Origin of the sequence: Arthrobacter sp. MYb213 (genome assembly GCF_002979915.1) — a bacterium.
In the GTDB taxonomy this organism is placed as follows: Bacteria; Actinomycetota; Actinomycetes; order Actinomycetales; family Micrococcaceae; genus Glutamicibacter.
Map to the genome: position 1 here is coordinate 575,313 of NZ_PCQA01000001.1, position 56,702 is coordinate 632,014.

Below are 56,702 nucleotides of genomic sequence, written 5' to 3' on the forward strand. Positions count from 1 at the left end.
TAGACGCCAAATCGGCCACGAAGGATTGCTCAAGCGGGACATAGCTTTGGGTGAATTGGGCAGTTGACTGTTCTCTTTCAGCGGCATTTGCGCAGCCGGTGAGTGCCAACGCACCAATCGCGAACATAGCCAAGACACGGCGCAGCATAAAACTCCCCAAGTGATGCGAATGAATGGTGATGGTCAAGCGCCGAATTATCGTGCGATCTTCAACCAAATAGGAGCTTACCCCGTCCCTCCCCCAAAATCTGAAACCTCGCGGCATTCAGCTTCAGTCACCGTAACTAACGGCATTCAAGCCACCTGAGTGCAAGGTCAAAGCTCACCATGCCGTGTCACTGACTCCAGTAAGATTTGAACCAGTAGACATTTTGGCCAGCTCTAAGGAAGCACATGACAAACACCGCCTCCGACGCCACCAAGCCGATAAAATCTCGCTCGCGGTGGCAGCCAACTCCGGGAACCGAACGTACGCTGTGGCGTGGAATGATTCATGCCTGGGTCAGTCCGTTGGTGATTATTTTGGGGCTCCTGATTGTGGTCTTGGCGCAGGGGCAGGCCGCCGAGTGGTCCGCCGCGGTATTCGCGTTGACCTCCATTACCCTCTTCGCCACCTCGGCGATGTATCACCGCGGAAACTGGTCACCGCAGACCACCGCGTGGTTCCGTCGCGCTGATCACGCAAATATTTTCTTGTTGATCGCTGGCACATACACGCCCATTGCGGTGCAAATCCTTGATCGCTCGCAAGCGACCCTGACCTTGTCGATCATCTGGGCCGGAGCAATACTCGGGATTCTCGTTAAAACCTTCTGGCCAGCGGCTCCACGCTGGTTTTCCGTGGTCCTATACATTCTGCTTGGTTGGGGCGCGGCGATGGACATCCCCTCCTATTGGGCAGCCAGCCCCGCGGTCCTGCTGCTGGTCTTAGGCGGTGGCCTGTTCTACTCGATCGGCGCGGTGTTCTACGCAACCAAACGTCCCAACCCGGTCCCGACAGTCTTCGGATTCCACGAGCTTTTCCACGCCTGCACGGTGGTGGCCTTCGGTTGCCATTGGATCGCAGTGTTGCTGGTAGTTCTGTAGACGGTATGAAAAAACAATGGCTTCGATCCTAAAAGATCGAAGCCATTGTTATTGATGCGGTTTTTAGCGCAGCTTGTAGCGCAGGCGAATAAACGCCAGACCAACCAAGGAGATGACCGCGATAGCCATGTAGTACAGGCTCGGCGTTTCCAGCGAACCGGTAACGCTGAGCAACCAGGTCAGCACCAGCGGTGCGATACCGCCAAGTAGCGTGACACCCACGTTGTAGGTCACCGAGATCCCCGAGCCACGAATAGCGGCTGGGAAGAGCGCGGAAATCAGTGCCGGCAGTGGTCCGAAGTAGAAGGACATGATCACACCAAGTAACGCGATCACCACCACCATCACCGGGATGCTCGGATTGCTGGTCATCAGCTTAAACAGTGGCCAGGCCAGGACCAAGGCGCCGACGGCTGCCCAGGTCATCACCTTGGCAGGTCCCACTCGGTCCGCCAGGTGGCCAATCATTGGAACGGTGATTAAGGTGATCACACCGGCTACTACTCCGCCAAGGAAGGCGGCATCTGCTGGGATATTGAGGTTCTTGACCGCAAAGGTTGGCATGTACAAGATCATGTAGACAGAAATTGTTGCCACACCGATGGCCGCGGAACCAGCCAATAGTCGGCCGTAGTGCTGGCTAAACAATTCACCCAGCGGCGACTTGCTCTTCTTGGTGGTAATGAACTCTTCGGTCTCTTCGAGTCGCGCACGAATGTAGAGTCCCACCGGGCCAATCAGCAGACCGACAAAGAACGGCACACGCCAGCCCCAACTTTCCAAGGCTTCTTGGGACAGCTGCGTGGTCAGTACGTACCCAAATCCGGAGGCCAGCAACATCGACACACCCTGAGCAGCCACTTGCCAGGAGGCGTAGAACGCCTTCTTATGCGGGGCACTTTCGATCAAGAACGCGGTGGCCGTACCAAACTCGCCACCGGCGGAGAATCCTTGGATGAGACGCGAAAGCAAAATGATTAGCGCACCCCAGACTCCGACCATCGCGTACGTGGGGGCGACGGCCATGATGAGCGTGCCAAGCATCATCAGCATCAAGGTTAGCGTCAGCGCCTTCTTGCGTCCCTTACGGTCTGCGTAACTACCTAGGATCATTCCGCCCAGTGGACGGATCAGGTAGGAAATCGCGAAGGTCGCAAAGGTCAGGATCAGCGCGAAGGATCCATTGGATTCGGGGTAGAACAGTTTCGCAATAGTCGTAGCGAAGGTGGCGTAGACGATGATGTCGAACCATTCCAGGGCAGCGCCGATGGAGGAGGAAATCACCGCCTTGCGTGCAATCGCTAGTTGTTGCGGTGTCGCCTGTGGCGTGGCGGTGCTCATGCCGAGAGCTCCTGCACCAGGCGCAGGATGAAGTTTTCGCAATCAACAATCTGGGATAGTTCAATGAATTCATCCGGTGCGTGCGCCTGAGCAATGTCGCCAGGTCCACACACTACCGATGGGATTCCGGCGGCGGCGAACAGCCCAGCTTCGGTGCCATAGGTGACCTTCTCGTCGGTGGCGATCGCACCGCAGGCGGCGGCCAACGCGACGATTTCTTCTCCGGGATCGGTGTCCAGTCCCGGGGCGCCGGCAACCTGTTCGAATTGCACCGAGCCGGCGGAATTTACCTGCTTCATTTCAGCGTCAAGCTGCGCGGCATAGTCACGGAACTGCGCGATCAGCGCGGCCCGGTCCACCACTGCCAGCGAACGGAATTCAAAGTGCACCACGCACTTTGAAGGGATGGTGTTTACCGCGATTCCGCCGTCAAAGCGGTTCACGTTCATGGTGGTGGTTGGCTCGATAAACGCGTCATCGCTCGGTCCGTCGTTGCGCAACTGAGCCGAAATTTCTTCTACGTAATTGGCAAAGCGCAATGCGTAGGAGATCGCATTCAGTCCCTCGCGTGGCAGCGAGGAGTGGGCGGCAACGCCGTTGAAGGTCACCTGGAAAACGTTCATGGACTTGTGCCCACGAATCGCGCGCATGCTGCTCGGCTCACCGATGACCGCTCCGCGTGGGGACAGCTGCTGCGCGGCGATTTCCTCCACGAGGCTCACCGCTCCCACACAACCGACCTCTTCGTCATAGGACAGGGCCAGGTGGATTGGTTCGGTCAGTTTCGCTGCGGTAATTTCCGGCAGTTTGGCCAGGATTACCCCGATAAAACCCTTCATGTCGCAGGTGCCGCGTCCGTAAAGCTTGCCATCGCGGATCTGCGTGCTAAATGGTTCGCTGGACCAGTCCTGTCCATCTACCGGGACCACGTCGGTGTGCCCGGAAAGCACGATGCCGCCGGTGCGCGTACCGTCGCTGGCCGGGATGGTGGCCAGCAGGTTCGCCTTGGAGCCGTCCTCGTTGTGGATCAGCTTCGAGCTGATTCCCGCTGCATCCAGCTTCGCCACCACCAACTCGATTAGCGGCAGGTTACTGTCGCGGCTGGTGGTATCGAGGCTGATCAGTTCATTGATCTCGGCCATCGTCGTTTCGGCTGGTGCAGCCATGATGAACTCCCGTATCGTCGGTAAAGCTAGTGATGGGTTCATCGTTTCACACCAAGTCACCACGGTAAAGAAGATTTCTTAGCAAGACAATATAGCGCCAAAATTAGGCTTCGAAGACTCCGGCGCCGCGCAGATAATTGCCGATCAGTGAGCCAAACACTTCGTCTTGATCCACCGTGGTAGCTCCCTGAAGGAAAGCGGCGGTAAGCAGAGGGTACTGTCCGCTGGCCAGCGCCTGCTGAACTTCGGTCACACCGCGCGGCTGGGCATTTTGCTGGCTTAGTTCGTTGATCACGAAGGCTGAGGTGATCGCGGTGAGCATGGCGATCGTTTGAAGTTTTTGCGTTCCAGATAATGCGGTGCTCGTCAGTGCGTTCAGCGCGGACTCTAAATATCGTAGGGTGTGTGGCCCCGGTACGCGTGCGGTCTGCACCAGTGGTGCCAGCCAGGGGTGTGCGTGCATAATCGCTCGTCCCTGGGCGGCGAGTTCGAGCAACTGCCCTTCGGGACTGCCGGTCAACTCGTCGAAGACGTATTCGCCGCTCACCCTATCCACCATCAAATCAAGTAATTGGTCCGAAGAATCAACATATCGGTAAATGGAGGCGGCCCCCGCACCGATTTGTTGGGCGACGGCTCTGATAGAAACCGCGTCCAGACCTCGCTCGTCCGCCAGCTCAACGGCCACCCGGGCAATTTTTTCGCGCGAGTGCGCCGGTTTTGGGCCCCTGGCACTATGGTCTAAATTCGTACCGGCTTCCTGCTTTTCTTGCTTCGGCACCCTAGATTTCTCCTGCCGTCTTTGGTGGTGTTCTCTTGCCACCATTAGACTATATACTTAATTGCGAACAGTGATCGCTATTTAGAGGTTGGAGAGAAAATGCGTGTACTCATGGTCACCCCAGGAACTCGTGGCGACGTCGCACCCATGGCGGGACTCGCCGCCAAGCTGGGCGCTGAAGGATTTGAGGTGTCGATCGCGGCCAACGCGGAGTACGCGCCACTGGTCACCAGCGCTGGCGCCACCTTCCACGAACTGCCCGGTTCCATGAATGAACTGGTGAACCCCGCAGCCCCGGGGCAGAAAGCCGGCGCCAAAGAATTGCGCTGGTATATGAGTCAATTGCAGAGCTATTTCCAGTCCGCAGCCACCGGGACACTGCAAGCCGCCGAGCAGGGGGCCGAGGTGATCATGGCCAATTCGGTGGCACCATTTGCCTACGACGTCGCCGAGGCCCTCCAAATTCCAGCCATCGGAGCCCACCTTCAGCCATCCGAACCAAGCAGCGCCTACGCGCCCATGGTTTTAGGTACCACGCGCAATTTTGGAGCAGTGGGTAACAAGCTGCTTGGTTCACTCATTAGTGCCAGCAAAGCCCCTTACGATCCGCCGGTGACCCGTCTTCGTGCGGAGCTTGGCTTGCCGCCACGGCGTCGGTCCGCCTCTGAACGGGGACGCAGGCGCAAAGACGCGCCGATCCTGCACGGTTTCAGTCCGTTAATAGTTCCGCGACCAAAGGACTGGCGCGAGGCCATGACCACCTGCGGCTACTGGTGGCCGCAAGGCGATAACGATTGGACCGCTCCAACCGAGCTTCTCGACTTTCTCGCCGATGGCCCACCGCCGGTTTACCTTGGTTTTGGTAGCACCGCGGCACTGGATGCAGACTTCATGCACGAGGTAGCTACCCGCAGTGGCCGGCGCGTCATCCTCCAAGGCGCCCCTGGAATTAACGAGCCGAATATCCTGGGCATCGGGAACACCGACCACCGGTGGCTATTTCCGCAGATGGCCGCCGTGATTCATCACGCCGGGGCAGGCACCACCGCCGCCGGACTACGAGCCGGAGTACCTACGATTAGTGTGCCAATCTTTACCGATCAACCATTCTGGGCCGCTCGCGTGCATGCCCTCGGCGCAGGCGTTGAGCCGATCAAATATAAAGAACTGAGCGTCGAACGACTACTGAACGCCATCGACCAGACGCTGGCTACCGATAAATATGCGGCGCGCGCTGCGCACCTGGCGAAGCAACTAGAAGCGGAGGAAGACAGTTCACTGCCGGTAATCCGAGCGTTGCACCAAGTGACTTCTGCCCACTAAGCCCCCACGTCCGCACACACCAAAGGCACCCACCGAATGGTAGGTGCCTTTGGATGGAAAACTTTTACTTGTTCAGATCGTCGCGAACGTCTTTAGCTGCGTCCTTGACTGCTTCGCCGGCCTGCTTGGCCTTGGCTGCTGCCTGATCCTTTACGCCTTCGGCTTGCAGGCTCTCATTGTTGGTCGCGTCGCCGACGGTCTCCTTGACCTTGCCGCTTGCTTCCTGAGCCTTGTTCTTAAACTTATCGCCCAAACCCATTAGATGATCTCCTGTCGCTTGATCGAACAACTTACCTAATCGACGCTACCTGCCATTTTTTGGAGCTAGCTGGATACCACCTTATGTTTTCCTGACCTCGTATTCTAGGTCTTGTAATCCTGTAGGGGTGCGCTAAGGTTTCGCCTTTGAGCGTGCCGGGTCAAGTAGTTCACGTAACGCGGATTTATAGTTTTCAAATGCAGTCCGCCCCGTTCTCGTGAGGCACACATAGGTCACCGGATTGCGTCCCTCCAAAATTTTCTCCACTGCTACATACTGGCTGTCTTCGAGTTTGCGCAGATGTGTAGCCAGATTCCCGGAGGTCATCGTCAGCATCCCCTGGAGTTTGGGAAAGGAGATTCGATCGCCAACCCGAAGCGTGTCGAGCACCGTGACCGTGCGCAGACGCGCCTGTGCATGAATGACCGGATCAAGCTCGTGCATGCCCACCTTCAACCACCTCACCTGTGACCAATGCTGGCTTCAAATTGTGCAACAACCCGAGCACTATCAGCCCAACTCCACCCACCGCACCGGCCAGCAAGTTATAGGGCGCTGGCACTGTCAGTGAAAGCATTCCAATGACTAAGATCCAGGCCCCAAAAATCAGCTGTGTCCGATCATTGAAGATTAACGATCCGGCGATCACCAACACTCCCACCACCAAGCACAGCGATCCTAGTGCGAAGGTCAACAGTCCCATGGAATCTAGGCCCGCCGCGTGTAGCCGCCAGCCGAGCAATCCGGCGAAGATGATTCCTAGCGTGAAGGTATTGCCGTAAATTGCACCTTCCACCATCGATGGCCCCTTCATTCCGGAGCCACGTTTGGCCGAGTGCAGCGCGGAGATCACGATGGCCAGTGCAAAGGCGAGTACTCCGATGCCGACGCCGAGAAATTTTGGCAGCAACGGAGAAGCAACCGGTGCAAAGGTGAAGAAGACCGCAATGAACGCGATCACCCAGGCGCCACCCCAAAGCGAAAAGAGCAGCAGCTGATTCGGGCTCATGGCCTGACGTGTTTGACGCGCATTAGCCTCGATGCCATCCAAGATCCGCGCCGGATCCGTTTCTGGCGTGCTCTCGTTGTTCATTGTCTGCATTCTCCTTCATCGGGTGACTCTGTAGAGTCACAAAGTTATTCGTGATGAAAAGTACTTTGCGTTACAAAGTTAAAGATAACACTCGAAAGTCTTACGCGCTAGGGTGCTCGCACTGCACCTGCGCTCGGGGAAAACTCCGTATCATGGAGATTACTAGGCTTCGCAACACCATCGCTCGCGCGCGGTCAGACATCGGGTGAGCGCCACGACTCAACGAGGTACACCGCCATCGAGCACTCCCCCAACCTTGCCGACCAAACCCTGAGCTGGGAACACCAAGGAACTCATACCTCCGCCAGCTGGTGGTCAGCCAATGCGCGCCCAGTACCTAAAAATGTGGTGGTCGTTGATGACCGACTCACCGCCGATGCCGCCATGCGCAACGCGGCGCGCGGCACCGCCATGCTCTGGTTGGGCGACTTCCACAATGCCAAGCAAATGTTATCGGCCATCGATCGCCGACTATCCAAGGCGGCCACCGGCAAGACTTCGCGCAAGCCTCAAACCGACGCGGAAAAGTTCTATGCCATCCGTCAGGGGCGAGCCCAACGCTCGCGGATGATGTCACTGATCTTAGTTCCACTGAATTGTGACACCATCGACGGTGAGGCAGCGCTAGAACTGCCCAGGGCCCCACGCGTTGGCCCTGCGGTGGCATTTGGTTATCCGCAAAAGGCCGCGCCCACTACGCACTCTGCGGTAGTCAGCCTCCAAGAACTCACCGGTGTACTCAGCGCCTACCAGTGGTACCTCAACGGCGTCGACGTGCCTGCACTAGGCCAAAAGATCCACCCTGGCTACGGCACGTTCTTGCCCACCCGGCATGAGTATGTTGACCTAGTTGCCAAGGCACCGCTGAACGCCACCGAGCTGGCCTTTGATATCGGCACCGGCACCGGAGTGTTGGCGGCGATCTTGGTATCCCGCGGCATGAAGACCGTGATCGGCACCGACATCCATCAGCGCGCGGTAGATTGCGCGAACGAGAACTTCGCGCGCCTAGCCATCGATGATTCCGCCCGCGCCGAACTGACCAGCATGTTCCCCGCAGGCCGTGCGCCGTTGGTGATCTGTAATCCGCCCTGGTTACCCGGAAGCGCGCCGACCACACTCGATGCTGCCGTGTACGATCCGGGAAGCAAGATGCTCTTACAGTTTTTGCGCGGATTGCCCGAACACCTCACCGAAGACGGCGAAGGCTGGCTGATCATTTCTGACCTGGCCGAGCTATTGGGCTTACGCAGTCGCCAACTACTTCTTGATGCCATCGACGACGCAGGCCTAGAAGTCATCGACAGGCTCGACACCCTGCCAACCCACGGGCGCGCCAAGGATGATTCAGACATCCTTCATGCAGCACGCTCGCGGGAAGTCACCTCGCTGTGGCGGCTACGCACCAAGGCGTAACCCGCCTCCGCGCTTAGTCGGCGCGGCCGAGTACGGCGACGAGGAAGTCATCAGCGGGACGGTGGAACTGCCAGGTGGAGAAGCGCTGCTGCAGTTCAAGGCCCGCGGATGCTGCATCGGCTTCAAAGTCTTCGAACTCGTAGTCGCGTCCCGCGCCGAAGCCCACCACCAGGCGTCCCTCGGTTGCCAAATGCTCCCGCAGTTTCACCAGTGCTGGCAGCCGCTCGGATTGGGATAAGAAGGTCAGCACATTTCCGGCCGAGACGATCACGTCGAACTCAAGTGCAGCCAAAGAGTCATCGGTGAGCGTGAAGTCAGCTAGATTGCCAACCTCCCAACGCGCCTGCGGGTAATCCTCGCGGGCCACATCGATCAGGTGCTCGTCTAGGTCAATGCCGACGACCTGATGGCCGCGTTCGGCTAACCAGCCGCCGATTCGACCGGTTCCGCATCCGGCATCAAGGATTCGACTGCCGCGCTCTGCCATCGCATCGATGGTTCGTGCCTCACCAAAAATATCGCGACCTTCTTGCGCGAAGGTCCGCCAGCGTTGGGCAAAGTTCTGTGAGTGTTCGGGATTCGCTCGGGTGGCGGCGATCCATACGTTTTCTTCGGGAGCAGTCATAACTTCAGTTTCCCATGCAATCGCGACGAGACAACTTTGGAGACATTTAGTTCCAGGCGCAGTAAGTCTGGAAATTAGTCTTCGGGGAAGTTAAAGCGTTGAAAAAGCCTGCGCCCTCGGTCCAGTGGGCACAACAAAAAACCCGCGTCCCCTTATCCGAAGATGAGGTGAAGCGGGTTTTGCTTGGTGGGCCCTACCGGGATCGAACCGATGACATTCACGGTGTAAACGTGACGCTCTACCAGCTGAGCTAAAGGCCCTTACCATCGTTGAGCGAAGAAATAACTTCTTGCCAACAGGGAATAACTTTACTGGTGAAAACGCATCGGCGCAAATCAGAATGCCGTGACGTGCATCTCCCCCGGGGGTGAATCGATCTAGGCCCGCGGTAGCTGCACTATTGCGTGAAAGGTTAGAACCAAAGCTGCGCTAAAAGTTTCAGCGAGTGCTCACGCACGGAAGGATCGAAGGCATAGGTTGTCGTAATAAGTTCATCGGCACCGGTTCGTTGCACAAACGCATCCAGCTCGGCTTTGACCTTCGACGGACCACCAACCGCCTTGATCTTCAGCATCGGGTTTCCGGTGTAGCCCTGGCTTGCCAACACTTCTGGGTCTACCGGAGGCTGAAGCTTGCGCGATTTTCCACGCAGCACATCTTGGAACATCTGCTCGATCACCGTGAACTCCCGTGCAGCTTCCTCGTCGCTGTCCGCGACCATCACGTTGATGCCTGCCATCACGTAGGGCTTATCGATCTGCGCCGTCACCGCCTCGGGGTTAAAAGCGTCGCGGTAAACTTTCAGCGCGTGATCGACCTGATCCGGGGCGAAGTGTGAGGCGATCGAAAACGGCAGACCCAATTGGCCTGCAATAGAGGCACCATTAACCGTGGAACCAAGCACCCAAATCGGCACGTTCATACCGGCTGAGACGGCGGAGACAATCGGCATGCTGTGCGCGGTCCCGCTCTGCCCAAACCAGCCCTGCAAGTCATAAATACTGCGCGCAAACTCTTGCGGCTCGGCCGACGAACGATTCAGCGCCTGCGCGGTCATACCATCGGTTCCTGGTGCACGGCCGAGGCCCAGATCGATCCGATCACCATGCATGTTAGCTAAGGTGCCGTACTGCTCGGCGACCATGAGCGGAGCGTGGTTTGGCAACATCACGCCACCTGAACCCACCCGGATCCGCTCGGTGACCGAGGCGGCCTGTGAAATAAGCAACGCGGTGGCGCTGGAAGCGAGATTTGCCGTGTTGTGGTGTTCGGCAAACCATAGCCGATGGTAGCCAAGCTCATCCGCCAGTTGGGCGGTTTTCATCGACGCGGCAATCCCCTCGCGCGCGGTGGAGCCTTCAGAAATAGAGGCAAGATCAAGAATGCTCAACGGAACAGGCAAATCGTTTCCTTAAGATTGCAGTTTTGCAGAATCTACCCTGCAGAAAAATACTGGCGCTCTCTAGCGACAACCAAGCCGAGAGGGAACCTATTCCACTGAACCTTGTGACGCTCCCCCGATTTTGGGCGCCTGAGCTAGACCTTCCAGGCGCCTGCCCCGTCCACAGATTTCGCCTGACGCTGGCCTATAAGCCCTGACGCTAACCACAAAGCGGTGTTCTGACTGGCATCCGCACCGCACTGAGGGTGAATACCTTTTGGTTTAGCGCCGGTCAGTACACAACAAAAAACCCGCATCCCCTCATCCGAAGATGAGGCGAAGCGGGTTTTGCTTGGTGGGCCCTACCGGGATCGAACCGATGACATTCACGGTGTAAACGTGACGCTCTACCAGCTGAGCTAAAGGCCCAAACCTTTATGCTGTCTTGCATTTCTCCAAGCCAACGAGAGATAAATTTACCGGTTATTTTCTCTCCGCGCAAATCGAGAGCCGAACACGCTAGGAGAGCTACATCACTTCAAGCTCGCAATGACCTTCTGATACTCATTCAGGCTGCGCGGCTCGGTCATTGGACTACTAAAAATGTGGCGCACTACCCCATCGATTAGATACAGCGAGAGGCGTGTCGCCACTCCCTTAGCCTCATCAAATGCGCCAGCCTCCATGGCTACCGCACCGTGTGGCCAGAAGTCGGCGAGGAGTTCGAACTCGATACCAAGTTGTTCGGCGTAACTACGCAACGTGAACTTATGGTCCACCGAGATCGCCACCACCCGCACCTCGGCGTCGAGAAAGTCTTGGTGATGTTCTTGAATTTGAGCTAGTTCAGATCCGCAGACGCGGGAAAATGCCCAGGGGTAAAAAACCACCAGCACCCTGCCCGAAGCGAGCTGGGTGCTGGTGATAGTTTCGCCGTACTGGTTTTCCAGCGAGAAATCGAACAGGCGTGAACCTGTTTCGATCATTAGTGCTTCTTGCGTGGTGCTAGACGGATGGCGGACCAATCCTCTGAGACACCCTCAGTTGTAGTGACATGAAGCCCCGCAGTGGGAGCATCCTGTTGAATCTGGGTTGGGGACACATGTCCGCTACGACCCTGTTTAGGGGTAAGTAGCCAAACAATGCCACCTTCATCAAGGCATTCCAATGAATCCATCAGAGCGTCGACTAAGTCTCCGTCGCCGTCGCGCCACCAGAAAATGACTGCGTCGACTACGTCGTGGTCTTCTTCGGTGAGCAAATCTGAACCGATCAGGTCCTCGATAGCATCACGAAGACCGAAGTCTACGTCTTCGTCATAGCCCAGTTCCTGAATAAGGTCTTCATCTTTGAAACCCAAGTTCTTAGCGGGTTCCAGGTTTGCCGATACGGCGTCGCTCACTTCATTCCTCCTGCTGTTACAAAGCGTTACTAACAACAAAACACTCTTTTGTCTTCCCATTCAAGCGCTAAGGACGTAACACGCCGGTAATTCTATCGCGAGAACTCGTGACTCACCTCATCCTTACATGAGCATTATGTACCTAGCTCCTGTACGGAGTTGCACATGTCACTCTATAAGTCAGATTTAAGGGCTTTTTGCGTCTAAAAACTGTACTTTTCACATCCCTATAAGAACTAGAGTATGGGTTGAAACGAGATGCACACGTCACTCAAGCGCGCAGCTCTCGTAGTCCCAACCCGTCACACGGTCCGAAACTCAGACCAACGTGTCGGAGCCGCAATTCAATCAAGGAGCTTCCGTGGCTGTAGAGGAACACATCTCCCAGATCCGTAGTGGTTTGACTTACCAGCTATCTGATCGGGATCCTGAGGAAACTCAGGAATGGTTGGACTCATTCGACTCACTGGTCGAATCCCAGGGCACCGAACGTGCTCAGTTCATCATTCGCTCGCTGTTGCAGCGTGCCGGCGCCAAGTCCGTTGGCGTCCCCATGGTGACCACCACCGACTACGTGAATACGATTCCGGTGGATCAGGAACCAGATTTCCCGGGCGATGAGTCCGTAGAACGTCGTTTCCGCGCGTTCATGCGCTGGAACGCAGCCATCATGGTGCACCGCGGCCAGCGCCCAGGCGTCGGCGTCGGCGGACACATCTCCACCTACGCAGGCGCAGCCACCTTGTACGAGGTTGGCTTTAACCACTTCTTCCGTGGCAAGGACCATCCAGGCGGCGGCGATCAGGTCTTCTTCCAGGGCCACGCCTCCCCAGGTATGTACGCCCGCGCCTTCCTCGAAGGACGCTTGAGCGAAGAAGATATGGACGGCTTCCGCCAGGAGAAGTCCCAGGAAGGCCACGCGCTGCCTTCCTACCCACACCCACGTTCGATGCCAGACTTCTGGCAGTTCCCGACCGTGTCGATGGGTATCGGCCCAGCAAACGCCATCTACCAGGCACAGCTGAACCGCTACATCCACAACCGTGGCATCAAGGACACCTCGGACCAGCATGTCTGGGCCTACCTTGGCGACGGCGAAATGGACGAGCCAGAGTCGCGCGGCTTCTTGCAGCTTGCTGCCAACGAGAAGCTCGACAACCTGACCTTCGTGATCAACTGCAATCTGCAGCGCCTCGACGGACCGGTGCGCGGTAACGGCAAGATCATGCAGGAACTTGAGGCCTTCTTCCGCGGTGCGGGCTGGAACGTCATCAAGGTCGTTTGGGGCCGCGAGTGGGATGCCCTGCTCGAAGAAGATCCAAACGGCGCCCTGGTCGACGTCATGAACCAGACCCCGGATGGTGACTACCAGACCTACAAGGCCGAGTCCGGCGCGTTCGTTCGCGAGCACTTCTTCGGTCAGCGTCCAGAAACCAAGGAACTCGTCGCGGATATGACCGACGACGAAATCTGGAACCTGAAGCGTGGCGGCCACGACTACCATAAGGTCTACGCGGCCTATAAGGCAGCCACCGAGTTCAAGGGCAAGCCGACGGTCATCCTGGCCAAGACGGTTAAGGGCTACGGCCTGGGCACGCACTTCGAGGCGCGTAACGCGACCCACCAGATGAAGAAGCTGACCTTGGAGGACCTCAAGGGCTTCCGCGATCACCTGCGCATCCCGATCACCGACGAGCAGCTCGAAGCCGATCCATATATGCCGCCGTACTACCACCCGGGCAATGACTCGGCGGAGTACAAGTACATGATGGAACGCCGCAGCGAATTGGGCGGTGCGGTGCCAACGCGCCGTAAGGAAAACAGCTCCAAGATCCACCTGCCTGGCGACAAGGCTTACGCCTTCGCTAAGCGTGGTTCGGGCAAGCAGCAGGCCGCAACCACCATGGCATTTGTGCGTCTGCTCAAGGACCTGATGCGTGACAAGGACTTCGGTCACCGCATCGTGCCGATCGTGCCCGATGAGTCGCGCACCTTCGGCATGGACTCCTTCTTCCCTACCGCCAAGATCTACAACCCTGCCGGACAGAATTACCTGTCGGTAGACCGTGATCTGGTGTTGGCGTACAAGGAGTCCGCTAGCGGTCAGCTGATCCACCCAGGCATCAACGAGGCCGGCGCGGTAGCGGCCTTCACCGCCGCCGGGACCAGCTACTCCACGCACGATGAACCGTTGATCCCGATCTACGTGTTCTACTCGATGTTCGGTTTCCAGCGCACCGGCGACCAGTTCTGGGCCGCTGCTGACCAGATGACCCGTGGCTTCATCATTGGCGCCACCGCAGGACGCACCACGCTGACCGGTGAAGGTTTGCAGCACGCCGACGGCCACTCGCCGTTGCTGGCAGCTACCAACCCGGCAGTGGTCGCCTACGACCCGGCCTACGGTTACGAGATCGGGCACATTATGCGCTCGGGCCTTGAGCGCATGTACGGTGGCACCCACACCGATCCAAACGTGATGTACTACATCACCGTGTACAACGAGCCGATCAGCCAGCCTGCGGAGCCTGAAAACGTTGACGTTGAGGGCATCGTGAAGGGTATCTACCTGCTGAAGGAAGCGACCACCGACGGGCCACGCGCTCAGCTGCTCGCCTCCGGCGTGGCGCTGGCGTGGGCTATCGAGGCCCAGCAGATCCTGGCCGAGGAGTGGGGCGTGTCCGCCGATGTATGGTCGGTCACCTCCTGGAACGAATTGGCTCGCGAGGGTCAGATCGCCGATGACAAGGTGCTCGTCGATCCATCCAAGGCTCGCCCGGTACCGTTTGTGACCTCCAAGTTGCAGTCCACCACCGGTCCGGTCATCGCGACCACCGACTACATGCGTGCGGTGCCGGAGCAGATCCGCCCTTACGTGCCAGGTGAATTCCACACCTTGGGCGCGGACGGATTCGGCTTCTCCGACACCCGTGCTGCGGCGCGTCGATTCTTCAAGATCGACTCGCACACCCTGGTAGTCAAAACCCTGGCCTCGCTGGCAGAACGCGGCGAGATCCCGGCTGATACCGCGGTGAAGGCTCACGCAAAGTACGACCTGAACAACCCAAATGCCGGAACTTCCGGTAACGCGGGCGGCGACGCGTAGCTCTCGCGTAGCTAGTTCAACTTTGTTTGGCGGGCGCCAAGTTTCCTGATTCAGGTGACTTGGCGCCCGCCGACGTTTAACTACCGGCGCGTAGGCACATTTTTTGCGTATGCTTGAAACCATGAGTCCTCAGGTCGAGCCCACATCGGGTGTGCGCTCGCGCGCTGTGCGAGTGCCCAAGCCCACCGCAGAAACTATTCGCCGGCTCAAAAGCCATCTGGGCGTGCTGTCCACCACGGCGCTAAAATATCTGGACCAATCCCTGCCCTGGTACCGCTCCTTAGAGCCGGCCGAACGCGCGGCCCTCGGGCTGGTCGCACAAAAGGGCATCTCCACCTTTGTCACCTGGTACGAGGAACCCGAATCCACCCCGGCGTGGGTGATGAACGACGTCTTTGGCGCCGCCCCGAGCGAACTGACCCGGTCCATCTCGTTGCAAAAAGCGTTGGCCTTGCTACGCACCATCGTGGAGGTTGTCGAATCTCAGGTGCCAGATATCGCGGCCGAAAACGAACAGGCACAACTACGTGAGGCGGTGTTGCGTTACTCCCGTGAGGTGGCCTTCGCCGCCGCCGACGTGTACGCGCGGGCCGCCGAGACCCGCGGCGCCTGGGACTCACGGCTTGAAGCCCACGTGGTGGATGCGGTACTGCATGGGGAATCTCAGGACTCGCTGTCCTCGCGGATCGCGGCCATCGGCTGGAAGTCACAAAAGAACATCCGCATTATGGTCGGTACGACCCCGGCGTCCAACTCGGTCACCTTCGTCGCGGCGCTGCGCCGGGTGGCGCAACGCTACGCCAGCGACTCGCTGGTCGGGGTGCTCGGAGATCGGGCGATCCTGATGCTTTCGGACACCAAATTTGAGGAAGCGGACCTCACCCGCTTTGCCCGGTTCTTTGGCCCCGGGCCGATCGTCTATTCTCCGCTGGCGGCCACCGTCAGCCAGATGCATACCGCCGCGAGCGCCGCGGTGGCAGGCTACGGCGCGGCGCGCGCCTGGGAGCAGGCACCGGTGCCGGTAGACGCCGATGACCTGTGGCCCGAGCGGGTCTTTAACGGTGACCCGCTGGCTCGCACCGCACTTATTGAACGTGTGTATCAGCCGCTGGTACACGCCGGCAACGGGCTACTACAGACGCTGTCTAGCTACCTTGCGCTTGGCCACTCACTGGAGGGCACCGCGCGGGAACTTTTTGTGCACGCCAATACCGTGCGTTACCGACTCAAGCGTATTTCCGAGGTGACCGGCTGGGATCCGTTGGTGGCGCGTGACGCATTTGTGCTGCATAGCGCACTGGTGCTCGGGCGGCTGAACGAACCGGGCTAAACCAACCAATTTTATGGGGAACGCACAGTCCCCGGACCGCAACACAGGCGCTTTACATGGGTTTTTATCGTGGCGTTAGGCTAAGCTTTTGTAGAGTTCCTACAAAGAGGCACCTCGAGCTTGGTACCGAAATACCGCGCGTGAAGCCACAACTATTTGGAAAGCTATAAGAGTGTTAGCAATCGTTTGCCCCGGACAGGGCTCCCAGACCCCAGGTTTTCTCACCGACTGGCTCGAAGTTGATGGCGTTCGCGACCATCTAACTGCGCTGGGCGGCATCACCGGGCGCGATCTTCTCGCCCACGGAACCACCTCCGATGAGGAGACCATCAAGGACACCGCCGTCGCGCAGCCCTTGATCGTCGCCGCCGGACTGGTTTCCGCCCGTGCACTCTTTGGCGATTCCTTACCTGCCGGCGTCGTCCTTGCCGGACACTCGGTAGGCGAAATTACCGCCTCCGCCTTAGCCGGCGCACTGAGCGAAACCGACGCACTGACGTTTGTGCGGACCCGCGCCAACGCCATGGCTCAGGCAGCAGCCACCACGCCCACCGGCATGGCCGCGGTACTTGGCGGTGACCCAGATGAGGTTCTCTCGAAACTCAGCGAATTCGGCTTGACCCCAGCCAACGCCAACGGCGGCGGACAGACGGTCGCGGCCGGCACCCTAGAACAGCTTGAAGCACTGGTGGCGAACCCACCAGCGAAGGCCCGCGTGATCCCGTTGAAGGTCGCAGGTGCCTTCCACACCAGCCACATGCAGCCGGCGGTGGGCGTTCTTGAAGAACTCTCCGCCAGCCTGTCGCCGCAAGACCCACAGCTGACCTTGCTCTCCAACTTTGACGGAGCGCCAGTCACCGACGGCAGCGCGAACCTCGCCTCCTTGGTCGCTCAGGTCTCCCGCCCGGTGCGTTGGGATCTGTGCATGGAAACCCTGGCCGCTCAAGGCGTCACCGGAGTGCTCGAACTCGCTCCGGCCGGAACCCTGGTGGGCTTGGCCCGCCGCGGACTGAAGGGCGTCAAAACCCTCGCGCTGAAGAGCCCGGCCGAGTTGGATGCCGCCCGCGAATTTATTGCCGAGCACACCGGGCACTAGGAACCATCATGACCGCGCAGCTACTTACCCCCACCCCGAACGCGTATAGCGCGATTCTGGGCACCGGGTCATTCCGCCCCGATGTGGTGGTGACCAATGACGATGTTTGCCAGTGGATCGACTCCTCCGACGAGTGGATCCGCCAGCGCACCGGCATCATCACCCGGCATCGCGCCGATGCGAACACCTCGGTGTTGGACATGGCTCAAGGCGCCGCGCAAGCGGCCCTTGAGGACGCAGGGATTAGTGCCGCGCAGCTTGATACGGTCATCGTGGCCACGGTGACCTTCCCGCATGCCACCCCGTCGGCGGCCGCGGCCCTTGCTGACCTGCTCGGCGCCACCCCGGCTCCGGCCTATGACATTTCCGCGGCCTGTGCCGGGTACTGCTATGCGATCGCTCAGGCGGACGCGTTGGTTCGTTCCGGGCTAGCGCAACATGTGTTGGTGGTGGGCGTGGAGAAACTCTCGGATTACATCGACAATTCTGAGCGCACCATTTCCTTCCTGCTTGGTGATGGTGCCGGAGCGGTGATCGTCGGGGCTTCATCGGTTCCGGGGATTTCCCCGTCGGTGTGGGGCTCGGATGGCTCCAAGTGGAACGCGATCAGCATGACCCACTCACAGCTTGAGTTGCGCGATTCGCTACTCGGCGCCAATGAGCTACTGGAATCGGCGGTTGATGAACCGCTCGAAGAGCTGGCCAATCCGTGGCCGACGCTGCGCCAAGACGGCCAGACGGTGTTCCGCTGGGCGGTCTGGGAAATGGCGAAGATGGCCCGTCAGGCATTAGCCGAGGCTGGACTCCAAGCTAGTGATTTGGCCGCGTTCATCCCGCATCAGGCGAATATGCGCATCATTGATGAGCTGGCCAAGCAGCTAAAACTTCCCGAAACCGTGCTCATCGCCCGGGATATTGCAGAAAACGGGAACACCTCTGCGGCCTCCATTCCGATGGCGATGGACCGCATGCGCAGAGAGCATCCGGAGCTTTCGGGCAAATTTGCTTTGCAGATTGGTTTTGGTGCCGGGCTTGTCTTCGGCGCTCAAGTAGTCCTCCTGCCCTAAGCTTTAAAGCGAAGGCGAAAGCCTGCGCCCAACAGCGCGTAAAATTTTACTAAGACCGGCACCGCCCGACACCGGGTGCGCGCCACACACAATGGCCGGAATTATCCGGCACAATCAGAAAAGGAGCCATTCCATGGCTAGCACCGAAGAAATCCTGGCGGGCCTCGCCGAAATCGTTAACGCCGAGACCGGCCTGGACGTTGCAGACGTGCAGATGGACAAGTCCTTCACCGAAGACCTGGACATCGACTCGATCTCGATGATGACCATCGTCGTTGAGGCAGAAGACAAGTTCGAGGTGAAGATCCCGGACGAAGAGGTCAAGAACCTGAAGACCGTGGGCGACGCAGTGAACTTCATCGCCGCAGCACAGGCCTAAGCAGTTTCGTCGCACCCTTGATGGTGTGACACACCGTCGTGTGGGCAAGCCACACGCACGGGTCGGTACGTGAAGCCGACCCCCACAATTTTTTTACCGCCCAGTAGAGAGTTTGATGATGGCGCGCAAAGTAGTGATCACCGGTCTCGGAGCCACAACCCCTATCGGTGGGGACGTCCCCACCCTTTGGGAGAACGCCCTTAAGGGTGTCTCCGGCGCCGCCACCTTGACCGATTCCTGGGTGGAGGAATACCACCTGCCTGTCACTTTCGCAGCGCGCGCCTCGGTCCCAGCCACCGACGTGCTCTCCCGCGTGGAAGCCAAGCGGATGGATCCATCCACGCAGTTCGCCGTGGTGGCCGCGCGTGAAGCGTGGAAAGACTCCGGAATCGAAGAGATCGACCGCAATAAGCTTGCAGTCGCCTTCGCCACCGGCATCGGCGGCGTCTGGACGCTACTTGACGCGTGGGACACCCTGCGCGAAAAGGGTCCACGTCGTGTCTTGCCAATGACCGTTCCGATGCTGATGCCAAACGGCCCAGCCGCCGCGGTCTCCTTGGATCTGGGTGCCGCCGCCGGTGCTCACACCCCGGTCTCCGCTTGTGCCTCGGGCACCGAAGCGATGCACGTAGGTATGGAATTGATCCGTGCCGGCAAAGCAGACGTAGTGGTAGTCGGTGGCGCGGAAGCAGCCATCCACCCCATGCCGATCGCGGCTTTCTCCTCGATGCAGGCGCTCTCGCGCAGCAACGACAACCCACAGGGCGCATCACGTCCCTATGACATCGACCGTAATGGCTTTGTGATGGGTGAAGGCGCCGGCGCACTGGTGCTGGAAGCCGAAGAACACGCACTGGCTCGTGGCGCACGGATCTACGCTGAACTTGCTGGCACCTCGGTGACCGCAGACGCGTACCACATCACCGCACCGGATCCACAGGGTTTGGGTGCTACCCGCGCGCTGAAGGCAGCAATGTTTGACGGCCTAATTCAGCCAGAAGACGTGGTCCACGTCAACGCGCACGCCACCTCCACCCCGGTGGGCGACAAGCCTGAATACAGCGCGTTGAAGGCCGCCCTAGGCGATCACCTGGATAACGTGTGGGTCTCGGCGACCAAGTCGCAGATGGGTCACCTACTGGGCGCCTCGGGCGCAGTAGAGTCCGTACTGACCACCTTGGCGATTTACCACCGCCTCGCACCGGTAACCATCAACCTGGATAACCAGGATCCGGATATTCCGTTGAAGGTTGTCACCGGCGAGCCTGCGAAGCTTCCTGCGGAGGGAAGCATCGTGGCACTGAACAACTCCTTCGGTTTTGGTGGACACAACGCAGTGGTTGCAATTCGCAGCGTCTAGTTTTTGTCTGAACCGTTGATGACGGGGTGCCTTCTGCAGTGCAGAAGGCACCCCGTCATTGCTTTAAGTTCATAGGCTACGATCACTAGTAGCAAACCCTAGATGAGCCAATTCAATGCACCGCGGAAGAAAGCAGCAACAGCTATGCGTCAACTGATTGTCACCGCATTTACCTCGCTCGACGGAGTGATGGAAGCCCCGGGCGGCGAACCCGGCTATCACAACGCCGGCTGGTCCATGTCCAGCGTGGAGTTTGATCCGGCCGCGTTCGAGATCAAGGGTAGCGAACAAGATGAGGCCGAAGCGATGGTGCTGGGCCGAGTCAGTTATCAATCCTTCGGTGCGGTCTGGCCATCTATGGATGAGCAGTTCCCGAAATACAATGCCATGCCTAAATATGTGGTCAGTTCCTCGTTGCGTGAGAATGAGCTGATCGATGGATGGGGTGGGACTCAGATCCTGCGTTCGGCCGCCGAGGTGGCAAGGCTGCGTGCCGGCGAGGGCGGCCCGTTGATTATTCACGGCTCGTCGACCTTGGTGCATTCCCTGCAGGAGCATCAACTCATCGACCGGTACCACCTGCTGGTGTTCCCGGTGCTGCTGGGATCGGGCAAACGGCTTTTCAGCGAGGCCTCGTTGGCTACGCAGAAGCTGCAACTGGTGGATTCGGCCGTGTACTCCAACGGTATTCAAAAGAACGTCTTCGACGTCGTTCGCTAAGAGTCTGTCCGTACGCAAACGGGATCCCGAAACTTCTTCGGGATCCCGTTTTTTCTGCGGTAACACCCCGCACCACCGGGGATTTACTCGGGAAGACCTATTCGGTCCCCCCAGACTTATTAACCAGTTGTTATACCACCTGGTTGAGCCATCGAACAGGTGCATCGTCCCCTGCATGGCGGAATGGTTCAAGTTCTTCATCCCAGGCTTCGCCGAGGGCAATAGACATTTCTTGGAAAAAGACCGAGGCATTGCCATCGCCCTTTTCATAGGCCCAGCGGATTCGCTCTTCGCTGACCATAATGTTGCCAGCGACATCCATGGTCGCGTGGAAAATTCCCAAATCCGGGGTGAACGACCAGCGACTTCCGTCGCAGCCTTGGCTTGGATCTTCGGTGACTTCAAAACGTAGATGTTGCCAGCCGCGCATTGCGGTGGCCAGGCTGGCACCGGTACCTTGCAGGCCCGTCCAGGTAATTTCGGCACGACGAAGTCCAGGAGCCACGTGCTGGTCACTCCAGTCCATTTTGACTGGTTGGCCGAGCACCTCCTGTATGGCCCACTCCAGATGTGGGCACAACGCGGCAGAGGCCGAGTGAATATAAATCACGCCTCGTGTCATCGATGCAGACATGCCATCCTCCGTTACGGTGTTGATCGTCTTCCCCTACGTCAACCTCGCCGAAGTGCAGTACTTACCGACAAGTACCATTTTGCCCGAAGTGCGAGACTTTCGCCAGCCGTACGAGCCATTTCATCTAGATTTCAATCAGACGTTCAGGCCCGCGGATGGGCTTGGCGGTAACTCTGACGTAATCTGTCCACCGAGACGTGAGTGTAGAGCTGGGTGGTAGCCAACGAGGAGTGCCCTAAGAACTCTTGAACTGCGCGCAGATCTGCGCCGCCATCAAGTAAATGAGTGGCCACGGTATGGCGCAAAGCATGCGGCCCACTAGCCGAGGTATCCCCCAGTGATTTCAGGGCTTGAGCGATCACTTCACGCGCTTGCCTGACATTAAGCCGCCCTCCACGAGCGCCCACCAACAACGCCCCACCGGTGTCCGGAAGCGCCAAAACTTTGCGGTGATTGCGTAGCCAATGATTGATCGCTCGTTCAGCAGGTTTACCAAAAGGAACCACACGTTCTTTGTTTCCTTTACCCACTACGCGCACGGTGCGCCGTTCAAAATCAATGTCAGTAATATCGAGCGAAACCAGCTCGCTGATGCGCAAGCCTGACGCGTAAAGCAGTTCCGCAATGACCCGATCTCGGGCTACCAGGGCAATGCGTTTTTGCTCCGCCACCATTTCGGCTTTGGTCAGCGCTTTGGCTGGTTTGCCGCTCGCAGGGTCGGCCTTGGGAGTTTCCGAGGCGGGTTCACTGAGCAAACGATCGATCTGGCCGGCCTGTAATACGTGGGGCAACCGCTGTTCTTTTTTCGGTGCCACCAAACGCAACGCAGGATCCTTGGCTACCACCTTGTGTTTCAGCGCCCATGCAAAGAAGTTTTTGACCGAGGAGATCCGCCGGGCGATGGTGGTGCGTGAAATCTGCGCTTCGTGCAGGAGTGCCAACCAGTCGCGCAACATCTCGACGGTGACATCCGGTAGACGTTGAACGTGCGCTTGACCCACCAAGAATTCGGTCATCAGTCGTAGATCCACACCATAGGCACGCAAGGTATTTTCGCTGCGTGCACGTTCGAGCCGCAGATAGTCCAGGTAGTCGGCGATCGGCTCGCTGATAGCTAAGGGGACTTGTGGCACTTCGGTGGCTGGTTCGGGCTTCATCCCTTTCAATTTACCGCGTTTTTCACCGATAAACTTCGACGGCTCACTAGCCTGAACTGCGTGCCGTTGGACTCCGCGATGCCTAAGCGTTGAAGCACGCTCAGGGCGCGCAGGGTTTCTAAGATTGGGATCCCGCTCAGTGCCGAAATTTCATCGGGAACGTGGCCTTGCGCAAAATTCATCACGTCATAAATCATCGACTGAGTTTTGGTTAGCGAATCCAACGGACGTTCCTGGCTTTCGACTTCCCGAACTTGCTCTCCAGCTGGTTCGGCCGGTACACCGAGCAGTTCAAGGACGTCGCTGGTGCTAGTGATCAGCGCGGCGGTTCCGGCGGCGAGCAGCCTGTGGGTGCCGGCAGAGTTGGGCGAATAAATACTTCCGGGCACCGCCGCTACTTCTCGGCCAAGTTCTACCGCATGGTTCGCAGTGTTCAGCGCGCCCGAGCGGTGGCGGGCTTCGGTGACGACGGTGAGTCTGCTCAGGGCCGCGATGAGCCGGTTGCGGTTCAAGAACCTAAACCTTGTCGGCGCCGTGCCCGGCGGCACCTCGGAGAGCAAGAGCCCTGAGTGAATAATCTGACGTAGTAGTGACTCGTTGCCGGCCGGATAGGGTTTATCCGCTCCTCCGGCCAGGATTGTAATTGTTGGGTAGCTAGGGGTGTCTGGGTCTGCGACGGAGAGGGCTGCACGGTGCGCGCTCGCGTCGATGCCGTACGCTCCGCCGGAGACGATCGAAAATCCGCGCAGGGTCAGTTTCCGTGCCAGTTCGAACGTGACCTGGTGGCCGTAGTCGCTAGAGTCGCGTGAGCCGACGATGGAGATGCAGCGTGCAAGCTGTTGTTCGCTGAGCAATTCTGGACGCGCGGTGCGCCACCACAGGCATAGTGGTTTGCCCAACCCCAGATCATCAAGTTGGGAAGGCCAGCGCGGATCTTCTGCGGTGAGCAGTCCTCCATTCAATGCGGCGATGGTATCTAAGGCGAGTTGCGGGTTGCTGAATCCGAGTCGTTTGCGCCAGCGGGTCAGCGCTACCGGCAGGCTCAGCGCTTTATTGGAGATGGCGCTCTCGCCTAAAATGTCGTTCAGTTGGGTGTTCAACGATCCGGGCACGTGGTCTTGGCGGTGAATGAGAGCCAACAATTCGGTGGGGCTCATCAGTTGCAGCAGAGCGTTGGCGGCGTAGTCATTGGGTTCAATCAGGGTGTTGAGTTCAGCAAAGCACAATAGCTGCGCGGTATCTGGGCTAGACACGATCGCTCCTATCTCGGGTCGAGGTTTTGTCGAAAATGCAGGGCGGCGTCTAGATCATCAACCGTGGGCGCACCATGTTCTTGCTGATCGGCCACGGTCCAGGCCACACGCAACATACGGTCTAGACCACGGGCCGAAATTTCATGGCTTTCGCCGATCAGTTCCAAGGCCCGTTGAGTAGCCATGGGGTATTGCAGTTCGTGGCGCAAGATTTTTGCGCTGAGTCTGGCGTTGCAGTTCAGCCCCCAGGGTTCTAAACGGGTAGCCGCCAGGTGCCGGGCGGCAAGCACCCGTGTGCGTACGGTGGCGCTGGATTCGGCCGCCTCGCGGCCAAGTAATTGTTGACCGGTCAGTGCGTTCATCTTCACCTGCAGGTCGATCCGGTCAAGCAGTGGCCCGGACAGTTTGGAGAAGTAGCGCCGTCTGGCGTTGGGAGTGCAGGTGCATCCAGTTCCGCTGCCAAAATTGCGTCCGCAGGGACACGGGTTCGCGGCTAAGATCAGCTGAAACCGTGCAGGAAGCTGTTGATGACCACTCGCCCGAGCCAAATTGATATGCCCCTCTTCCACCGGTTGGCGCAGTGCGTCGAGCACCCCGGCACGAAATTCGGTCGCCTCGTCGAGGAAGAGAATTCCGGCGTGGGCCCGAGTGATGGCGCCGGGTCTGATATTACGGCTACCACCGCCGAGCAGCGCAGCGCTGGAGGCGGTATGGTGCGGGGCAATGAAGGGGGCGGTGTTTTGCAACTTGGTAATCCCACCCTGTCCACCGCGGGTGATGGAATCGATCGCGGTGGCTTCTAAGGAGTCAGCAACGTCTAGTGGTGGCAGGATGCCAGGCAGGCACCGGGCGAGTAAGGTTTTGCCTGCTCCAGCGGGGCCAACCATGATGAGGTGATGTCCCCCGGCGGCGGCGATTTCCAATGCGAGTTTCGCCTCATACTGTCCGTTGACCAAGTTCAGATCTTGTGAAGGCTCGGATTCGTTGGGTAGCTGGGCAACTTCTGGGCGTTGATGGCGCAAGTAGGTGCGAATACTTTCCGGCGGCGCCCCACACATCACCAGTACCTGACCCAGATGCTGGGCTCCGGTAATGCGCACCCCGGGAACCAGCCTGGCTTCGGCCTCGTTCGCGGCGGCAACAAAGACGTGCCGATAACCGTTGTGTACAGCGAAGCGCACCGCCGGTAATACTCCTGCCACCGGACGCAATGTTCCGTCCAGCGCCAATTCGGCCAGGAAGATCGTATCGGCGGGGATAGTCAGCATTCCGTCGGCGGCCAACGCCGCGATGACGATAGCAAGATCGAAGCCCGAACCAAATTTCGGGAGCGTCGCCGGGGACAAGTTCACCGTAAGTTTCCGATTCGCCAGCGGCAGACCGGTATTACGGGCGGCAGCCTTGATGCGTTCACGGGCTTCGTTCAGTGAAGCGTCGGGCAAGCCGAGAATCAGGAAGCCTGGGATTCCGTTACCTAGATCCGCCTCCACATCGATGAGTGCCGGCTGCACCCCGTTCAGCGCCACCGCGGCGGTGCGGGCCACACTCATGAGGCCACCTGCTCATGATGCTGGCAGTGGAAACCATCGGACTGCGGGTAAACCTCGATGACATCGATGCGCAGCTGGCCGACGTAGCGGCCGCGGGTTTTCCCCCAGGCCAGTAGCAGCCGTTGCAAGCGGCGGTATTTGCTGGGGGTGATCGCCTCAAAGCCGGTACCGAAGTTGGTGGTAGTGCGCGTTTTGACCTCGACGGCGAGCACGAAGTCGTTCGCGTCGGCGACGATCAAATCCAGTTCCCCGATTTTGCAGCGCCAGTTACGTTCTAAGATTCGGTAGCCGTGGGCGCAGAGGTACTCGGCGGCGGCTTGCTCTCCGCGTGCACCAAGTAATTGCTGTTGGTTCATCGGTCATCGGTCCTTGGATTCGATTCGGAATATGAACACAAGCTTCAGGGCTCTACGCCCCAAATATGATCGGCGAGGCCCGAACTGTGCATAACGCGGCCGGCATTTGGAGGTCTGGATTGCAAAGACATCTCGGTGAGGTGTGATCTTCCTGCGCGCGCGAAGAAGCGATGATTGCTCTGCGGCGACGCTGGCATGGAACCGAGTGGCCCGCTGACGCACGGTGTAGCGCATCGGAGCGCCGACGGCGCACTCGAACCAGTGACGTAGAACAATGAATCGAGTCGAACTTGGGTTTGTGCAAAGCAAAGCGCTTGAGAAATTCGCTTCGCTAACTTGACTGCCATCTGTACGCGGCAACGAAAAACACCCGCGCGCCGCCAATCGCCGCCAGGGACCAATACTGCCCAGCGAACCGGTTATGCCCAGTTAGCCGGTCGAAGTACGGTGGGAATTAGATCAAAAATTGAATAAATCTTTCCACCATTTGCTCATCTGAACTTGGTAATTATCAGCAGATAATATCGGCTCTGAATTAGCCCCAAAGAAAACAATTACTACCTAATTTGCACCCATTATTGGCAACTTTCTGCACGTCGCAAACAGCGATTCATGCTGCCTGCAGCAAGCCCGTCGACGGAACTTGAGCGGTAGCTAAAGGGAAGTTTTGACCGCACAGCACGTAGTTCTTGTTTTACTTCCTCAACCACTAAATTTAAGGCCCTGGTTATAACGATTTAGTAACTTGCGATCCTGAGCCTAGATTCCGCGATAGGTTGGGGTTTAAGCAGACCAAAACTAGAGGTTTTGACTCCTGGTCAAAAACTAATTCTTCAGTAATTTGTTAGTGTTGGAAGCCAGCTATGACATCTAATTTGTGTCGGCCGGGAATAACAGAATCTAGGACCATGCACGCCGAAAAAGGTTAACTTCGGGTCGTGCAAACAAGTAGTGAGCCGCGGCGATCGCCTAGTCAAGAAGCTGGTTGCAGCGCGCAAGACTTGTGGTCCCCAACCAGCTCATACCCTCGCAGGTACCGGGCAGTGGAGACAATGACCAATAACATCGCCGTCAAGGTCGAGAACTTGTACAAGGTCTTCGGTCGTAAACCGCAAGAAGCGGTCAAGCAGCTCATGGCCGGCACGAAGCGCGAAGATCTGCCTTCATCAACTACCGCAGCGGTCATCGACGCCTCCTTTGAAGTCAAAGAAGGCGAAATTTTTGTCGTCATGGGGCTCTCCGGCTCGGGCAAATCCACACTGATCCGCGCATTGAACGGGCTCTGGGAGGCGACCTCGGGGCAGGTCACCCTCGGAGACGACAAGATCACCGGGATGTCTTCGGCAAAGTTGCGCGAGGTGAGAAGACAACGCGTCTCCATGGTTTTCCAGCACTTTGCGTTGCTGCCACATCGTACGGTTTTAGCAAATGTGGCTTACCCGTTGGAACAGCAGGGAGTCGGACGTGCTCAGCGCCTGTCCACCGCGGCGAAGACGCTGGATTTGGTGGGGCTCACCGGCTGGGGCGATAAGATGCCCAGCGAATTATCCGGTGGCATGCAGCAGCGTGTGGGCATCGCCCGCGCGTTGGCCGCAAATACCGAAATATTGCTCATGGACGAAGCGTTCTCCGCGCTGGATCCACTGATCCGCCGAGAAATGCAAGAACAACTCATCCAGCTCCAAGCCAAGTTGGGCAAGACCATCGTCTTTATTACCCACGATCTGAATGAAGCGATGTTCCTCGGTGACCGCATTGCGGTCATGCGTGACGGGCAAATCGTTCAGGTCGGCACGCCGGAGGAAATCCTGATGGATCCGGCCAATGACTATGTGGCGCAATTCGTTCAGGACGTGGATCGCGCTCGGGTGCTCACCGCATCCGCGGTGCTGGAACCAACCCGGGCGGTCATCCATGAGACCGACGGGCCACGCAATGCATTGCGCACCATGAACGAACTGTTCCTCTCCGCGGCGATCGTCACCAACCGGGAACGCCAAGTTGTGGGGATGATTACCGACCGTGACGCGCTGAAACTGGTGCAGTTAGGCGAAAGCACTATCACCACGAAGATTCAGCCGTTGGAATCGGTGAACCGCGACACCCCGCTGATCGACCTGTTTGTTCCTTCGGTGGAATCCCCGTTGCCGGTGACCGTCACCGATGAGGAGAACCGTTTATTGGGTGTGATCCCGCGGGTGACCCTGTTGGCGGCGCTGGCCTCCACCACGCCGCCGACCGAAGAGATGACGGTACTTTCAAAACCGCTGCCGGGCAATGTTGTTGATGCGGCGCTGCAAGGTGCTGGGGAGGAAATCTAATGGAGGACTTTACTATTCCGGTAGGAGATGTCGCCGAGAAGGCCATCAACTGGGTGATCGACAATATGGCAGGGTTCTTCGACCTGCTGCGATCAATTTTCATTGAAATGTATGACGGGGTGTACTACCTCTTAGGCACCCCACACTTTGCGGTCATCATCGGCGTGGTCGCGGTCATCGCGTTACTGGCCCGCGGCTGGCAGTTCATGCTTGGCTCGGTGATCGGGCTGGTGCTCATCGTGGGAATGGACCAATGGGATAACGCCATGGTCTCCCTGGCGCTGGTATTGGTTGCGACCTTCTGGGCGCTGGTGATCTCGTTGCCGCTGGGTATTTGGGCTGCGCGCTCGGCTACGTTCTCCAACATTGTGCGCCCCTTCTTGGACTTCTTGCAGACTATGCCGGCCTTCGTTTACCTGATCCCGGCACTGATGCTCTTCCGTGTGGGTGTGGCCCCGGGCATCGTGGCGACCATCGCGTTCGCGTTGGCCCCCGGGGTGCGCTTCACCGAACTGGGCATCCGCTCGGTGGATAAGGAAGTGGTCGAGGCCGGACAGGCCTTCGGTTCTTCCCCCGGCCGCATCCTGCGCCAAATCCAGCTACCGCTGGCCTTGCCAACCATTATGGCCGGCGTCAACCAGGTCATCATGCTCTCGCTATCCATGGTCGTGATCGCCGGCATGGTCGGCGCCGGCGGCCTGGGCGGAGACGTGATCCTCTCCTTGGGCCGGCTCGATACCGCACTGGGTGTGGAGGCTGGTCTGGGCGTGGTCATCTTGGCGATGATCCTTGACCGCTTGACTAACGCCTTCGGGCGTCAATCTGGACTTTTCTCCTGGTTCGCTAAGCGCCGCAAGTCGGCTGCCGCGGCGAAGGAACAAGAACTTGCGGCCTAAACCGCGCACTCGAACCATCAATGATCTGGCGGCTCGCACCGCTCACTCGAAAGGAATCACGATCATGAAACTCAAAACCCTGAAATTTGGAGCGCTTGTCGCGGCCAGCGCGCTGGCGTTGACCGCTTGCGGCAGTGGCAGCACCGACAGCGGTAGCGATGCCGCGGCAGATGACAAGAAGCTGAACATTGCGGTCTTCAACGGCTGGGATGAAGGCATCGCGACCAGTGAACTGTGGAAGGCAGTACTTGAGGAGAAGGGCTACGAGGTTGAGCTGATCAACGCCGACGTCGCTCCCCTCTTCCAGGGCCTGTCCACCGGTGACTACGACGTGACCACCGACGTGTGGCTGCCAGTTACTCACGCCTCCTACCTGGAAAAGTTCGGCAAGGACATCGTGGATCTGGGCGCATGGAACGAGGAGTCTCGCCTGACCGTAGCGGTCAACGAGGACGCACCCATTGATTCCTTGGACGAACTAGCTGCCAACGCTGACAAGTTCGGTGACCGCATCGTGGGCATCGAGCCCGGCGCCGGTCTGACCGAAGCAATGAACAAGTCGGTCATCCCGGACTACGGCCTAGATGATATGAACTTCGTGACCAGCTCGACCTCCGCAATGCTCACCGAGCTGGAGACCGCGACGAAGAACAAAGAGAACATCGTCGTCACCCTGTGGGAGCCACACTGGGCCTACAGCGCGTACCCGGTGAAGAACCTGAAGGATCCTAAGGGCGCGCTAGGCGACGCCGAAGGCATGCACAACTTTAGCCGTGCAGACTTTGCCGATGACCACGCCGAGGTTGCCAAGTGGATGGGCGACTTCAAGATGGATCTGGACACCCTTTACGATCTGGAAAACTTGCTCTTCGTCGAGAACGACACCGATGACCTGCAGCCATTGGTTAAGCAGTGGATGGAAGATAACCGTGACTTCGTTGACGGTATGACCAAGTAACCAACACCCCGGCAATTACCAAAGGCACGTTCCCCAGTTACTCGTGGGGAACGTGCCTTTGGTTTTGCTATCTTTAGTTTTTGCTGGCGCTAGCCGCCGAGTCCCTCCTTGGGGATCTGCAGCTCGTCGCGGTTCAGCTCTTCGACGTTGACGTCCTTGAAGGTCAGTACCTTGACGGTTTTGACGAAGCGGCCCTGGCGGTAGATATCCCAGACCCATGCGTCGGTCAGGTTCAGCTCGAAGTACACCTCGCCCGAATCGGTCAACGTTTTCACGTCCACCTGATTGGCTAGGTAAAAGCGGCGTTCGGTTTCCACCACGTAATTAAACAGCCCGACGACCGCCTTGTACTCGCGGTACAACTGCAATTCGAGGTCTGATTCGTAGTTTTCAAGGTCTTCGGCTGCCATGATACGTCCTTCGTCTCTAGGCTTTACCTTCGGCCTTTTGGGGTTTGGAAGTCAAGTTCCAACTTTTGCGGTGCAGGTCGCAGGGGCCCAGTTGCTCTATGGCCGCCCGGTGCGTTGCGGTGGCGTACCCCTTATTGATCTCCCAGCCGAAGGCCGGGTATTCGGTGGCGGCCTGTGCCATCAGCCCGTCACGTTCAACTTTTGCCAGAATCGAGGCGCCGGCGATTGACTGGCAGGTCATGTCCCCCTTGATCAGGGTGCGCACCGGGATGTGCAGTCCGGCCGGTTCTCGGTCATCGGCCAATAGGTCAAAGAGGTCTTGTTCGGGTGCCGAGAGCCAGTCGTAGCTGCCATCGAGCATTACGACCTCTGGGAGGATCGTGCACTGGGCGACCGCGCGGGTGCCGGCGAGCCGGAGGGCCGCGGTAACGCCGAGCTGATCGATCTCCGCCGCGCTGGCGTGACCTACCCCGTAGCCGGCGGCCCAGGCTTGCACCTGCGGCACCAACTCTTCGCGGCGTGCCGGGGTGAGCAGTTTTGAATCGCGCAATTCACCGAATTCGGGGACCGCTTGGATGTCGATGACGGCGATGCCCACGGTAATCGGTCCGGCTAGTGCGCCGCGGCCCACCTCGTCCACGCCGCCGATATAGCGCGCGCCGTGTGCCGCAGCTAAGGCCCGCTCGTGATCGAGGGTCGTCGGTTGTGCTTTGCTGGTGGCCATTGCTTACTTCGCCGCCGGAACGTTGGCGAAGACTTCCTCATGGGTGTCGATGGTGCCAAAGCGGTCGATTGGCCAGGAAATCAGCGAGGCGCGGCCCTGCACCGAGTCGAGGTCCACAAATCCGCCTTGCACGTCTACGTGAAAGCGGGAGTCGGCGCTGGCGCCGCGGTGATCACCCATCACCCAGATTTTGCCTTCGGGTACGGTCACGTCGAACTTGATGTCGCTCGGTGAATCGCCGGCATAAATGTAGGGTTCGGTGATTTTTTCACCGTTAATGATGAGCTTTCCATCCGCCGAGCAGCATTCAACCTTGTCCCCCGGCATGCCGATGATGCGCTTGACCAGGTACTGTTCGTCGCCCGCGGGCAGGATACCTACCCAGGACAGCGCGTTTTCTAGTCCCGTGGGGGTGGTTTCTAGCGGTGGCAACCACTGATGGTCGTCGCGGAAGACCACCACGTCGCCGCGTTCGAGCTCAAAGGGGCCAGGAGTCATCAGGTTCGCGAAGATGCGATCGTTGATCTGCAGCGTGTTTTCCATCGACCCGGAAGGGATGTAGTAGGCGCGGAAGAAGAAGGTTTTGATCAGCAACGACAACGCGATAGCGATGACCAAGATGATCAGTATTTCGCGGACAAACCGCCAAAGCCGGTATATCGGGCCCCGCGCTGGGGGTACTTCTGCGGATTCGGCGCTCACGTTTTCTTTGTTACCTTTCAGTGTCCTGCGTTGACTCCATCTTACGTGGCCGACGCTGACTTCGGCCTCAGGTGCAAAGGCGTGTGGATGTTGGGTTTAGTGCCAATGGCGCTAGGCGTGCCAAAGCCGGCCACACAAAATTGTGTGGCCGGCCTTGGACGTGCGAACTTAGTTGGCGCGGGTGGCGATGCCGCCACTTTCGGTGAAGTCCACGGGGATCTCACCCAGTGGCTTGTCCGCATCGAGTTGTTTTTTGATTTCCTCCATGTGGCTGGCGTCCACCTGCAAGGTCAGTCCACCATTTTGCGGGTTGAGCGTGTACCCGTGGATTGCGGTGTTCAACGGGGCCTCGAGCCCGGCCTGCCACTTCATGACATCTTTGATGCCTTGGCGCAGATCGTCGGTCGAGTAGTTGACCAGGTGGGCCTGCGCGCCAGCGTCTTCGATCGCCTTCATCTGGCTTTCGTCGGTGGTGGACACATTCAACTTGCCGTCTTCGATCCACCCCTGCACATAGGAGTCACCCAGCGTGGCCGAGAGTGAGTCATTGGTTTCGAGCAGTGCGTTTTGATCCACAACATTCTCGCTACTGGTAGGTCCGGTCGATCCTTCGCCGCTGGTGGTTGCCTGGCCGCAGCCGGAGAGCATTAGCCCTGCAACAACTGCGGTGGAAGCCAGCGCGAGTGAGCGTTGAGCCAGTGGGGATTTCTTGATCATTGGGTACTACCGCCTCTTGGTCAGTTCGATCACCTAGGTAGATGATATCTACGGATCTGCAAAGTTTTCGGTGAGGCACATGTGTGCCAAGTGAAAGTGCCCCGCTACCGGGTAGGTAACGGGGCACTTTCTGGTTGTTGCCGAAGCTACAACCGCTTAGGGATTATCCCTTAGCTGTGGCGACGGTTTCCGCGGCGGAACAGCAGGAACAATGCACCAACTAGAGCCAGGGCTCCACCAGCGGCGATCAGTGGGACGGTGCTGGTACCGGTATCGGCCAGTGGGTCCTTCTTCTCAGGCGACTGGGTTGGAGTCTGGTCATCGTTCTTCGGAGCCTCAGTTGGCTCTTCGGATTCGGTTTCGGTTGGCTTCACGGTTGGCTTAGCCGACTCGCTTGGCTTTTCCGATTCGGTAGGCTTCACGGTTGGCTTTTCCGAAGGCTTCTCGGTTGGCTTCTCGGTTGGCTTAGTCGACTCGGTTGGAGTAGCCGACTCGGTTGGAGTCGCAGTCTCGGTTGGAGTTGCAGTCGGGGTTGCAGTCTCGGTTGGAGTTGCAGTCGGGGTTGCAGTCTCGGTTGGAGTCGCAGTCGGCGTTGCGGTTGGAGTTGCAGTCGGGGTTGCGGTTGGAGTTGCAGTCGGGGTTGCGGTTGGAGTTGCAGTCGGGGTTGCAGTTGGGGTCGGAGTTGGCTCTGGTTCTGGAGCAACAACGACTACCGAACCGGTACCCTTGGTCGACTTGTTGAAACCGTTAGCGGCGGTCATATCGAACGTGACCTTGCCTTCGGTGTCAGGTGCTGGGAAGGTGAAGGTTCCGTTAGCCGAAACCTTTACGCTCTTGTACAGCTTGCCATCAACAACAACGCGAACGGTGGTGCCGGCAGAAGCGCCTGCGACCTTACCGGTGATGGTATCGCCAGCCTCAACCTCAGCGCCAACCTCTGGCGAAGTCTGAGCTGGAGTTTCAACGTAGAACTTCACGGTGTAACCGTTGGTGTAGTTCTTAGCCATAACATCAGACAGCGAGGTGTAGAACGCCAAGTCATCAGCGTTGTTCTCGACGCGGTCTTCGCCACCGGAGTTAGCGGAGTTGATACCGACAGCCTTGGTGCCCTGCAGGACGGCTCCACCGGAGTCACCCTGATCTAGGATTCCCTGGTTTGGGTTCTCGGCGGTGTAGCCCCAGACGGCACGAATGTCGTTGTTGTAGCCACCGACGAAGAACATGCCTTCACCGATGATTTCCGAGCAGCTCCAGCCGGTGGTGCGACCCACCGAGCAAGTGTCAGCTCCGATGACAGCCTTGGAAACGCCAGTAACCTTGATGGACTTCGAACGCTCATCGGCGCCTGCTGGCCACTGTGAAACCTCTGGGTGCAAGGTCAGTTTGGTGTTGATATCGTCGATGACGGCGATATCGGTGCCTGGCTCTGCCTTATCCAGTTCTTCCTGAGTCAGGTCGTCAGTGATAGGTACGCCGTAGTGGTTTGGTCCACCAAACTGGCTGAATCCGAAGGTACCCAGCTCATTGCTGATGCCCTGATCGTCGCCTGGAGCACCGTGCTCCATGACGAAGGTGTTCTTAAATCCGCCATCTTCGGTGCAGTGTCCCGCAGTGAGAACGGCGTCGGCGCCCTTAGGGCTCCATGCGTTGAAGCCAATGGAGCAAAGCGACTCGATATTATCTCCAGTGCGCGCACTGGCGTAGCCCATGCCACCGTAGATATCGGTCAGCGCGGCGGTCTTAGCCTTTGCGCCTTCAACCAGCTTGACGTTGCTAGCTTCCTTGGCGAATTCCTCCAAGGTGAGCAGCTCTTCGGCAGCCTTAGTGGAGGTAGCCTCCGGGGTTGACTTCTTCTCAGTCTTTGCTGGTCCGCCAGCAACGATTTCGAATGGCTTACCTGCACCGGTGTTCATGATCGCGGTCAGGCGAGTCATTTCAGCTGGTGCAACGTTGTCGCGAAGTTCGTCGTAGACGTCCTTCACATTAGAAATCTTGCCAACTTCAGCATTGATCTTCAGGCTAACTGCCTTTGGAGCGATGCTAGCTGCAACGATCTTCTCGGCCTTCTTGGCATCCTTGGAGCCAACTTCAACTTCGGCCTTGCCGTCCTTGACGCTGGACTTGGTCTTGATGCCCTTGTCCTCAAGCTTCTTGGTGACTTCAGCAACGGTGTCGTTTGCCTTCGAGTCTTCCAAGTACTGCTCAGGCGACTTCTTCAAGTCGCGCTTGATTGCTTCGTCAAGTCCCTTGGTGTCTACAGCGACATCAGTGGCCGACGGCGTAGCGCTCGGGCCCTGTGAAGGTGCTGGAGTGGATTCAGCCTTATCGGCCGCGACTGCGGGAGCAATAAAGCTACCGCCAACCACCAATGCGGTGGCTGCAGCAGCGACAATGCCGCGCTGCGCAGTCTTGTTCTTTGGTTTTGGCATTAAAGCTTCTCCCAGTTATGTGGTGCGATCGCCTGAAGGTCGCAGCCGTCTCCGGGCGCACTTCAAAGCAGAGTGTTGTTACCAAATTGAAACAATATCGGCTTTTGATACTCGGTTTCAAGGACCCGCATCCACCAAAGGGAGAAATCTAGCCACTCAAACGCCCTTGTCATTCGAGCATCGAGAGGACTCGCGACCCAGGATACTTGAGTTGACGCTTTAGTTTAAGATTGCAGTTCGGTTACTAATCACTAGTCAGCTTAGTGCGAGCTGAGAATCTTCGATGAATTCAACCAACACCGGAATAAGCTTGTATATTCAACCATCAGATGTTTTAGCTAAATCCATACCGATGGAAAAAATTTAAAAGTTTTTCCATCTTGAGGATGTTGACGACAGTTACTTGAGAGTAGAGCGCTGATCGAGTGGCCAGATAATTTGCGTGGCCTTGCCACCGATACGGTCCAGATTGATCATTCCGCCACCGCTAGCGCCAAGTAATGCGCGCGAATCCTCGGAGCGGGCGCGGTGATCACCCATCACCCAGACGCGGCCCTCGGGAACTACCGCAGAGAACTGTTGCTCGCTGGGTGCATTTCCTTCGTATATATAGGGCTCGTCGATGGGCTGACCGTTAATCAAGATTTTGCCATCGGCACCGCAGCATTCAACGCTGTCCCCACCAATAGCGATCACACGCTTAATATAGGTGCTTGAGGTGCCGCTTAGGTGCAGTGCGCCGAGCAGGTCATCGGCGAAGGAAGCGCGTGCGTAGGGTAGGAAGGAGCCACGTCCGTCGAAGACGATGATATCTCCGCGCTGCGGTTCGGTGTCCTGGTAGGCACGGCGGTCCACGAGCACACTTTGTCCGGGGCTTAGTGTGTGCTCCATGGAGCCGGATTCGATCCGGTAGACATCCGCGACGAGCGCGCGAATGAATAGGGTGGCGATCAGGCCACAAATAACTGCGAAAACGGCGAAGCGCCAGACCCAAAACCAGGTCCGGCGCTTGCTCGTTGCTCGCTCGGGGCTAGCAACCTCGTTCATGAAAGAACGAAATTACTTCTTGGTACCGAAGTCGCGCTTCTCCTTGATGCGTGCTGCCTTACCGTGGCGATCGCGCATGTAGTACAGCTTGGCACGACGTACGTCGCCCTTGGACACTAGCTCAATCTTGTCGATGATTGGGGAGTGAACTGGGAAGGTACGCTCAACACCGGCACCGAAGGAAACCTTACGCACGGTGAAGGTCTCACCGATGCCTGCACCCTGGCGGCCAAGGACGTAGCCCTGGAAAACCTGGACACGCGAGTTCTTACCTTCGATGATGTTGACGTGCACCTTCAAGGTGTCGCCAGCGCCGAAAGCAGGAATGTCTGAGCGCAGCGATGCTGCGTTTACTGAGTCAAGAATATGCATGGTGCATCCTCTAGGGTCAATGCCACAGGTCACCGTACCCTCGTAGCGAAGCTCATCAACCGCAAGCGGTGATCTCTTCGAAACGTATTTCCACCGGCAGCCTATGTTGCTGCCGATGCGGCGGTTTCCCTAGGCCCGGCTTCCCCCTGTGGCAGGAATCGGACAAAAACACACCAAGAAACAATTTTGCCATATTCGGAGCATCGACGCGAGTACGCCCGATCACCGAATGCGTGATCTAGGACTCTTTGGCCCAGTCCAGCTGCGATTTAGGAACAATTTCCCCGTCGACGACGGCAAAGCCCGCGTGCCAGAGGGCGTCACGGTCCTTACGATTCAGCTTGGTTGCGTCGAGCAGTTCAATGAGGTCCGGGCGGCGGGTTGCGGTGCGGCTAATCTGTTCATCACGGCGGAATCGGGCCACGCGCTGGTGGTTTCCACCAAGCAGGACCTCGGGCACCTCGCGGCCACGCCAGGCGGCGGGCTTGGTGTAGACCGGGTATTCCAGCAGCACATCGGAGTGCGATTCTTCGACCAAGGATTCCGGGTTGCCGATCACGCCTGGGATCAGCCGGGCGATAGCCTCAACCATCACCATGACCGCGACCTCTCCCCCGTTTAATACGTAGTCTCCGATGGAGACCGGGATGACGGTGAAGTTCTCCCGCGCGTAGTCAATGACGCGCTCGTCGATTCCTTCGTAGCGGCCACAGGCGAAGACTAGGTGATCTTCCTCGGCGAAGTCATAGGCCATCTGCTGGTCGAAGACCGCTCCGGCAGGAGACGGCACGATGAGGATTGGCTTGGCGGCCTCCGGGGCGCTGGCGCGTACCGAGTCTAGGGCTTGGCCCCATGGCTCGGGCATCATCACCATGCCGGCTCCACCACCGTAGGGGGTGTCATCAACCTTTTGGTGGCGGTCCGTGGTGAAGTCACGCAGGTTGGTGACGTTCAGGTCTAGGATGCCTTCTTCACGGGCGCGGCCGATCAGCGACAGGTCAAGTGGTGCTAGGTACTCCGGGAAGATGGAGACGACATCGATGCGCATGATGCTTACTTTTCTCCCTCGCCCTGGTTCAGTTCAAGGAGGCCGGCCGGAGGGGTGATGGTCACGGTGCCTGCCTCGGTATCAACGTCCGGGACGAACTCGTCAACGAATGGCAGATATACCTCTTCGCCGTTTAGATCCTTGAAGACCAGTAGATCTTGAGCAGGGTTGGTGCGCAGCGCGGTGATCACGCCGACCTGCTTGCCCTCGCACATAACCTTCAGGTCTAGCAGTTCATGCTCGTACCACTCGTCGGAGGCGCTTTCTTCCTCGCCGGTGACCTCAATTTCGAGGTGTGCCTGGCGGAAGGTTTCGGCCATATTGCGGTCTTTGATTTCTGCGAAATCGACCAGAAGAATGGTTTTGTTCCAGCGCGATTTGGTGACGGTGAGGGTTTTGACCGGCCCGTCGATGACGTGCAGGACCTCTCCGGGTGCAAAACGATCGTCGGGGACGTCGGTGAGAACTTGAACGGTCACTTCGCCACGGATGCCGTGGGGCTTGCCGATACGTGCTACCTGCAATCGCATAATCTGGTGATCATTCTCCTTGAATTCACGGGACGATGCCTCGCGCTGGGGTGCCATAGGTTGGCGGGTTTTGATGATGAAACACGAGAAGGAGTTTCCGCCCTGTTGAGCGGAAACTCCTTCCGTGGTGAAGTCAGCTTGCGCCTGACCTCAAAAATGTTTGGCTACCGGCTACGATCGGTGTCGATAACATCAACACGAATCGGCTCCTTGGCCAACGCTGCCATCACGGTACGCAGTGCCCGTGCGGTACGTCCCTGACGTCCGATCACACGACCGAGGTCCTCGGGATGAACACGCACTTCGAGCAGGTCGCCGCGGCGGTTAGCTTTCAGGGCAACCCTGACGCCTTCCGGTTCCTCGACTACCCCGCGCACCAAATGGTCAAGCGCATCGGCGAGCATGATTACTCGGCCTCGGTGGCTTCAGCTTCTGCCGATTCCTCAGCAGCTGGCTTCTCAGCCTTCTTGGTGATTGCCTCTGGGAGGATCACCGAACCCTTATCAGGAGCAACGAATGCTGGCTTAGGCTCGGCAACCTTGTAGGTGCCTTCCTGGCCATCGATGCCCTTGAACTTCTGCCAGTCACCGGTGATCTTCAGCAGTGCGTGTACCTGCTCGGTTGGCTGTGCGCCAACGGAAAGCCAGTACTGTGCACGATCCGAATCGATCTCGATGATCGAAGGGTCGTTGGTTGGCTGGTACTTACCGATCTCCTCGATGGCACGGCCATCGCGCTTGGCGCGCGAGTCCATAACAACAACGCGGTAGAAAGGGGCGCGCATCTTACCGAAGCGCTTCAGACGAATCTTTACGGCCACTTTAGTGGTCTCCTGTTTCTCAACATGGGCGAGTCAAACGTTTCGCGCCTGTGGGGCAGGCCGTACTGGTTCAACTCTAAAAAAGGACAGGATTTATCGCGGAGAGAGGGTCCCCAACAAATCGAGTACCTTCCAATCATGCCAGAAGCAGTCAACCGATACCAACTCGTTTTTTGTGGGATGCGCTACTAGATTGACCCAACGCTGCATTGCGCCGGTGCTCAAACTCAAGCCGCGGCGGCGAAGAAGGTGTTACGCCTTGGTATCTGGTCCGGATCGAGGAATTTAGGCAGCACGATGTGCGGGACTGATCCCACCATTTGAATGCGCAATAGTCTGCGGTGAATGAGTGCATGGTGGTGCCGGCAGAGCACCGCACAATTTTCGATGCAGGTTTTTCCGCCGCGCTCCCACCAATTGCAATGGTGGTATTCGAGCATTTCATGCGGGGCGTTGCACCCGGGGACGATACATCCACGGTCTCTGGCAAAGGCTGCCTTTTTGATTGGTTCCGGGAAGAGTCTTTGGGCCCGGCCGACGTCAAGCACCTGGCCTTTGCCGCCGAAGACGATGGGGATGATTTTTGCTTCACACAACAGCTGGCGAAGTTCGGCCGGATCTAGTGGTACCCCGTGGGCTGTCATGCCCGTGGCAGAAGCCAAATCATTGAGGTTCTTCGCCTGCATGTGGACCAAAATTTGTGGGATGACTGTTTTGGCACCTGTTTTGCTGGCCGACAGGGAGGCAAGTAAGGCATTGAGCCTGCGCTGCGCGACGGAGACTTCCAATTCGTTGACTTCGGGTGTCAGGTCAGCGGGTGACTCTGCTACTGGCGCGGGACCCGGAACAGGTTCCTGGGAAGACTGACTTGGTTCGGCTTGATCAGGCAGTTCGGCCTGTTCAGATGTTTCCGGGACGGGGTCTTGAGCCCAGTCTGGGGCGGGATCGGCACTGGTGAAAAGGTCGGCGGGGGCTTGTGGGGCCGGTTTGCGGGCGGCTTGACCACCTTCGGTGCGCGGATTATCCGACTGTCCAACGAAGGAAAGTAGTTCCTCCGATTGCAGGCCTTGTGAGCGCAGCAGGAAGCTGTCGATGCCGTTGGTATTGCCTTGATAGAAGAGACCACATTCGGGCTGCACTAATTCCTTGTTCGCCTTGCGGTAATCGTGCAGCAGGTTTTTGAGCTTTTTAGCCCCGGTGGTCCGGTCCGGCTCGCATAATAGCTTGACCGCACGCTCTTGCATGCTCTGGCCCTCATAGGTGGCGACCGGGTCTAACGGGGCGCCTTCAAAACTGGTGTCGGTCGGTTCGAATTTGTCCAGGCTACGCGCGGCGTTGGCGACCCGGCGAGGATCGAGCCCCTGCTGATCGGCGTGCAAGGCGGCCAGCTGGGTAAAGCGTGGGGTGATCGCGCTGCCGTCCATAAAGCGCCGGGCGATGAGCAGGTGGGCATCGTGCAGCCGGCGATCTGCCTCAAAGTAGTCGATGCCCAACCAGGCGGCGCTGAAGGTGCTGGCGTTGGCGTAGGCGGTGCGTCCGGTCTCTTGGGTGGCGGGCCGGGAAAAGTCCGTGCGGCGCTCGCGAATTGCGGTCAGGTCCCCGTCGCTCAGCAGGTGGGCGGCGGTGGCCTCAAGGTGGGCGAGGCTTCGGATTTGTTCCCGCACGGTGTAGCGGAAGATGTTTTCGATCAGTGCGGCGTGGGCGGCAGCGACGCGAGGATCGGCCGATTCACGTAAACGAAGTGAAAGTTTGGTGAGTACCTCTAGGCATAGACCCATCACCTCAAGGAGCAGGGCGGTTACTCCGTGCGGGATCGGGCCGGTGGCGAAGTCACGCAGGCTGGCCAGGCCGGTGACGAGCTGTCGAATACTCATGGACCCAGCATGCTCGCAGGTGGGCGTCGGCGGCCGGGAAGTAGCGCGAGGTGTGGATAAGTGCCGAATTTAGTGCTGACGTTGCCGGGTCATGCTGATCAGCGCGGCCAGCATGGTGATCGATGCGGCGGCGGTGGACAGAGCGATGACGGTTTCGGCGCCCGAGGAGGTGTCGTGCGAGACCTAGCCGGTGAGCAGTGGGGTGACCAGGTAGATGGAGAGGTAACAGCCGATCAGGGTGGAGCCGAGCAGAAAGGCTGACGCCAAACCCAGCAGTGGGATCGAAAAACAGCACAGGATGCTCAGCGCGCACAGGGCCAGATAACCGAGCAGCAACGCGCTGGGTTGGCGTTCGAGCGCGGCGAGCACCCCACGCAACTTATTTGGCTTTAAAGACGGCACCGAAAACATCGTCACCGAAAATAGCGCAGCGCTTGAACAAAATGTGTGGGCCACCAAGGAAGGCACCGACCAGTCATGGATGGTGGCCGGCAACTTTTTGAATCGGCCTGACCGTCTGTACCCAAAGTCATAAGAAGCTGTAAACATGCTGACATTGCGCGAAATATCGACTGGTAGTTCACCTAAGGCGACTAAAGTCGGTTCAATGATCGAACTTACCGCATTGCGCGATTACGAAGACGAGCAGGGGAACACGATTGCCTCCCCCACCGAGTTCGCAAAGAACATCACGGTCAAGTTCCGTGGTCAGAACAACCGGGTCCTTGTGGACCCCGAAGCAAAGATTACCCGGTTAGATCTGGTCTTCGATTGCGACAACGGTACGTTGATCATCGGCCCCAGCAAGAAGAGGGGCTTCCACTTCAACATCCGCGTGGGTGAAGATGCCACGGTTCGTATCGGTAAGGACGTGACCACTACCGGCAGATGTTTGATCAGCGCCGTGGAGGGAGTCACCGTCAGCTTAGGTGATGACGTGATGATTGCCAGTGGCAACCAGATCCGCGCCGACGATGGACATGCCATCTTTGATGTGAAGTCCGGCAAACGAGTGAACCCAGCCAAGGATATTACCGTGGGCAACCACGTGTGGGTCGGTGCTCAGGCCACCTTGCTTGCTGGCGCGAAAATCGGAGACGGCTCGGTGATCGGGTTTGGTAGCCTGGTTAACCGCAAGATCCCCAATAACGTGATTGCCGTCGGTAGCCCGGCCAAGGTTGTCCGTAAGAATATTGCCTGGGAACGGCCGCATCTTTCGTTCCACAAGCCACCCTACAAACCAGACGCCTCGGCGATCACCAAAACCGAAGAGTACTGGAACTACACCGTGGATGAGCATGAGGATGCAGCTACCCAGATGCCAGCGGTACAAACCACTGCCCCACGTAGTCTTGTGCAACGCGCTGCACAGAAACTTGGCAAAATCACCGGTAACTAGTCTTCTGACGCTTAACGTAAAAAGTGCCACCTTGCAATTGCAAGGTGGCACTTTTCGCGTCACTTAGCTGACTGCGACGCGAAGCTGGTTGTTCCAAGGATCCGTGAAGCGGAGTTCCGCTCCGGTGTGATGGTTTTCTACCTTGGCAAAGTTCAGGCGTTCGGCAAGTTTGCCCACCTCGTCTGCGGTCGGAACGTTTATCAATACCTCGCCGAGCCCCAAGGTGTCTTTACGTGGACCGGCTCCGCGGGAGTTCCACACGTTCATCGCCATGTGGTGGTGGTAGCCGCCGGCGGAGACGAATAGTGCTTGGTCTCCTAATGCGGTGGTCTCGTCAAAGCCGAGGGTGTTCACATAGAAGGACCGCGCGGTGTCTATATCGCCTACCTGCAGGTGGACGTGTCCAACTTCAGCCTCGGTACTGCGCTGCCCGGCAATGGCTTGCTCATTGAGGTGTTCGTTGAGAAAAGCGTTGGGATCAAGATATTTGGTATCCATGGCCACTTCACCATTGGACCAGCTCCAGCTCTCGCGTGGACGGTCCCAGTACAGTTCGATGCCGTTACCTTCCGGGTCGGTGAAGTAGAAAGCCTCGGAGACCAGGTGATCCGAGCTACCAACGAAGCGACTCTGATCAAACTGTGCCGCCGATAGTACGGTGGCGGCCAGATCTGCCTTGGTATCAAAGAGCAAAGCGGTGTGGAAGAGTCCTGCTTCGCCGCGAGCCGGCTGCTGCAACCCCGGTGATGGAGTGAGATTGACCAGCGTTCGAGTTCCGCGACCTAGGCGGGTTCCGCCGGCATCTTCGTCTTGGAGTTCCAGGCCCAACGCTTTTTGGTAGTAGTCGCTCATGACCTTCATGTTGCCAACCTTGAGCTGGACCGCATTCATCTGCAGTTCGGCGGAGAGTTTGTCTTCTTTGATGAGTGTCATGATGCCTTACCTTTCAACGTGTATCTGTAGCTCTTGAATATCAGCTTACCCTTATTTAGTTGAAGCTTCAAGCAATAGCAAAGTAAGGCTAATCTCGTTGGCCGGGATACTTAGCTGGCCACAAGCCTCAGCTCTTTACGACCAACCCTCGCCCCGGTAATCCAATTGTTCCAATTCATAACCATGATGTAGGTCCCGCTTACCTCCGGATGCAGCAGGATGTCATAGCGTTCGGCCGCACCCATTGACAACATATGGGTGAACAGGTGAGCCTTTGGATCCTCGTGCATGCTCGTAGGTATCGCCACGCCATACTGCGACGCGCTATGCCGGAACGGGCGCCCATCATGGGAAATAAGCTCAGCAATCCGTGCCGGAGATCCATCGGGATGATAGAAGGTCAGCTTGTTGGGCAGGTAATTTCCATCCAACAGGCGCATCAACGTAGGGGCCTTCCCGTTTCCGATTACGTTGACGGGTAGCTCGCTTGGAGCCCAAACAGCACCTTCGCGTTCCCGACGCGAATTGAGCAGCCCACCAGTGATATAGAAGTGCGTTGGTTCGAATCGATTCAGCCCCACATCCTCGCCGGACAGCCCCGCGGCATGTCCCAGCTCGTGCCAGCGCCGGTCAATTGAAAACGGCATAATCAGTGATTCGGTCTCGATATCGTATTCCGGTCCGTCGGCAAAGGCGCGGCGATTTCCGGCGCTCACCGGGAAATCTGCAAGCACTACCGGATCCACAACTAACGGACCGAGCAAACCCATCTGAGCATGCAATGGGGTATTAACATGGCAGTGATAAAAGTAGGTGCCCGCGGCACCGTAGTTAGGATTTCCGGCCCGCCCGGGTTCGGCCTGCCATTGATAGGTGTAGTGGTCATCAATCTCGAAAGAGGTATGCCCTACCCCGTCGTTGCGCGGGTCTGGTTCCATGCCATGCCAGTGGATGGTGTGCGGGCCCATACTCGGCTCGACGTAAGCGTGGAAAATTTCCCCCTCTTTGGGGCGCAGTGTTGGTCCGGGGAAACCTCGCCCGGATTCCTCGGAGTCGAAAACCCACATCCGGAATTCTTCACCATCGGGGAAGCGAAGGTCTCTATTGGAGACGTCCAGAGAAACTGAATAATGCGGATCTTGCCAATGTTCGGTCTCCGGCGTGCCCTGCTGCATCTGGTGGGAAGAAAAATCGGCCTGCGAATCATAGTCGCGTGGCTGCCCGTCGTCATCACCTGATGATCTCGTCGAGGACGGCAACGTAGTGCGAGTCGGTTCCGCCGTGGGCGTGCTAGAGGTCGCGGGCGCTGACGTGCTAGGTGGAACTGAACGCGTAGGTGTAGGCGATGCGGAGGGTCGCGGCGTACTGGAGTGACGTGGCTTCCGATCCTTATCATTTCGCTTTCTCTTGTCCTCACGTTCCCGCTTATCTTTAGCTTCACGCTCTCGCTTAGCTTTGGCCTCCCGCTCGCGCTTGGCCTTGGCTACCCTATCCCGCTTGACTTTGGCTTCGCGCTCGCGCTTAGCTTTGGCCTCACGTTCCCGCTTTGCCCTAGCCTCGCGCTTAGCCTTTTCAGATACCGCAGGACTCTGACTGGTGCCGCGTAGTTCAGTGGTTACGTTTGATTCCCAGAATGGAGTATTCATAGCACTATCCCTCAGTCAATGGTGCTTTGAGTTCCCAGTGAGCAACGAGCCCTCCTGGGTAAAGTCCGCCGGCCGCGGTTTGCGACATTTCGGCATGGCAGTGCATCGGGTAGCCCCAGTCCTCGGTCCGGGCATACCAAACCTTGTCGGTAGCATCTGGCGGACGCTTCATGGGAATCATGCAGTCCTTGCGATCCATAGGAGGCAACTCGACAACGTCTTCCCATTGCTGCAACGCGACATGCCCGTCCTCGTCAACCTTCCCGAATTCTCGGGGCCATTCGACATTATTACGTCGCACGGTCCATAGATGATTTCCATGGAAATGAATCTGGTGATAGGCAATTCCGGCGTTGACCAACCGAACCATTTGACCCGCGCGAATGGTGCCCAGGGTCAGATCCTCACCAAAGTCGCGGATGTCGATTTGCCGCGGATATCCGGAGACCAGAGATTCTTCGTGTGCTGCAAGATTATTTGCTCGATCCGGCGAATGTCCCAGAGCCTCGTAACCGCTTCGGTCATTGAGCATGAAGTAGCGTGGAACCGCCGGATATTTGTCTTGGTCCACCGTGCCGCCGGCCGCTTCGATCCCGGTCCATGTAGTACAAATCGCGTGCGTAATCCATAACCATTGCCGCTCAAATCCAGCCTGCCCCGGCGAGACGCGCCAAGCGTCTTCCGGATCGAGCACCACCAGTGCGCCGAACAGTCCCATGACACGCTGGACCGGAGCATTCGTCGGATCATGGTAGATATAGGTCCCCGGATAAGGCGCGTCGAATTCCAACAGAGCTTCGCCACCAGGTGCTATCGGTCCTGTCCCTAAGTCCACACGGCCGTGTCCCGTCTGCGCGAAGGTTAGCTCGTGAGTTCCAGCCAACCGGTTGAACACCCGAATACGGATCTTGGAGCCAGTTTCCGCGATAATCGTGCGTTGCGGAAAATAGCTGGCCCAATAGTTGCGCCGAATAAAATACTGCCCCGGGTTAGCCGGGTCAGGACCAGCCGGGAGCGGTGTGCCAGCCACGGGCTTCACCGCATCCAGAGGATAGCTACGAGACTCGGTGACAGACCCATCACGGCCAAAAATCTTGGGCACGATACGCAGGGAAGGATTTTTATCCCCCAAATTACTGGGACGATCTCCGAATCCACGTTGGTATACCAATGAGTCGTCGACCATTTTGGTGTAGCCCTCGTTGATGTACAGGTCTAGTACACCGGGGATTGGCTCCACGGCAGCGGGCACAGCACGCGGGGCTCGGATAGACGAAGACGCAACCGCTGGGGCGCTCCGAGCTGCAAGTCCCACAGCTACTCCAAAACCGGTAGCAGCACCTAGTTTCAGCACTTTGGCACGATTTAGTAGATGCTCTTGACTGCTTTCTTGCAGGACTGACGCACGCTCAACGGGTGATGGATATTTCTCAGACATGGCTACTCTCCAGAAAACCGGGACGCCACTTGACCGGCGGCATGGGAACTTCCACGAGATCGCCACCAGGGTTAGCGATATCGTCAAAGAACGCAGTGAAGTTCGTAGAATCCGAAGGCACCAGGAAGCTGATTTTTGCTCGTTCCTCGGTTCCGGGCAGCATAAGCACCGGCGCGAGATCGTTCCATCGATTGACGACTAGCCATGGCTGGCTATTACCGCGAAGGCGCAACTGCCCGGGCGAGAACATTTGCTCCCGTTCGCTTTCATTGAAGACATCGAGCCGCACGAGCACGTGATCGCCGAAAGTCATATTGATCGGCTGTGCAGATCTTCCGCTGACGGCCCCGTGACCGGCATGCGCGCCACCTATATTGGCATCGCCAGGAAGTCGTGATTGCCGTTCGGCCAGAGCAATTCTGATTCGTCCGAAACTAGTGGGAACCGTAATGCTTCCCGGAGGGCCAGCAGCCGAAAACGCTAGCCCGAGCGATGCGATACCACCAGCTCCAAGTACAAACGATGAGCCGAGCGCTATACCAAATGCGCGTCTGGACATTCTCGCTTTGCCGTCATCTTCAACTTCACGCGGTTTTGGATTCACCCCACGAATCCTATGGCGCGCGCCATCAGTTGTCCCCCAAGCGGCAAGCATCCTACACTCCCCCATGCACCGTCTAAGTGTCCGCAAATATCCCCAAGATAAATTCAGACCTCATTTTCTACCTATGACGTAATTATGACCGCCCAACAGTGGACTGTAAAGAAAAATTTTTGCACTCAAAAATTTGATTGCACGATTCAACCAATTATATATTTAATTTCACCTCGAGAATACTATTTAACATTTCAAATTAAACATTTACTACGCGTGACTAGGGAAAATACTCAGAATCGATGATTCAAATACATTCCCGCATCACGCGCAAAATTGTTCCTGTGAAATTCCTCAGCCAGTGATTAATCATCGTGATACAAATTGCCGACTTCACGAAAACATTTACTGTTCACGAAGTGTTCCGCGCCCACAAATAATGAAGGTGGCTTGAGTGATAGTCGATAGAAATAAAGAACCAGCCCGGACGCGTCAGAAGGCGCGCATGATGATAAATTACCGCCACGCTCCCACCGACTTCCATAAGGTAGGACATCAAAGTATATTTGCCAGTGATGCAGGCCACTTTAGAATCGTCGGTACTGAAAGGTTTTAGATGAACGTCACCGAAGAATTTCGCTCCGTCCGTAATCAGCTATTGGAATTGCGCCAAGACTATTCGAAAGCCCGCGAAGAGTTCTCGTGGCCAGAATTCACGCATTTTAACTTCGGCTATGACTGGTTCGATCAGGTAGCCCTTGACCCTCAGCGTGGAGATACCCCTGCACTGATCATCACCGAACTTGATGGCACCTCCACCCGGCGGACCTGGCAAGAACTTTCACAGCGCTCCACACAGTTGGCACGCTGGCTCAGCGACCAAGGCGTCAAGCGCTCCGATTCCATCGCGGTGATGCTCGGCAACCAGGTAGAACTATGGGAGACCATGCTCGCCGGGATCAAGCTCGGAGCCATTCTCGTTCCCTGCACCACGCAACTAACCTCCACAGACCTAGAAGACCGTATTGACCGCGGACATGTCTCATGGATGATTACCAACGAAGCTGAGATTCCAAAGTTTGAGACCGTCCCCGGGGACTACAAGCTCATTCAAATTGGAGGAACTCCCAGCGGCGATAATTTGAACTATGCGGACTCTTTCACCGCACCCACTGAGTTCAAACTCAGCGAACCAACTCGCGCAGATGAAACTCTGCTGCGTTACTTCACCTCCGGGACCACCTCTAAGGCGAAGCTCGTAGAGCATACGCACACTTCCTACCCGGTAGGTCACCTAAGCACCATGTTCTGGATTGGCTTAGAACCAGGAGATGTTCACCTCAACGTTGCCTCCCCTGGCTGGGCCAAGCACGCATGGTCAAATCTCTTTACCCCTTGGAATGCCGAAGCCACGGTGTTCATCTACAACTATGAACGCTTTGATGCCGCCGCTCTGATGAGCCAAATGGCCAAGGAACATGTCACGAGCTTCTGCGCTCCGCCAACAGTTTGGCGGTTACTCATTCAGGCGGATCTCACCTTGCTTAAGACTCCCCCGGGCAAACTAGTATCTGCCGGCGAACCGCTGAACGCCGAAGTCATTGACCAGGTACAGCGAGCATGGGGTCAAGTGATTCGAGACGGATTTGGACAGACAGAAACCACCGTGCAGATTGCCAATCCTCCGGGTGAACGCATCACCATTGGTGCCATGGGACGCCCTATGCCCGGTTATGACATCATTCTTCGAGATCCTGCCTCCGGCGAGGAGGGCGATCTTGGAGAAATCTGTCTGGTGACCACCCCTCGTCCATTGGGTTTGATGAAGGGCTATTTCGAAAACGAAGAAAAGACCGCGGAGGTTTTCCGCGACAACGTTTATCACACCGGCGATATCGCCGAGCGTGATGAGCACGGTGTACTGACCTATGTGGGTCGCGCCGACGATGTGTTCAAATCCAGCGACTATAAGCTCAGCCCGTTCGAACTCGAATCAGTGCTCATTGAGCATCCGGGGGTAGGCGAAGCCGCGGTAGTTCCGGCGCCAGATGAATTACGCCTCAGCGTCCCCAAGGCTTACATCGTTCCAGCCAACGGTTATGAGCCAACCGCAGAGCTAGCCGAAAGTATTTTGACCTATTGTCGAGAGCATCTGGCAGCCTACAAACGCATTCGCCGACTCGAGTTCGCGGACCTTCCTAAGACGATCTCTGGAAAGATTCGCCGCGTAGAACTACGTAAGGCAGAGGAAAAGATTCACAGCACAGGTCAAGTCTCAGGGACCGAGTTCAGAGATACAGATTTTCCCTCGCTACGTGCGAAAAAGGGATAACCCCGGCTCACACGGTTAGAAATGGTTCCCCCGGTGCTGCGCTTAGACGCTGCACCGGGGGAACCATTTTTCTTGATCAGCTCATCGGTTTTTCAGCTGCGCTTTAAGTACCTGGCGTATCCCGCGTGCTAGGTAGTAGCCTGCATCTGAATACCAAAAGAACATGATGGTCCGGCGCCATCCGGTACCCGGTTTACCCGAAGTTTTCATCCAGCGATTGAGCAGGGCTCCCGCCCCGATGACCGCTATAGATGAGGACATCAGCGCTGCAGGACTCCACCCGGTGCGGTACACCAGCTTCATCACTCCTTTGGCTTTAGCCATCTCTTCTTCGAACGCGAGGTCTAGGCCCGCTGGCAGACTGCGCGGCAGCTCGGTGAATTCTACCGCCAGCGGTTCGCCGCGCAGGTAGTCGACCATTTCCTCCGGCAACCCCAGCCCCTTCAGAAAAAGTCGTAGTCCGTCCAGGCTGCGTAGCTTAGCTAAGCGCACGATACCTACGGCCGCCTCGGGCCAGAATCTTTCAAGTTCCAAAAGCTCTTCGGAATCGGCGGCGTACAGTTGCGCGCCGAGCTTGGCTTGGAGCTGGGCAACCTCACTGCCGGTGGCGGCCATGGGTACCGGACGGTCCTCGGTGGGCAGCCAGTATTCAAGAACGTTACTGTCCTGGAATTGGAAGGATTTTGCCGTGGCATGGACACTGAGCTGAATGTATCCTTCGGAGCTCTTCAGCTCGATGGCACGAAGCAGCTTCTGTCCCAGTCTGATTTCAACCGGCTCTCCTTCTCGGACGGCTAGGATCTTATCTTCCGTCTGCCGTACCTTCCATACCCCTGGGTACCCTAGCGAGGACATGACCAATTCGCTGGGCATTAGGTGGGTTCCGGCTACTACTTGCTTCCCTGAGTTTGTTTCTGCTGCATCATCGTCACCGGTAAATTCCACCTCGGTACCAGCCACTACGATGCCATCCAGGCTCAGTGCCTGAGCACCCGCGGCTTCTAGCAACTCTTCAGCCAGTTCCTGAATAGACTGCTCGTGCTTGGCTACTTCGCCGGTCTCGGTTGCCGTGAGCAAGGAGCTTTCCTTGTTGGTGGCTACGTCTACGGGTACATAGGTCAGTTGATCACTTGCCTGCGGTGCCCCTAAGTAACCGATCAGCCCATGGGAATTTAGCGCGTCAAAGACTTTTTGTGCAGCGTCGCTGTCGCGGGAGTGGAACTCAAATCCGAGGGAGACGAGGTCAAACGATTCGGTGCTCATAGTCCACTTTCGCTAGGAATTTATCTACTGCACTCATCCTATGATTTTCAGGCGGGTCGGGAATCGCTCTCAGTGCTCACTCTCGGAACCCATAAGGTGTCGGAAATAGGCATAAAGGAGGAGGTCTCTTTGATCTCACGCAAGCAGTAGGCCTACCGTGACCTCAAATCTCGACAAGCGCTATGAAGCAAGCGAACCGCTACTTGCCTTGCACACCGCTCGGATCGATACTTCGCTGGGTGAACGTATCACCTGCAACACGGGGACTCCCGGTGACTGTTTACAAGGTAATCCTTGGTGATGCGGCTGGAAAATGTGAGCGGGCGGAGCAACTAGTGGAAGGTATTGTTGGCATACCGCCCACCTCGCTTTTCTGGAAGATTCACCAAATCTAACCAAGGAATGCTGAGGATCCACGGTACCGTTCGGGCCCCGCGGTGGGTACCCAATTCAGTGATGCCGAATTTGCTTCGCTGAGCTCAGCGGTTCTCACCCGAGTCCCCATCTTCATGACCAAATTTCTTTGGATCATAAATCGCCGCGATGATAGCTCGTGAACTAGGCATCTTGGCTAAACGCTGCGCACCCGCGACTGGCGAAGCACTAGGAAGATCAAATATGGGGCACCAATCACCGCGGTTGCCACCCCGGCGGGAAGTACCACCTCAAAAAGCCGTGCGGCAGCCAGATCGGCAAGCAATACGAAGATCGCACCAACTAGTGCGCTATGCGCCACCGGCGGAATGGTGGTGCGCGCAATCAATCGGGAGGCATGTCCACTGGCCAGCGCAACAAAGGCCAACGGACCGGCGATGATGGTGGCTGCGATGGCCAGGGCCGTAGCCAGACCCAACACGATGATTCGCTCCCTGCCCAGGTTCATTCCCAGCGCGCGGGCGGTATCTGAGTCCAGGGCCAACACCTCGCGCTGATTACGCAGCCCCGCTGCCGCCGCGATGCCCAGCACAATAAGGATCGGTGCTACTCGCAGATCCGCCCAGGAGATCCCGTTGACCGTTCCGGCCATCCAAGTCAGCGCCTGCTGAGCATTGTGCACCTCACCTAGAGTCAGCATCCACGAAGTCAGGGCGGCGCACAGCCCACTCATGCCCAGACCAACGAGTATCAGACGGTTGCTTTCCAATGAGCTGCGCCAGACTAGGGAGAAAACCAGCGCCGAGACCAGTATCCCACCTAGGGCCGCGGCGATTTCAAGGCCGTAGTCGTGTAGAAACATCGGCAGACCCTGGACTTGGCTGGTCAGCGCCAGCACCGCCACAGCACCGAGCGCCGCACCATTGGTGACCCCGAGGATATCGGGACTGGCCAAGGGATTTCTTGCCACGGTTTGAGTCAACGCTCCAGCCACACCGAAACCCATACCGGCGAGAATCGCGGCTACGCTGCGCGGGAGCCGGAACTCGATGATGGCCAGCGCGGTGCGCTCATCCGGAGCCATGCCGACCAGGCTGGAGACCACGTCACCCAGCGCAATCGGTGTGCCACCAATGGAAATATGCAGGCAGAGCGCCGCCAAGAGCACCAGCAACAGGGACAGTGCCGCGGGCAAGGCACGGCGCCGACTCATACGGACACCGCTTTACGTCGGCGGGCGATATAAATGAAGAACGGTGCGCCCAATAGCGCGATCACCACACCTACTGGTAGTTCGCCCGGGCGGGCCAGCACCCGCCCGAATACATCGGCGACCACTAGGAGCAACGCTCCAATCAGGGCGGAACCCGGAAGCACCCAGCGGTAATCGGCGCCGAAAATCCGCCTAGATATGTGAGGTACCAGCAGTCCCAGGAAGGCGATCGGCCCTGCCAAGGTCACCGCGAGACCGGACAGCGCCACGACCGCGGCGAGCCCGATGCCACGTGCGCGCAGCGCCGTGATTCCCAGGGCGCGAGCCGAGTCCTCCCCGAGGGTCAGGGCGTTCAGCTGCCTGGTATTGGCCATCGCGAGCGCGGTTCCGGCCAGTAGAAGTGGCCAAAGCACCAGGAAGGAATCGTAGCCTTGCACCACGGACCCCACCTGCCAGAAGCGCAGGGTTTCCAACGCCGCCTCGCTGAGCAGCACGATAGCCGAAACTACCCCGGCGCACAGTGCGGTGACGGCCGCGCCGACAAGCACCAAGGTAATCGGCGAAGCGCCGCGGCCATCCACACGTCCGATGCCGAAGACGATGAGCGCAGCGATCAGCGCACCACCCAAGGCAAGCAGGGCCTGGGACCATGGCTCCAGCGGCCCGGAAAAGATCGCCACGGAAACGATTGCCAGCGCAGCGCCCTGGTTGATGCCCAACAGCCCTGGCTCCGCGATCGGATTGCGGGTATGGCCCTGGATCAGCGTGCCGGCCATCCCTAGGGCCATGCCGGCCGCCGACGCGGTCACGGTACGTGGCCAGCGGATCTCACGGATGGCGATGTCGCTGACTCGGTCATCGGGGCTAAGCAACGCGTGCCGCAGCTCGGCCAGCGTCGAGGTGCTGCTGCCGATCCATAGGCTGAGCATCACCACCGCAAGCACGCTGATTGCGAGAACCAGCAGGCTGGCCGCGCTTTTTCTGCTTCGTGAATTAACTGGATGTCCTTTGTGCGTCACGGATTGTTGCCTGTGCAGGCCAGTTCCGTGCTAATGTACGTTTCGCAGATTGAGCTTACCCTAACCTAAGCTTGATAATCCAAAATAGATCACGATCGAATAATTCATTCCCTTCACCGAAAGCACTCGCATGCAGACAACTCGTTTTATCGGACTCTCCGCGGCCCTAGCTGCGGCCGCGCTGGCCCTGACTTCCTGCGCAGGTACGCCCACTGCCGAAACCTCAGATTCGAACGGCACTGACTCGACGGCAGGCTACCCGGTGACCATCGAACATTTCCGCGGGAAAACAGAACTCGCTGAACGCCCGCTGCGCGTGGCCGCGCTGGACCCGTCCTACGTTGATGCCACCATGCTGCTAGGGGCCGAGCTGGTCGCCTACACCGAATACCGCAAGTCCGGAAACCCCTTCCCCGAATACCTCGGCGATGTCACCGAGTTGACCGATGAGGCGGTGAACGTGGGCACCACCACCGAACCGGATTTGGAAAAGCTACTCGCCGCCGCACCGGATGTCATCATCTCCGCCGATGTCCGCCAAGGCGCGATGTATGACCAGTTGAGCAAGATCGCCCCAACCATTTTCTCCGAGTCCACCGGACCGACCTGGAAAGAAAATGTTGTATTGCTAGGCGAGGCCCTGGGCAAGCAGAGCGAAGCCGAGAAGGCAGTCTCCGACTATGAGTCGCGTGCCGCGGCCGTAGGCGAGGAAATTCTGGCCAAGGCTCCGCAGACCACCTATTCACTAGTGCGCTTTGCCGGCGAAGACACCGCACGACTCTATGCGACGGATTCATTCATCGGCGAGATCATGGTCGACATGAACATCCCCCGCCCGAAGGATGCCCCGGACACGACCGAGTCGATCTTCGTTCCACTGGCTCCCGAGGAAATCCTGAAGGCAGACGCTGAGGTCATTTTCCAATCCACATGGGCGCCGGAAGGCGCTGAGGGCGATGCTTCGCGAAGCCAGGAGAAGAAGTTCACCTCAAACCCGTTGTGGAAGAAGCTCACCGGCGAGGTCATGCCGGTAGACGATTCAATCTTCTTGTCTTCGGTTTCCTTGCAGGGTGCCAATGAAGTGATCACCCAGGTTGCCGAGCAATTCGAAGTTGATCCGCAACTGCCTTAACGGCCGGCGATTTAAGCGATCGAGCCCCCATCCGGCGTCTAACGCTGCGGACAGGGGCTCGATCGGCATCAACTACCGATGCCGGTGTTGACTAATGTAGATAGTTTTTACTTAGCTGACTTGCGAACCGGATCACTCACGGTCTCTGCATGCTTCAGCTTCTTCTCTGCACGCTTTTCCTTGATGGACTTGCCAGGTTTCTTCGCGTCGCTTTTGCGTGGTGACTTGTTCGACATAATGTGCCGTCCTTGCCGGAAATGCTCAGCACTTCCAAAAGTGGGGAGAGTACCCCTTGAGGTCTACCTTAGGCTAGCTCTGAAAAATTCTCCATAGTTCGGCCACTGGCGCAATATGTGAACCGAACTTCAAAGACAGCAATCGACACTGCGCTACTCCCCGTACCTAGTGCCGGTTATATCTACAGCTGCACTTCACCGTTAACGCAGCTCATGACGTTCCCGCCAACCCAAATGATGTCGTCTTCAACGTCTATATGCACCCGACCCTCGTACCCGATAGCAGTGCCTTGCGCGGCAATGTAGTGCTGACCGGCAATCTGGGAATCAATCATCCACCGCGCTAACCCGGCATTGAGGCTACCGGTCACTGGGTCCTCCCACACCGGGTCCCCGCCGATGAATGCACGTACCTCGAAGTTCGCATCATGCCCGTGCTCATGCGGACCGACTACTCCAACCGCGAGTGACTCCAGATCCGCAGGGTCCGGGTTTAATGCCAGTACTTCTTGCGCGCTAGATAATCTAACGCCAATCCATTGCGGCCCGTTGACAAGCCACGAGCTGTCAATGATGTTCTCCCGGGCTATGCCTAAGGCCTGAGCAATCTGCTGAACCAACGACTCATCAATGGGTTCATAGCGGATCAAAGGTGGTGCTGCGAACGCAAGGCGCTCCCCTTGAACGAGTACTTCAACGAGCCCTGCACCGCATTCTTGAACGATCCTGCCCTCAGTTTTAGGCACTCCGTCCGCATTGAGCCATGCGAAGGCGCTTCCCAAGGTTGGGTGCCCCGCGAAAGGAAGTTCCTGGGAAGCGGTGAAAATCCGCACCCGATAATCGGCCACAGGATTTGTTGGCGGAAGTAGAAAAGTGGTTTCTGACAGGTTTGTCCATTTTGCGAAGCGCTGCATCTCTTCGTCGCTTAGCCCGTCCGCACCATGGACAACGGCCAGCGGGTTACCGCGATACGGCGTGGGTGAAAAGACGTCAACTTCGCTGTACTTGCGCAAGATCATGACGCCACATTAGCAGTCGCTGGGCGGGTGATTTCAGAAACAAGCCCTCAACAATAAGCTTCGGTAGAAGCTGCGCCTCACGGATCGTCACGAACTCGATCACCGTTGAAACTTTGTTTACATTGTGAGCTGTAACTCATAAGCTGAGTTACTGTAATGTGGCGGTCGTCACTACTTCTCGCACTCCCCTAAGAACGGATCAAGCATGTCTGATACCGCGATACTGATCAATACGGCGGTGGCAGTACTGGCAGCAGTACTGCTGATCGTGAGATTCAAGGTGAACCCCGTCATTGCCTTGATCATTGGCTCTATTTATCTGGGACTATCCACCGGCTTGGGAGTTACCAAGACCATCGAAACTATTACCCAGGGTTTCGGCGACATCATGGTCGAGGTGGGGCTGCTCGTGGCCTTCGGCGTGCTGATGGGTTCAATTCTCAATGAGACGGGGGCAATCAGCCGGCTCGTCGAACACCTACTGAAAACCTTCGGTCCCAAACGCTTGCCGTACACGATGGCGCTTGCGGTGAGTACTGCACTACAAACCATCTTCTTGGACGTGCTGTTGGTCATCTCAGCTCCGCTGGCGCGTCGCATCGCTCCCAAGATCGGGCAGCACGGCACCGCTCGCATCGCGACCGCTATGGCCATCGCCGGCGAAGTTGGAATTGTGCTGATGGTCCCTGGCGTCGGTGCTGTAGCGCTAGCCGGACTGCTCGGCGTGCCATTTGGCAAGATGATGATCTTCGGGTTTCTCATCGTGGTTCCTACGGTATTAATCTCCGTCGCCATCATGTCCTTCTTCTTCAGCCGCGGCTTCTGGAAAGCCGACAGTGATGAGCAATTGGTCCTCGGCGATGAGAGTGGAACCGGCGCACGGAAGTTAGACGTCGCTGGTCAAGAGGAAGAAATCAGCACCACTACCGGCTCAAACGGCACCGCGCCGGCAGTCGTTAGCGTACAGACGCAGCAGCAACGCGAAACGCCACTCTTTCTCCTCTTTGTTCCGTTGTTGACTTCGCTAGTGCTGATCGCAGGTGGCGCCGTGTCCGAGATGCTGGGCTACGAAGCAGGCTGGATCCTGCTCGTCGGTAATCCAGTCGTCGCCTTGCTCATCGGTCTGATTGGGACCATCTTGGTTGCGCGTTCTGCCGTAGGACAGAAGGGCGTAGACCGCGGCATCGCCAGCGGATTCAAAGAAAGTGGGCAGATTCTGCTGCTCACCGGTGTCGGCGGTTCACTAGCAGCCACCGTATCCACTGCAGGACTCGGTGACATTCTCGGCGGGTTCTTCTCGGCCAGCACCGTCGCCCCGTTGGTCGTTGTCTGGGGCATTGCTGCCTTGCTACACATTGCAGTTGGCTCCGTTA

At 57.8% G+C, this 56,702-nt stretch carries 56 protein-coding genes and 2 tRNA genes (2 of these 58 cut by a window edge); 18 read left to right on the forward strand and 40 right to left on the reverse strand.

The window, feature by feature from the left end; all coding sequences use genetic code 11:
• Window positions 1-187, reverse strand: the start of a protein-coding gene (locus tag CQ011_RS02735; RefSeq protein WP_286161061.1) for an HNH endonuclease family protein. 809 nt of this gene lie to the left of the window's left edge; the window shows 187 of its 996 coding nt (coding positions 1-187); the start codon lies at window positions 185-187; the stop codon falls past the left edge of the window.
• A gap of 206 nt (window positions 188-393) precedes the next feature.
• Here CQ011_RS02735 and trhA point away from each other — a divergent pair, with 206 nt between their 5' ends.
• Entirely contained in the window at window positions 394-1,086 is a 693-nt protein-coding gene (gene trhA, locus CQ011_RS02740; RefSeq protein WP_105674391.1) for a PAQR family membrane homeostasis protein TrhA, read from the forward strand.
• A 63-nt stretch (window positions 1,087-1,149) separates the two neighbouring features.
• Here the strand turns inward: trhA and CQ011_RS02745 are convergent, their stop codons facing one another.
• From CQ011_RS02745 to CQ011_RS02755, 3 genes are all read right to left on the reverse strand, one after another.
• Window positions 1,150-2,427, reverse strand: coding sequence for an MFS transporter (locus CQ011_RS02745; RefSeq protein WP_105674393.1), 1,278 nt, complete (start codon window positions 2,425-2,427; stop codon window positions 1,150-1,152).
• Window positions 2,424-3,593, reverse strand: coding sequence for an acetylornithine deacetylase (gene argE, locus CQ011_RS02750; RefSeq protein ID WP_181147961.1), 1,170 nt, complete (start codon window positions 3,591-3,593; stop codon window positions 2,424-2,426). Before argE ends, CQ011_RS02745 begins: the two co-directional genes overlap by 4 nt.
• 103 nt (window positions 3,594-3,696) lie before the next feature.
• The gene (locus tag CQ011_RS02755) at window positions 3,697-4,374 is read right to left on the reverse strand and encodes a TetR/AcrR family transcriptional regulator (protein ID WP_181147962.1); all 678 of its coding nucleotides are present in this window, start codon (window positions 4,372-4,374) and stop codon (window positions 3,697-3,699) included.
• 99 nt (window positions 4,375-4,473) lie between these two features.
• On the opposite strand from CQ011_RS02755, the gene CQ011_RS02760 reads away from it, so the two are divergent.
• A complete protein-coding gene (locus tag CQ011_RS02760) occupies window positions 4,474-5,697 on the forward strand; it encodes a glycosyltransferase (RefSeq protein ID WP_105674397.1) in 1,224 nt (407 codons plus the stop codon).
• Between the two features lie 64 nt (window positions 5,698-5,761).
• On the opposite strand, the gene CQ011_RS02765 is transcribed toward CQ011_RS02760, so the two are convergent.
• The 3 genes from CQ011_RS02765 to CQ011_RS02775 all read right to left on the reverse strand — a co-directional run bounded on the left by CQ011_RS02765 (window position 5,762) and on the right by CQ011_RS02775 (window position 7,049).
• Complete coding sequence (locus CQ011_RS02765; RefSeq protein ID WP_096255046.1) at window positions 5,762-5,956, reverse strand: CsbD family protein; 195 nt, start codon at window positions 5,954-5,956, stop codon at window positions 5,762-5,764.
• A 132-nt stretch (window positions 5,957-6,088) separates the two neighbouring features.
• Window positions 6,089-6,400: a transcriptional regulator gene (locus tag CQ011_RS02770; protein ID WP_105674399.1), complete on the reverse strand. Its 312-nt coding sequence runs from the start codon at window positions 6,398-6,400 to the stop codon at window positions 6,089-6,091.
• Window positions 6,387-7,049, reverse strand: a complete 663-nt coding sequence (locus CQ011_RS02775; protein WP_105674402.1) for a hypothetical protein — start codon at window positions 7,047-7,049, stop codon at window positions 6,387-6,389. The genes CQ011_RS02770 and CQ011_RS02775 overlap by 14 nt, the downstream gene beginning before the upstream one ends.
• 348 nt (window positions 7,050-7,397) lie before the next feature.
• On the opposite strand from CQ011_RS02775, the gene CQ011_RS02780 reads away from it, so the two are divergent.
• Window positions 7,398-8,465 (forward strand): methyltransferase, encoded by a 1,068-nt coding sequence (locus CQ011_RS02780; protein ID WP_286161062.1) that lies wholly within the window; start codon window positions 7,398-7,400, stop codon window positions 8,463-8,465.
• A 13-nt stretch (window positions 8,466-8,478) separates the two neighbouring features.
• Here the strand turns inward: CQ011_RS02780 and CQ011_RS02785 are convergent, their stop codons facing one another.
• The 6 genes from CQ011_RS02785 to CQ011_RS02810 form a co-directional block, all read right to left on the reverse strand.
• Window positions 8,479-9,090, reverse strand: a complete 612-nt coding sequence (locus CQ011_RS02785; RefSeq protein ID WP_105674406.1) for a class I SAM-dependent methyltransferase — start codon at window positions 9,088-9,090, stop codon at window positions 8,479-8,481.
• A gap of 184 nt (window positions 9,091-9,274) precedes the next feature.
• A tRNA-Val gene (locus CQ011_RS02790) sits at window positions 9,275-9,350 on the reverse strand.
• Between the two features lie 152 nt (window positions 9,351-9,502).
• Window positions 9,503-10,492: an LLM class flavin-dependent oxidoreductase gene (locus tag CQ011_RS02795; RefSeq protein ID WP_105674408.1), complete on the reverse strand. Its 990-nt coding sequence runs from the start codon at window positions 10,490-10,492 to the stop codon at window positions 9,503-9,505.
• A gap of 332 nt (window positions 10,493-10,824) precedes the next feature.
• Window positions 10,825-10,900, reverse strand: a tRNA-Val gene (locus tag CQ011_RS02800).
• A gap of 104 nt (window positions 10,901-11,004) precedes the next feature.
• Window positions 11,005-11,457 carry a redoxin domain-containing protein gene (locus tag CQ011_RS02805; protein ID WP_105674410.1) on the reverse strand — a complete coding sequence of 151 codons (453 nt, stop codon included), beginning with the start codon at window positions 11,455-11,457 and terminating at the stop codon, window positions 11,005-11,007.
• Window positions 11,457-11,873 (reverse strand): DUF3052 domain-containing protein, encoded by a 417-nt coding sequence (locus CQ011_RS02810; protein ID WP_229677096.1) that lies wholly within the window; start codon window positions 11,871-11,873, stop codon window positions 11,457-11,459. The genes CQ011_RS02805 and CQ011_RS02810 overlap by 1 nt, the downstream gene beginning before the upstream one ends.
• Before the next feature lie 361 nt (window positions 11,874-12,234).
• On the opposite strand from CQ011_RS02810, the gene aceE reads away from it, so the two are divergent.
• From aceE to CQ011_RS02845, 7 genes are all read left to right on the forward strand, one after another.
• Window positions 12,235-14,979 (forward strand): pyruvate dehydrogenase (acetyl-transferring), homodimeric type, encoded by a 2,745-nt coding sequence (aceE, locus tag CQ011_RS02815; protein WP_105674412.1) that lies wholly within the window; start codon window positions 12,235-12,237, stop codon window positions 14,977-14,979.
• 121 nt (window positions 14,980-15,100) lie between these two features.
• Window positions 15,101-16,309, forward strand: a complete 1,209-nt coding sequence (locus CQ011_RS02820) for a PucR family transcriptional regulator (RefSeq protein WP_105675014.1) — start codon at window positions 15,101-15,103, stop codon at window positions 16,307-16,309.
• Between the two features lie 172 nt (window positions 16,310-16,481).
• Window positions 16,482-17,405, forward strand: a complete 924-nt coding sequence (locus tag CQ011_RS02825; protein WP_105674414.1) for an ACP S-malonyltransferase — start codon at window positions 16,482-16,484, stop codon at window positions 17,403-17,405.
• A gap of 8 nt (window positions 17,406-17,413) precedes the next feature.
• Complete coding sequence (locus CQ011_RS02830) at window positions 17,414-18,472, forward strand: beta-ketoacyl-ACP synthase III (protein WP_105674416.1); 1,059 nt, start codon at window positions 17,414-17,416, stop codon at window positions 18,470-18,472.
• 133 nt (window positions 18,473-18,605) lie between these two features.
• Window positions 18,606-18,851, forward strand: coding sequence for an acyl carrier protein (locus CQ011_RS02835; RefSeq protein WP_096255035.1), 246 nt, complete (start codon window positions 18,606-18,608; stop codon window positions 18,849-18,851).
• 118 nt (window positions 18,852-18,969) lie between these two features.
• Window positions 18,970-20,211: a beta-ketoacyl-[acyl-carrier-protein] synthase family protein gene (locus CQ011_RS02840; protein ID WP_105675016.1), complete on the forward strand. Its 1,242-nt coding sequence runs from the start codon at window positions 18,970-18,972 to the stop codon at window positions 20,209-20,211.
• 102 nt (window positions 20,212-20,313) lie between these two features.
• A complete protein-coding gene (locus CQ011_RS02845; protein ID WP_286161063.1) occupies window positions 20,314-20,931 on the forward strand; it encodes a dihydrofolate reductase family protein in 618 nt (205 codons plus the stop codon).
• Between the two features lie 130 nt (window positions 20,932-21,061).
• Here CQ011_RS02845 and CQ011_RS02850 read toward each other — a convergent pair whose 3' ends face one another.
• From CQ011_RS02850 to CQ011_RS02870, 5 genes are all read right to left on the reverse strand, one after another.
• Window positions 21,062-21,565 carry a DUF3145 domain-containing protein gene (locus CQ011_RS02850; RefSeq protein ID WP_105674420.1) on the reverse strand — a complete coding sequence of 168 codons (504 nt, stop codon included), beginning with the start codon at window positions 21,563-21,565 and terminating at the stop codon, window positions 21,062-21,064.
• A 143-nt stretch (window positions 21,566-21,708) separates the two neighbouring features.
• Window positions 21,709-22,722: a tyrosine recombinase XerC gene (locus CQ011_RS02855; protein ID WP_105674422.1), complete on the reverse strand. Its 1,014-nt coding sequence runs from the start codon at window positions 22,720-22,722 to the stop codon at window positions 21,709-21,711.
• A gap of 5 nt (window positions 22,723-22,727) precedes the next feature.
• A complete protein-coding gene (dprA, locus tag CQ011_RS02860; protein WP_105674424.1) occupies window positions 22,728-23,975 on the reverse strand; it encodes a DNA-processing protein DprA in 1,248 nt (415 codons plus the stop codon).
• 8 nt (window positions 23,976-23,983) lie between these two features.
• Window positions 23,984-25,525 (reverse strand): YifB family Mg chelatase-like AAA ATPase, encoded by a 1,542-nt coding sequence (locus CQ011_RS02865; protein WP_105674426.1) that lies wholly within the window; start codon window positions 25,523-25,525, stop codon window positions 23,984-23,986.
• Window positions 25,522-25,881, reverse strand: a complete 360-nt coding sequence (locus CQ011_RS02870) for a YraN family protein (protein ID WP_105674428.1) — start codon at window positions 25,879-25,881, stop codon at window positions 25,522-25,524. The genes CQ011_RS02865 and CQ011_RS02870 overlap by 4 nt, the downstream gene beginning before the upstream one ends.
• Window positions 25,882-26,933: 1,052 nt before the next feature.
• On the opposite strand from CQ011_RS02870, the gene CQ011_RS02875 reads away from it, so the two are divergent.
• The 3 genes from CQ011_RS02875 to CQ011_RS02885 all read left to right on the forward strand — a co-directional run bounded on the left by CQ011_RS02875 (window position 26,934) and on the right by CQ011_RS02885 (window position 30,056).
• Entirely contained in the window at window positions 26,934-28,202 is a 1,269-nt protein-coding gene (locus tag CQ011_RS02875) for a quaternary amine ABC transporter ATP-binding protein (protein WP_105674430.1), read from the forward strand.
• Window positions 28,202-29,098, forward strand: coding sequence for an ABC transporter permease (locus CQ011_RS02880; protein WP_105674432.1), 897 nt, complete (start codon window positions 28,202-28,204; stop codon window positions 29,096-29,098). The genes CQ011_RS02875 and CQ011_RS02880 overlap by 1 nt, the downstream gene beginning before the upstream one ends.
• Before the next feature lie 64 nt (window positions 29,099-29,162).
• A complete protein-coding gene (locus CQ011_RS02885) occupies window positions 29,163-30,056 on the forward strand; it encodes a glycine betaine ABC transporter substrate-binding protein (RefSeq protein ID WP_105675018.1) in 894 nt (297 codons plus the stop codon).
• Window positions 30,057-30,145: 89 nt separating this feature from the next.
• Here the strand turns inward: CQ011_RS02885 and CQ011_RS02890 are convergent, their stop codons facing one another.
• The 13 genes from CQ011_RS02890 to CQ011_RS17640 all read right to left on the reverse strand — a co-directional run bounded on the left by CQ011_RS02890 (window position 30,146) and on the right by CQ011_RS17640 (window position 41,131).
• Window positions 30,146-30,466, reverse strand: a complete 321-nt coding sequence (locus CQ011_RS02890; RefSeq protein ID WP_096255025.1) for a DUF2469 domain-containing protein — start codon at window positions 30,464-30,466, stop codon at window positions 30,146-30,148.
• A gap of 16 nt (window positions 30,467-30,482) precedes the next feature.
• Complete coding sequence (rnhB, locus tag CQ011_RS02895) at window positions 30,483-31,190, reverse strand: ribonuclease HII (protein WP_105674434.1); 708 nt, start codon at window positions 31,188-31,190, stop codon at window positions 30,483-30,485.
• Window positions 31,191-31,193: 3 nt separating this feature from the next.
• Window positions 31,194-31,892 carry a signal peptidase I gene (gene lepB / locus CQ011_RS02900; protein ID WP_105674436.1) on the reverse strand — a complete coding sequence of 233 codons (699 nt, stop codon included), beginning with the start codon at window positions 31,890-31,892 and terminating at the stop codon, window positions 31,194-31,196.
• A 168-nt stretch (window positions 31,893-32,060) separates the two neighbouring features.
• Window positions 32,061-32,609, reverse strand: a complete 549-nt coding sequence (locus CQ011_RS02905; protein ID WP_105674437.1) for a hypothetical protein — start codon at window positions 32,607-32,609, stop codon at window positions 32,061-32,063.
• A gap of 170 nt (window positions 32,610-32,779) precedes the next feature.
• A complete protein-coding gene (locus CQ011_RS17635; protein ID WP_146112544.1) occupies window positions 32,780-35,038 on the reverse strand; it encodes an LPXTG cell wall anchor domain-containing protein in 2,259 nt (752 codons plus the stop codon).
• A 399-nt stretch (window positions 35,039-35,437) separates the two neighbouring features.
• Window positions 35,438-36,085 carry a signal peptidase I gene (gene lepB, locus CQ011_RS02920; RefSeq protein ID WP_105674439.1) on the reverse strand — a complete coding sequence of 216 codons (648 nt, stop codon included), beginning with the start codon at window positions 36,083-36,085 and terminating at the stop codon, window positions 35,438-35,440.
• A gap of 12 nt (window positions 36,086-36,097) precedes the next feature.
• Window positions 36,098-36,457, reverse strand: a complete 360-nt coding sequence (gene rplS / locus CQ011_RS02925; RefSeq protein WP_096255018.1) for a 50S ribosomal protein L19 — start codon at window positions 36,455-36,457, stop codon at window positions 36,098-36,100.
• 238 nt (window positions 36,458-36,695) lie between these two features.
• Window positions 36,696-37,505 (reverse strand): tRNA (guanosine(37)-N1)-methyltransferase TrmD, encoded by an 810-nt coding sequence (gene trmD, locus CQ011_RS02930; protein WP_105674441.1) that lies wholly within the window; start codon window positions 37,503-37,505, stop codon window positions 36,696-36,698.
• Between the two features lie 5 nt (window positions 37,506-37,510).
• A complete protein-coding gene (gene rimM, locus CQ011_RS02935) occupies window positions 37,511-38,035 on the reverse strand; it encodes a ribosome maturation factor RimM (RefSeq protein WP_105674443.1) in 525 nt (174 codons plus the stop codon).
• 164 nt (window positions 38,036-38,199) lie between these two features.
• Window positions 38,200-38,439 (reverse strand): RNA-binding protein, encoded by a 240-nt coding sequence (locus CQ011_RS02940; protein WP_105674445.1) that lies wholly within the window; start codon window positions 38,437-38,439, stop codon window positions 38,200-38,202.
• Between the two features lie 2 nt (window positions 38,440-38,441).
• Window positions 38,442-38,855, reverse strand: coding sequence for a 30S ribosomal protein S16 (gene rpsP, locus CQ011_RS02945; protein ID WP_105674447.1), 414 nt, complete (start codon window positions 38,853-38,855; stop codon window positions 38,442-38,444).
• A gap of 227 nt (window positions 38,856-39,082) precedes the next feature.
• Window positions 39,083-40,729, reverse strand: a complete 1,647-nt coding sequence (locus CQ011_RS02950) for an HNH endonuclease signature motif containing protein (protein ID WP_105674449.1) — start codon at window positions 40,727-40,729, stop codon at window positions 39,083-39,085.
• 183 nt (window positions 40,730-40,912) lie between these two features.
• Window positions 40,913-41,131 carry a hypothetical protein gene (locus CQ011_RS17640; protein WP_146112545.1) on the reverse strand — a complete coding sequence of 73 codons (219 nt, stop codon included), beginning with the start codon at window positions 41,129-41,131 and terminating at the stop codon, window positions 40,913-40,915.
• A gap of 7 nt (window positions 41,132-41,138) precedes the next feature.
• Between CQ011_RS17640 and CQ011_RS18125 the strand changes: the two genes are divergently transcribed.
• Entirely contained in the window at window positions 41,139-41,264 is a 126-nt protein-coding gene (locus tag CQ011_RS18125; RefSeq protein ID WP_353616158.1) for a hypothetical protein, read from the forward strand.
• Between the two features lie 72 nt (window positions 41,265-41,336).
• Entirely contained in the window at window positions 41,337-42,128 is a 792-nt protein-coding gene (locus CQ011_RS02960; protein WP_105675020.1) for an acyltransferase, read from the forward strand.
• 63 nt (window positions 42,129-42,191) lie between these two features.
• Here the strand turns inward: CQ011_RS02960 and CQ011_RS02965 are convergent, their stop codons facing one another.
• The 4 genes from CQ011_RS02965 to CQ011_RS02985 form a co-directional block, all read right to left on the reverse strand.
• Window positions 42,192-43,061, reverse strand: a complete 870-nt coding sequence (locus CQ011_RS02965; protein ID WP_105674454.1) for a VOC family protein — start codon at window positions 43,059-43,061, stop codon at window positions 42,192-42,194.
• A 110-nt stretch (window positions 43,062-43,171) separates the two neighbouring features.
• Window positions 43,172-44,707, reverse strand: coding sequence for a multicopper oxidase domain-containing protein (locus CQ011_RS18015; RefSeq protein WP_286161064.1), 1,536 nt, complete (start codon window positions 44,705-44,707; stop codon window positions 43,172-43,174).
• 4 nt (window positions 44,708-44,711) lie between these two features.
• Window positions 44,712-46,145, reverse strand: coding sequence for a multicopper oxidase domain-containing protein (locus CQ011_RS02980; protein WP_105674460.1), 1,434 nt, complete (start codon window positions 46,143-46,145; stop codon window positions 44,712-44,714).
• Window positions 46,138-46,749, reverse strand: a complete 612-nt coding sequence (locus CQ011_RS02985) for a hypothetical protein (RefSeq protein WP_105674462.1) — start codon at window positions 46,747-46,749, stop codon at window positions 46,138-46,140. Before CQ011_RS02985 ends, CQ011_RS02980 begins: the two co-directional genes overlap by 8 nt.
• A gap of 607 nt (window positions 46,750-47,356) precedes the next feature.
• Between CQ011_RS02985 and CQ011_RS02990 the strand changes: the two genes are divergently transcribed.
• The gene (locus CQ011_RS02990) at window positions 47,357-49,072 is read left to right on the forward strand and encodes an AMP-binding protein (protein WP_105674464.1); all 1,716 of its coding nucleotides are present in this window, start codon (window positions 47,357-47,359) and stop codon (window positions 49,070-49,072) included.
• 81 nt (window positions 49,073-49,153) lie between these two features.
• Here the strand turns inward: CQ011_RS02990 and CQ011_RS02995 are convergent, their stop codons facing one another.
• From CQ011_RS02995 to CQ011_RS03005, 3 genes are all read right to left on the reverse strand, one after another.
• Window positions 49,154-50,335 carry a hypothetical protein gene (locus CQ011_RS02995; RefSeq protein WP_105674466.1) on the reverse strand — a complete coding sequence of 394 codons (1,182 nt, stop codon included), beginning with the start codon at window positions 50,333-50,335 and terminating at the stop codon, window positions 49,154-49,156.
• Window positions 50,336-50,906: 571 nt separating this feature from the next.
• Window positions 50,907-51,923, reverse strand: a complete 1,017-nt coding sequence (locus CQ011_RS03000) for a FecCD family ABC transporter permease (RefSeq protein ID WP_105674468.1) — start codon at window positions 51,921-51,923, stop codon at window positions 50,907-50,909.
• The gene (locus CQ011_RS03005; protein WP_286161065.1) at window positions 51,920-52,942 is read right to left on the reverse strand and encodes a FecCD family ABC transporter permease; all 1,023 of its coding nucleotides are present in this window, start codon (window positions 52,940-52,942) and stop codon (window positions 51,920-51,922) included. Before CQ011_RS03005 ends, CQ011_RS03000 begins: the two co-directional genes overlap by 4 nt.
• A gap of 130 nt (window positions 52,943-53,072) precedes the next feature.
• Here CQ011_RS03005 and CQ011_RS03010 point away from each other — a divergent pair, with 130 nt between their 5' ends.
• Complete coding sequence (locus tag CQ011_RS03010) at window positions 53,073-54,074, forward strand: ABC transporter substrate-binding protein (RefSeq protein WP_105674470.1); 1,002 nt, start codon at window positions 53,073-53,075, stop codon at window positions 54,072-54,074.
• Between the two features lie 107 nt (window positions 54,075-54,181).
• Here CQ011_RS03010 and CQ011_RS18020 read toward each other — a convergent pair whose 3' ends face one another.
• Window positions 54,182-54,310, reverse strand: a complete 129-nt coding sequence (locus CQ011_RS18020) for a hypothetical protein (RefSeq protein ID WP_286161066.1) — start codon at window positions 54,308-54,310, stop codon at window positions 54,182-54,184.
• A 182-nt stretch (window positions 54,311-54,492) separates the two neighbouring features.
• Window positions 54,493-55,329 (reverse strand): PhzF family phenazine biosynthesis protein, encoded by an 837-nt coding sequence (locus CQ011_RS03015; protein ID WP_105674472.1) that lies wholly within the window; start codon window positions 55,327-55,329, stop codon window positions 54,493-54,495.
• Window positions 55,330-55,534: 205 nt separating this feature from the next.
• Here CQ011_RS03015 and CQ011_RS03020 point away from each other — a divergent pair, with 205 nt between their 5' ends.
• Window positions 55,535-56,702 carry the 5' portion of a GntP family permease gene (locus CQ011_RS03020; protein ID WP_105674474.1) on the forward strand. Its footprint extends 254 nt past the window's final position, so the window shows 1,168 of its 1,422 coding nt (coding positions 1-1,168); it begins with the start codon at window positions 55,535-55,537; the stop codon falls past the right edge of the window.

Bases quoted from the DNA above. Each gene is read 5' to 3' on its own strand.
- trhA (WP_105674391.1), top strand. From the start codon at position 394: ATGACAAACACCGCCTCCGACGCCACCAAGCCGATAAAATCTCGCTCG.
- CQ011_RS02745 (WP_105674393.1), bottom strand. From the start codon at position 2,427: ATGAGCACCGCCACGCCACAGGCGACACCGCAACAACTAGCGATTGCA.
- argE (WP_181147961.1), bottom strand. From the start codon at position 3,593: ATGGCTGCACCAGCCGAAACGACGATGGCCGAGATCAATGAACTGATC.
- CQ011_RS02760 (WP_105674397.1), top strand. From the start codon at position 4,474: ATGCGTGTACTCATGGTCACCCCAGGAACTCGTGGCGACGTCGCACCC.
- CQ011_RS02765 (WP_096255046.1), bottom strand. From the start codon at position 5,956: ATGGGTTTGGGCGATAAGTTTAAGAACAAGGCTCAGGAAGCAAGCGGC.
- CQ011_RS02770 (WP_105674399.1), bottom strand. From the start codon at position 6,400: ATGCACGAGCTTGATCCGGTCATTCATGCACAGGCGCGTCTGCGCACG.
- CQ011_RS02775 (WP_105674402.1), bottom strand. From the start codon at position 7,049: ATGAACAACGAGAGCACGCCAGAAACGGATCCGGCGCGGATCTTGGAT.
- CQ011_RS02785 (WP_105674406.1), bottom strand. From the start codon at position 9,090: ATGACTGCTCCCGAAGAAAACGTATGGATCGCCGCCACCCGAGCGAAT.
- CQ011_RS02805 (WP_105674410.1), bottom strand. From the start codon at position 11,457: ATGATCGAAACAGGTTCACGCCTGTTCGATTTCTCGCTGGAAAACCAG.
- CQ011_RS02820 (WP_105675014.1), top strand. From the start codon at position 15,101: ATGAGTCCTCAGGTCGAGCCCACATCGGGTGTGCGCTCGCGCGCTGTG.
- CQ011_RS02830 (WP_105674416.1), top strand. From the start codon at position 17,414: ATGACCGCGCAGCTACTTACCCCCACCCCGAACGCGTATAGCGCGATT.
- CQ011_RS02835 (WP_096255035.1), top strand. From the start codon at position 18,606: ATGGCTAGCACCGAAGAAATCCTGGCGGGCCTCGCCGAAATCGTTAAC.
- CQ011_RS02840 (WP_105675016.1), top strand. From the start codon at position 18,970: ATGGCGCGCAAAGTAGTGATCACCGGTCTCGGAGCCACAACCCCTATC.
- CQ011_RS02845 (WP_286161063.1), top strand. From the start codon at position 20,314: ATGAGCCAATTCAATGCACCGCGGAAGAAAGCAGCAACAGCTATGCGT.
- CQ011_RS02850 (WP_105674420.1), bottom strand. From the start codon at position 21,565: ATGTCTGCATCGATGACACGAGGCGTGATTTATATTCACTCGGCCTCT.
- CQ011_RS02855 (WP_105674422.1), bottom strand. From the start codon at position 22,722: ATGAAGCCCGAACCAGCCACCGAAGTGCCACAAGTCCCCTTAGCTATC.
- CQ011_RS02865 (WP_105674426.1), bottom strand. From the start codon at position 25,525: ATGAGTGTGGCCCGCACCGCCGCGGTGGCGCTGAACGGGGTGCAGCCG.
- CQ011_RS02870 (WP_105674428.1), bottom strand. From the start codon at position 25,881: ATGAACCAACAGCAATTACTTGGTGCACGCGGAGAGCAAGCCGCCGCC.
- CQ011_RS02875 (WP_105674430.1), top strand. From the start codon at position 26,934: ATGACCAATAACATCGCCGTCAAGGTCGAGAACTTGTACAAGGTCTTC.
- CQ011_RS02880 (WP_105674432.1), top strand. From the start codon at position 28,202: ATGGAGGACTTTACTATTCCGGTAGGAGATGTCGCCGAGAAGGCCATC.
- CQ011_RS02885 (WP_105675018.1), top strand. From the start codon at position 29,163: ATGAAACTCAAAACCCTGAAATTTGGAGCGCTTGTCGCGGCCAGCGCG.
- CQ011_RS02890 (WP_096255025.1), bottom strand. From the start codon at position 30,466: ATGGCAGCCGAAGACCTTGAAAACTACGAATCAGACCTCGAATTGCAG.
- rnhB (WP_105674434.1), bottom strand. From the start codon at position 31,190: ATGGCCACCAGCAAAGCACAACCGACGACCCTCGATCACGAGCGGGCC.
- CQ011_RS02905 (WP_105674437.1), bottom strand. From the start codon at position 32,609: ATGATCAAGAAATCCCCACTGGCTCAACGCTCACTCGCGCTGGCTTCC.
- CQ011_RS17635 (WP_146112544.1), bottom strand. From the start codon at position 35,038: ATGCCAAAACCAAAGAACAAGACTGCGCAGCGCGGCATTGTCGCTGCT.
- lepB (WP_105674439.1), bottom strand. From the start codon at position 36,085: ATGAACGAGGTTGCTAGCCCCGAGCGAGCAACGAGCAAGCGCCGGACC.
- rplS (WP_096255018.1), bottom strand. From the start codon at position 36,457: ATGCATATTCTTGACTCAGTAAACGCAGCATCGCTGCGCTCAGACATT.
- trmD (WP_105674441.1), bottom strand. From the start codon at position 37,505: ATGCGCATCGATGTCGTCTCCATCTTCCCGGAGTACCTAGCACCACTT.
- rimM (WP_105674443.1), bottom strand. From the start codon at position 38,035: ATGCGATTGCAGGTAGCACGTATCGGCAAGCCCCACGGCATCCGTGGC.
- CQ011_RS02940 (WP_105674445.1), bottom strand. From the start codon at position 38,439: ATGCTCGCCGATGCGCTTGACCATTTGGTGCGCGGGGTAGTCGAGGAA.
- CQ011_RS02950 (WP_105674449.1), bottom strand. From the start codon at position 40,729: ATGAGTATTCGACAGCTCGTCACCGGCCTGGCCAGCCTGCGTGACTTC.
- CQ011_RS02960 (WP_105675020.1), top strand. From the start codon at position 41,337: ATGATCGAACTTACCGCATTGCGCGATTACGAAGACGAGCAGGGGAAC.
- CQ011_RS02965 (WP_105674454.1), bottom strand. From the start codon at position 43,061: ATGACACTCATCAAAGAAGACAAACTCTCCGCCGAACTGCAGATGAAT.
- CQ011_RS18015 (WP_286161064.1), bottom strand. From the start codon at position 44,707: ATGAATACTCCATTCTGGGAATCAAACGTAACCACTGAACTACGCGGC.
- CQ011_RS02980 (WP_105674460.1), bottom strand. From the start codon at position 46,145: ATGTCTGAGAAATATCCATCACCCGTTGAGCGTGCGTCAGTCCTGCAA.
- CQ011_RS02990 (WP_105674464.1), top strand. From the start codon at position 47,357: ATGAACGTCACCGAAGAATTTCGCTCCGTCCGTAATCAGCTATTGGAA.
- CQ011_RS02995 (WP_105674466.1), bottom strand. From the start codon at position 50,335: ATGAGCACCGAATCGTTTGACCTCGTCTCCCTCGGATTTGAGTTCCAC.
- CQ011_RS03000 (WP_105674468.1), bottom strand. From the start codon at position 51,923: ATGAGTCGGCGCCGTGCCTTGCCCGCGGCACTGTCCCTGTTGCTGGTG.
- CQ011_RS03010 (WP_105674470.1), top strand. From the start codon at position 53,073: ATGCAGACAACTCGTTTTATCGGACTCTCCGCGGCCCTAGCTGCGGCC.
- CQ011_RS18020 (WP_286161066.1), bottom strand. From the start codon at position 54,310: ATGTCGAACAAGTCACCACGCAAAAGCGACGCGAAGAAACCTGGCAAG.
- CQ011_RS03015 (WP_105674472.1), bottom strand. From the start codon at position 55,329: ATGATCTTGCGCAAGTACAGCGAAGTTGACGTCTTTTCACCCACGCCG.